Here is a 57,671-nt window from a genome sequence, read left to right on the forward strand (position 1 = left end):
GGTCCAGGCGATATAGGCCGTGATCATGGTCATTTCGCCCTGTGCGAAGTTGACCAGGCCGGTGGATTTGTAGATCACCGCAAAACCCATTGCGATCAGGCCATAGATGGCGCCGATCGCAAGGCCGGATATCAGCAACTGGATCAGATACTGCATCAGCCCTCCGCCTGGTAGATGATGGCGAGTTCGCGTGCGAACTTCTTCTCGATCATGGTGCGGCGAACCTTTTGCGTGGCGGTCAGTTCGCCATCGTCGTGGTCGAGCTCCTTTTCGAGGATCGCAAAGCGCCGGATGTTCTCGACGCGGGCAAAGCGCTTGTTGGTCTCGCCCACGATGCGCTCGACCAGGTCGTGCACCTCGGGCAATTGCGACAGCGACTTGTAATTGGTGTAGGCCAGCGCCTTGTCGCGGGCCCAGCGGCCGACATTGTCGAAATCGACCTGGATGATGGCGCCGAGGTATTTCCTGGCCTCGCCGACCACGATCGCTTCCTTGATGAATTCAGAATCCTTCAGCGCGTTCTCGATCTCGGAAGGCGCGATGTTCTTGCCGCCGGCGGTGATGATGATCGCCTTCTTGCGGTCGACCACGGTGATTTCGCCATTGTCCAGGACCTCAACGATGTCGCCGGTGCGCAGCCAGCCGCTGGAGTCGAGCGTGGCGGTGGAAGCCTTGTCGTCGAGGAAATAGCCTTTGAAGACGCCGGGATTGCGCAGCAGGATCTCGCCGTCGCTGTCCAGCTTCCACTCGGTGTGGAGCAGGGGCAGGCCACAGCCGCCGAGCCGGTGATGGCTGCCAGTCTGGATGAAGGCGACGCCGCCGCTTTCGGTCAGGCCGTAGCCCTGCGACACCGGGCGGCCGACGATGTCGAAGAAGCGCAGCGTCTCCGGTGAAATCGAGGCGCCGGCGCAGAGGCGGTGGCGGCTGCGCGCGAGCCCGAGATGGCGCTGGATGTTGCGGAACAGCAGGACGTAAAGCAGCGCGTAACCGAGGCGATCGAGCCATGTCGTGGTTCCGTTCTGCCGCCGGTCCGACAATTTGCGGCCGAGTGCGAAACAGGCCTTCGCGAAGCCCTGCCGCAGCCGGCCGCTCTCGCCGAGCCTGAACAGGAAATTCTGCTGCAGCTTCTCGTAGATGCGGGGAACGCCGACGAAAAAGGTCGGCGCGATCTCGCGGATGTTGAGGGCGACGGTATCGATCGATTCCGCAAAGCTGACGGTGCCACCCAGCACAAGCTGCATCACTTCGGAATAGCAGCGTTCAGCTACATGGCAGAGCGGCAGGTAGCACACCGATTCGAACGGCTTGTCTGATATCCCGACCGCCTCGGCATAGATATACGACGCATAGATCAGGTTGCGATGCGTCAGCATGGCGCCCTTGGGCGGACCTGTGGTGCCCGAGGTGTAGACGAGGATGCAGACATCGTCGGGCGAGGCCCGCGCAATCAGCCGGTCGAGCCTGCCATTGGCGTCGGGGTGTTCGAGTGCGTAATGCTTGCCGAGTTCGCAGAGCTTTTCGAACGACATCAGTTGCGACTGGCCGTAATGCCGCAGGCCCTTCATGTCGACGCAGACGATGGCTTCCAGCGCCGGCAGGCCGTCATTGTTGGCGATGGCGTCCAGGACCTTGTCGGTCTGCTCCTGGTCGCCTGATATGACCACGCGCGCGCCTGAATGCCGGACGATATATTGCAGCTCGACCCACGGATTGGTCGGATAGATGCCGACCGCGATAGCGCCGATCATCTGGGTGCCGAGATCGGCGTAAAACCATTCCGGCGTATCCTCGCCCGCGATGGCGACGCGGTCGCCGGGTTTTAACCCGAGCGACAGCAGGCCGAGCGCGACGGAACGCGCGGTCTCGTAATAATGGTTCCAGGAATAGCGGTTCCAGATACCAAAATCCTTCTCGCGCAGCGCAAGCTTGTCGCCATGCAGTTCAGCCCGCATTCGAAGCAGTTGTGGAATGGTGATCGCGGCATTCTGCAGCGTGGACCGCAACGATGTGGTGTCGGGGGCGGACGTGCCCTTGGTCGAATCCGCCTGCGCAGTCGGATGCGCTGTTCGCATCGTGTCGAGGGTGGACATCATGCACCCACCTTCGCAAGCGCTTCCGAGCGGTGGCCGCCGAGATAGGCTTCCGTCACGGCCGGATCACGCCGCACTTTCGTGGGCGTGCCTTCGGCGATCTTGCGGCCGAAATTCAGCACATGGACGCGGTCGGAGATGTCCATAACGATCCGCATCTCGTGCTCGATCATCAAGACGGTAATGCCGAGATCGTCGCGGATATCGAGCACAAAGCGGGCGATGTCTTCGGTCTCTTCCTGGTTCATGCCCGATACCATTTCGTCCAGTAGCAGCAGCTTCGGCTCGCAAGCCAATGCCCGCGCCAGTTCGACGCGCTTCTGCTGGCCGTAAGACAGCGTGCCGACGATGGCGTCGCGGATGTGTTCGATTTCGAGGAATTCAACGATGTGCTCGACCCGCTGGCGGGCCTCGATCTCCTCGCGCCTGGTGCGGCCGAAGAAGAAGACGGCATCGAGCACGTTGGAGCGCAGATGGGTGTGCCGGCCGGTCAGGATGTTCTCGACCACGGTGCCGTGCTTGAACAGCGCGAGGTTCTGGAACGTTCGCCCGATCCCGATTGCGGCGAAGCGTGACGGTGAGACGGTTGCGAGATCGACGCCGTCGAACAGCATGCGACCGCCGCTTGGCCGCAGCACGCCGGAGATCATGTTGAACAGCGTGGTCTTGCCGGCGCCGTTCGGGCCGATCACGCTGCAGATTTCGCCTGCGGTTACATCAAGGCTGACATCGGCGACCGCCTGCAGGCCGCCAAAACGCTTGCTGAGGTTTTTGACACTGAGCAGGGCGGTCACGACAGCCACCGTTTACGCCGCTTGTAATGCTTGACGTCGCGCAGGCTCTTGCGCCCCGAATTGGAGACGCCGAGATAGAATTCCTGCACGTCCTCGTTCGACGCCAGCTTCTGCGCCGTGCCGTCGAGCACGACGCGCCCGGTTTCCAGGATGTAGGCGTAATCGGCGATATCGAGCGCGCGCTGTGCGTTCTGCTCGACCAGCAGCACCGTCATCTTCATCTCGTCGCGCAGCTTGGCGATCACTTCATAAATGCGGTCGATGATGAGGGGGGCGAGGCCCAAGGATGGTTCGTCGAGCGCCAGCAGCACCGGATCGGTCATCAGGGCGCGGCCGATCGCCAGCATCTGCTGCTCGCCGCCAGACATGTAGCCTGCGATCTGGTCGCGCCGTTCGAACAGGCGCGGGAACAGGGCGAACACTTTTTCGCGCCGCTCGCGCGCTTCCGCTGCGGTCTTGGTGTAGCCCCCCATCTGCAGGTTTTCGTCGATGGTTAGCGCCGGAAACACGCGGCGGCCTTCCGGCACCTGAACGATGCCGCGCCGAACCAGTTCGTCGGGTGCGAGACGATGCACTTCCTCATGGCGGAAGCGGATCGAGCCGTTCTCGATCACGCCTTCCTCGGTGTAGAGAATGCCGGACATCGCTTTCAAAAGCGTCGACTTGCCGGCGCCGTTGGAGCCGAGCAGGGCGACGATGCCGCCTTCGGGCACGGCAATGCTGACGTCGCGGATCGCCTCGATGGCGTTGTCGTAGACGATGCGGATGTTGCGGAATTCGAGCAGGCATGACGGATCGGGCGCGGCCTGCGCGCCGCCGATATTGGCCTGCGTCGGGATCGTTGTCGGCATCTTTCAGGCCCGGCTCGGCTGCGGCAGGCGCGGCCGCTGCGCCAGGATCGCGTCGGTGACGATCTTTGCGGTTTCCGCGCAGGCCTGCGTGCCGCCATTGCCATATTGCTTGACGGCGTCGCCGACGCACCACAGGCCGCCGATGCCGGTCTCGCGCGGCAGGTCGTAGCCGGCGCAGCTGCGCTGGGCCGGCCAGTCGTCGCGCATCACCCGGGTTGACAGGATTTTGGCCTGCGCAAAATTCGGAAATTGTTCGCGCAGATCGGTCAGCGCCAGTTCTACCTCGGCATCGCTGTCGAAATCACCGAGCGCCGGGATCGGCACGGCATAGGCGACATAGAGATGCCAGCCTGGAGGCGCCAGTTCGGGGCAGGTGGCGGTGAGGTTGGCCATGTTGCAGAGCCGCCGCGTCTTGCCGAAGGTCATGATGCCGGGATGGGAGATCAGCGGTTCGCGGCTGGCGATGTTGATGACGATGTTGGCGGCGGGCTTGAGGCCGGTGCGCACCTGCTCGACATAGGTGGGCGGGAAGGCGGCCTCACCACCGAGCGCCACGGTGGCCTTTGGTCCGGCGTTGCTGATGACAAGATCGGTCTCGATTCGCACCCTCCGACCGTCGCGAACAACCGTGACGCCGTCGACGCGGCCGTCGGTCGTATGAATCTGCACCGCTGGTGTCGACAGCCAGATGTCGCCGTTGCGTTTGATGGCGGTGGCGAGCGCATTCCAGACTCCGATCGTGCCTTGCGGGCAGAATCCGAAGCGCTTGAAGGCGCCCTTGCTGGTGAAATAGGTCAGGAAGGCCCGTGCCGGCAGCTCATTGGCGTTGCAGGCGAAGATCGCCGCGCAAAGGTTGCGGAAGATCGCGTGCACCGAGGCATTGCCAGTGTAGGTCTTGAGCCAGTCCTCGGTCGATTGCCTTCCGTCCGGCAGGTTGCCGGAACGGGCGTCGGCGAATTTTTCCAGGATGCGCGAGGCCTGTTTGGTCAGTTGCCCGAGCAGCAGCGACCAGCCGCCGCGGCCGACATCGATCAGCTTGCCGTCGATGAAGAAGGAGCTGGCGGGCTCCGGCGTGCGGATATCGAGCGGTGCGCCGACGGTATTGAAGGTCTCCTCGAACACCCCGCCGAGTTCGATCGCGATGGCGCCGATATTGACGGTGAAGCCGTCGATCTGTTCGGTCGAGGCGCGTCCGCCGATCCGGTCCTTGTCGTCGACGACGATGGTATGAAGTCCGGCATGGGAAAGGCGAGCCGCGGCGCAAAGCCCGCCGGCACCGGCCCCGATCACGACAGCATCCGCCCTAATAACCGTCATTTCACCTCCCAAAGCGCGCTGCACGGTTGGTCCGGGCTGTCCTTGATTTAGATCATTCTATTATAATCCGACTGGCCGTTCAAACAATTTCTTGCGATAAGGACGATCGGGTCGATCGGCCGCAGGCCAGCTCAGGCCCGGCTGACGCATCGAGATGTGAAAAAGGGCTGCTGAATCAGCTAAGCATGTCCTTGGGAATACGAGCTAAAGCTGAATGGAAGCGGACACTATCCGATGGCGCGAACACGTTCTGAAAATTACGACGGCATCCATCTCGGCATATTGACCAATGCCGCCCGGCTGTTTTCGGCGCAGGGCTATATGCGCGCCTCGATCGCCGACTTGGCGGACGCCTGCAAGCTGTCGCGCGGCGCGCTCTATCATTATTTCGACTCCAAAGAAGCGATCCTGTTCGCGATCCTCGACGCCCATATCAGGGAAATGATCAAGCACGTCGAAACCGCGGTCGCCGCCGGCGGCCCGACGCTGACGCAGTTTCAAAACGTCATTCGCTCCATCGTCGAGGTCAACGCCAAATCGCCGCATGAGCAGCGCGTGCTGATTCACGATCTCTCGTTCCTGAACGAGGATGAGCAGCAAGCTATCAAGAATCTCGAGCGGCAGCTGGTCGATATCGTCACCGATCTCCTGGTCAGGCTCGACGCCGAGGGGCGCATCGTCAGGCGCACCAAGAAGATTTACACGATGATCCTGTTCGGCATCATCAACTACACCTACACCTGGTACGATCCCAAGGGTGGGATCGGTCCGCAGGAATTCGCTGATATGGCGGTCGAATTGTTCCTGCACGGCTTTGCACCGGAAGCGGTTGGGAAGGCTGCTACGACGAGCCGGCGCGAGAAAATTTAGCGAAGGAAGTAGCCCGTAGTTGATTGCATGAGTGTGGAATAACCGCTTTTGGCGCAAGCAGTCGTTGAGGCGTTGCACTCTCACTAACGCGAACTTTCAGGATGATCCCTGCGTCATTCCAGCAGCCACGCATACTGCGAACTGTCTCCCAGCGGAGATGGTTCGGCCGGCGCGGGATCGCGCACGCCCGATCCAATCCTGCAACGCCTGATCTTTTGGAATTGAAGCGCCCAGCGCTGCAAATACTGCACTGCTTATTGTTTGCTGCTGGCTCCGTAGATGGTCCTCTAGCAGCTTGTGTCTCGTGATGTAGCCCGCGTTCACGCCCGGGATTGCATGGTTCATCAGGAGTTTGGCGTCGATTTCTGATACTCCCGCCGCCGTTGCGATCGTCCGGAAGGTCTGGCGGAGATCATTGCCCCACTTCGAGAGTATCTCACGGTCCTCCTTTGTCTCGGCCAAGTGCCCCGATTCACTGTCCGCCGGAAAGACCCATTCTAAAGCCTGCACAGGATGCATCTGCCTGCCCAGCCGAATTGCTCGGATGAGGCATAGGATCATCTGGCGAGAGAGTGGAATATCGAAGGCTTTCTTCCTGCCGCCCTTCGGCTTTGGAATGTGCAACGTGCGTCGCCAAAAATCTATATGATCAGGCTTAATCTGCTGCAGTGCAGCAGGCCGAGAGCCGGACAAGAGTGTAAAGAGGTGGAACTCCCGACGCACCGGATTCTCGAGGGCTGCGAGCTCCATGAACCAGTCCCCCAGGTCGGCCGATCCCATCCCGGTGTTGCGCCGCTCCTCTTCATTCCAGTCGACGGCATCCGCGGGATTGTCGGCCGGCAAGGACCTATTGGTCTTCCGGGCGTGATTGTAGATCCCGCGTAACGTTCGCATGCAGCCATTGGCCATGTACGGGCCGTTCTCTCGTGTGACGTCATCGTGCTTTTTTGCCACCCGAGCCGGGTCCATTGCGAGTTCATGCAGGCAAGTGTCGAGCCATTCGGCAAATAGCCGTTCGACATGGTCGCGGTAGCCGTTAATGGTCACTTCGCTGCGGCCCTTGCGGATCAGATGAGCCTCCAGATAGCGCTGCCAAGCCTCCCTAAGGGTGACACCTGCGATCGCGGCGTCACTTGCGCCGTTTGGACCGGAACTAGTCGCTTCAGGTCGTTTGTCGTCCTTCGGATGTCGCCCTTGGCTGATTCGAGCCAAGTATGCCTTCGCTATGCCGCGCGCAACTCGGGTTGACATCTCGCCGGCATTGCCGATGGAGACCCTGATCGACGAAGCGCGTTTGCCTCCTTGCCTGAGGTCGCCCTGGACGGTGAACGTCCGTTTTTTCTTTCCAACTACTACAAAGAAACCCTTCAATTCCGTGTCCCGCGCCAAATACCAACCGTCCTTTGGTGCGGGCAATTGAGCAATTGTTTTGTCAGACAGAGTAATTCGAATGTCGGGCATGAGCAGAATCCAAGCGCGCTAAACCGGTTTTCAAACGGTGTTAGCGGATCGAGCAGTTCCAAGGTTTGAATTCGATGAAGCGCGAAAATATGCGAAAAGTACCTACAAACAAAGGCCTTCTCGAACTGTCGTCGCAGCATGGCGTGCATTTAGAAACTGCAGAGAAGTGCTCGTCTTGAACTCTTAATCATCGGGTCCCAGGTTCGAGCCCTGGTGCGCCCACCAAGCCTTTCAAGAACTTGGCGAGGGAAACCGTTTGAGCCGCTGATTCCTCAAACCGTTATTCTGGGAGGAGGGGCCAAGCAGCGCATCGATGATGTGATGGGCTGCATCACGCGATAGCAAACCAGTTCGCGGTATTGATCACATCCCAGACCGGCCTCAGCATATGGCGACTGGGAACGGCCACTGCCCACAAGAGTGACGTTACGGTTTCCGCTCACGAGGCCTATCGTTCCGGCGGTCTGCAGCCCTAGTCTTGCGAAGATTAAAGTAGCGAGTGCGCACAACCCAAAGTTAGCGACGATTGCCGCGGCGAGCATCACATCGAAACCCAGGGGATTGCTGGTCCAGTGGGATGCTCCACCCGAAGATTTTTGGTCTTATGGTGTATCTCGGAGACATCGATACTCACGCTCTTGGTCGAGCCCACGTCCGCCGCAGCAATCGGATTGCGATCTCGGGCTATCGGTGCTTCAGTAGCAAAGGTTCCCAGAAAAACCGCGACGCTTCGGCTTGCGCTTCGTGCAGGCCGATGCCGATGTCGCGGAGAAAATCGGGCTTGTCTCTGAGATCCGCGCGCAACTCTGCCCTGAAACGGGCTCGCTGCCACCACGTGGCAGGCAGGCTGAAGATCGCACCGAGGCGCAGATGATCGTCGCCTGATTCAAGCAGTGTATGGGCGCGCATGGTGATACTCCGATTTTTGCGACCGGGATGTCCCGGCACATCGTTGCGTGACACCAATTGGAGCCTGTCGCCGTCGTCGCTGGCGTTAGTCGGGTGTTACAGAAGCGTTAGTTCTGCTCGAAGCCCCAAAAAAGGCGGGTAGGGGGCTCCGGCAGCCTGCCTGCTTGTTGAAAATCTCGTATTTCACTTTTTGCTTCTCGGAGTGGATTGCTGGTCTTGTTATGAAGTCCGTGGCGACATGCCGGTGCGCGATGAGCGTATCGATCGCGCCACCCTCGATCGGCTGACGTCGCGGCCTCGCGCCGGCGGTGGTGGATCGGGTGCTGGCGTCTTCAAGACGTTAGAAAGGTAGCTCAGGAGGCGGGTCCTGCACGTTTCCCGGCCTTCTGGGCAAAAGTAACGCCGCTGTCACGCCGGGCTAACGCCGGCGACGACTGGCTTCGAGTGATGTCGCGCGACGATGTGGCGGATATCCCGTCGCAAAAATCGGACGACTATCATGCGCCCGCATCACACTATCGCTGTCGTGACCATTCTTCCGGCCGGAATCAGCTTGAAGCGGACTCCTTCTTCGCTCCGACCGCTGCGGCGGACCCGGCAATGAAGAATACGGCAGGCCTTCTGAAATTATACGAATCCATCTATGGCTTCGCAGTTGCCATCGTGCTCGTTGCCTCCGGGTTAGCCATCGCGGCCGTCTTGTCTTTTCCCCAACCCTGGTTCTTCGCAGCGCTGGCGCCGCTTGGGCTGCTGGCTCTTTGTGTGGCCCTGCGGTGGCGCGAGTTTCGGCGATACGCGCACATTCCCGGTCCGAAGCCTTCGTTCTTCCTCGGCAGCCTCAGATCTCTGCTGCTCCACGAACATGGCGCCCGGGATCGGGCGCTCGTGGAGCTGCATCGGGTGTACGGTCCGGTCGTGAGGGTCCACATGGCGTGGGGCAACACGCCGTTCGTCTCGCTTTCGGTGGCGCCGAAGGAGCTCGGGCAGAAGGACATGGATTCGAACCGGGTCGCCGATGGCACCACGCTTCCCCGAAGCTTGATGGGGCTGAAGCGGGGAGAGAGGCACACGGCGCATCGGCAGCAGATGAACCCGCATTTTACGCCGAAGGCCGTGCGCCAGGGGGCTGGCCGTATGGGGGAGGTTTCCGCGCTTTATCTTCGGGCCTGGCGATCCGGCAAGAACTTGCACGGCAGCCTGAAGGCGGACCTTCATCACTGGAGCGCGAATAGCCTGGGTTCTTTCCTCTGCGGCGAGGAGTGGGAGCAGCGGACCGACCTCTCGGTGTATTTGGCGGCGATCGGAGAGCTCGAGGAAGCGATCAGCTTCCGGGCGTTTCATCCTTTCTTCGTGCGATGGCTCTTCCCGTTCCGGGCAAGCCGGGCAAGAACCGCGTATCGCTACCTCTTCGACCATCTTGAAGCTGCGTTGGAGCGACGGCTGCAACGGCGTTTGAAGCCGGGAGAGGGCGAAGGGCCGCGAGAGGATGCGCTGGGAAGGCTCGTCAACCTGAAGCTCGATCCGTCAGGCGGCAAGGCCAGTTGGAGCCACGAGGAGTGCGTCGAGGAGTTGATCTCGCTCGTCGCGGGCGGCACCGACGCCATGAGCTACACGATGGCCCAGGCGCTCTATCTGCTTTCCCGCAACCCTGATGTGCAGGACGAGGCCCGAGCCCGGGTGCTTCGGGCCGGAGATGCGGGCAAGAGTGCGGGGGATCCCTTCGTGCTGAACGTCCTCCACGAAACGATGCGCCTCTTTCCGCCTGTTCCGTTCAGTTCGAAGATCTCCGAGACCGGGTCGCTCAAGGTGGAGGCTGTCCATATCCCGGCGAAGACGAACGTGATGTGGATGAAGACCGCCGTCGGCCTGAACGAGGCGTTCTTCGCAGACGCGTCGCGGTTCAACCCGTGCCGCTTCGCTGCGGGACCAGGCGGCGAGCGGCCGGCAGAATCCATCGCAAGCGCCATGCCGTTTGGCGCGGGAGTGCGCCACTGCATCGGGCGCCACCAGGCGGAATACCTGCTGACATACTTCCTGAGCGCGGTGCTCCGGGAGTTCGAACTGGTCCTGATGTCGGATGTCGCCGTGACATTCTCGGCCACCGTCTCGGTGACGCCCTCGTCCGTGCCGGTGCGGCTCGTTCCGCGGCAGGTCCCGGGTAGGCGCGAAGCAGGTATCGAGCACATGATGAGCCAATTCGCCGATGGCGCGTTGAGACTGAATCGTGATCCCGCCATCGGATGCCCGGCACGGCTCAGCGCCGCGCCTTGACTTAATTGCGCTACTGACACCTACGTACGGTGGAAGTTGGTGTCCAGGAGCTGCACGCGTAGCGACATATGACGCAGGCATCCGATCCAATCGGCAAGATCACGTCCTGTTCAACTCAGCCTCATGGGAGCACACCGATGGCCAATCCGCTCACGCTCTACATCCCGATCAAGCAGGATCCGGAAATTCAAAAGGCAGCCAAGGCTGCGCACGACCACTTCGTGGAGCTCCACACCGGGGAGCTCGACCTTTTCGAAGACGTCCACTATGCGCGCCTGGTGCTGATTCCCAATCCCGGCGGGTCCGGCATTCTCGCGATCTGCGTGATCACGACGTTCGACGGGGGAATGAATCCCTATCTCAAGTTTTTCTGGAACAATCAGGCCCTTCGGAAACTGTTCGCGGGACTCGCCGAAATGGCGCTCGTTGCGCCCGACCCGGCGGTTACGGACCTCACCACATTCGAGACTTTCATCAACAGCAACAATCTGAGCAACAGGCCCGACGATCTCTATCAGGCCTACGGCCACACCGTTCGCCAGATCAAAGCCCGTTTTTCGGCATCCGCGTAAGGCCGCGCGCGACAGTGCCTCGCATCAAGGCTGCCGCCGACGCGGCCGCCGGCGACGGTAGATCGGAATCGGTTCTCCATGACGAACAGCCCCCTGCCGCCGTACCAACCGGGCAACGTGCAAGGCATAATCCTGCGCGGCTACACCCATCCGCATTCGTGCCACATGCTGTTCACGTTCACGGACCGCCCGGGCGCTGCCGGATTCATCCGGGCACTGCTTCCTTACGTCCAATCCGCAGTGGCGTGGAGCGACAAGCCGGAGCGGATGCTCAATATCGGCCTCACCTTCAACGGCATCCTGACATTCGAACCTGGTTTCAAGAATCAATTTCCGTCCGAGTTCAAGGACGGGCCCTGGTCCGGCGATTCGCAACTATCGCTGCAGGACACCGGCGCGAGCGATCCGAGCACGTGGTGGAACGGCCAGGACAAGCAGGCCATCCACTGCATCGTCCATGTCTACGGGATGACCGACGATGCGCTTGACAGCCTGGTCACGGTGGTGTCGCAGTCTGCCGCGACTAACAGCGTGAGCGAAATCCTGCCGTTCGGGCCGGAGAGCGACCGGCTGCAGCAATATGCCCCGCTCAAGAATTTTATTCATTTCGGCTACCGCGACAGTATCGACAATCCCGGACTCGGCTGGCCGGTCGATCCCGCCGGGCCGGCCGGTCAGATGAAGAGTGATCCAGGTGACGCCAACAATTTTCTGATAGGCTATCCGGAGGCGGGATCGCAATTTCACCCGGGACCGTTATTCGGACCAGCGGGCGAATTTGCCAAGGACGGATGCTACAACGCTTTCCGTGTGCTCCATCAGGATGTCGGGGTTTTCGAGCAGTTTCTCACCGACACCGCGCCAGTGGTCGTCGCTGCGATCGGCGGCTCGGAAGATCACGCCAGGGAATGGCTGGCGGCCAAGCTGGTCGGCCGCTGGCGCAATGGCTCGCCGCTCGTGCTGTCGCCCGATAAGCCGTGTTCGACGACATCGGGTGCAACCGATTTCCTCTACGAGCCCGACGACCGCGACGGGTTCAAATGTCCGTTCTCGGCCCATTCGCGTGTGGCAAACCCGCGCGATCAGGCGGTCTACATTTCGGACGCGCCGGTGCCGCGTTTGATCCGCCGCGGCGTGCCGTATGGTGCGCCCCCGGCGCCGCCGAAGTATGAAGGCGAGTGCGGCCTGGTCGGCCTGTTCCTGTGCGGCGCGCTGGCGGGCCAGTTCGAAATGCTTTACTCGTGGATGAACACCAACGGTTTCAGCGCGAAATTTGCGCCCGGTCTGAATACCCAGGACGCCTTGCTGGCTAATCGAGGTGCTGCCGGCGATCCATCGTTCACAATCGCGATTGCAAAAGACAAGAAGATCAAGATTCCAAGCCTGCCGCAATTTATCGTGACGCGCGGGACGGCGTATTGCCTGCTGCCGAGCATGAAGACGCTGCGGCGCGTTGCGGGGCTGTCGGAATAGCAAGGTGCCGGCCTGCATCAGCCTGTCGCCGCACGCCTTGCCGCCTTGCAACGGCTACGATTGATGCCGCAACGCTTCCGCCTGCTCCAGCCAGTACGTCATGCCGAGATTGCGGTACATTGTCGTCGCCGTCACAACATGCTCCTGCGCCTGCTCGCTCGCGCCGGTGCGCAGGTAGACCTTGCCGAGACCGAGGTGACAATGGGCGACAAGGGGGCGCATGCCGAGCCGCTCGGCGAGGGCCAGCGCCTGGCGATAATGACCTTCGCCGCGCCCGGCATCGAACTGATCGGGGTGGGTTGCGGCGTCGCCGAGCAGGTGCAGCACATGGGCCTCGAACCCGGGTTGGGACGAACAGAATTCGAGCGCGCGATCGCCGAGGCGCCTCGCCTCGTCGCACCGGCCGAGCAGCAGACAGGCGCGCGCCAGTGAGCAATAGAACCAGGCGAGTGACGCGAGGATGCGGCCCGCCGCCAGACGCTCAAGCAGCGGCTCTGCTTCCAGGATCCGGTTCAGTGCCTCGTTTGCATCGCCGACCTGCGCCATTGGCCAGGTGGAGGCGGCCACTCCCCAGGAAAGGTGGAAAGGGAATTTCCCCGTCCGGGCAATCGCAACCCAGCGCTCGATCCGCGAGAGCGCCTCGGCCCAGTCGCCCTTCAGAATATGCAATACGCTCGACGCGAAGAGGGCCATGCTGATGGTAAAAGCGTGCTGGGTCGGCGCGGTGAGGCGCATCATCTCGGCTTCGTAGCTGGCCGCTTCGGCGAAGTGGCCGCGCTCGGCGAGGCTCTGGACCAGGCAACCCCGATCCCAGACCGACGGAGGTCCGCCAAGGCCGAGCGTCTCGTGGACCCAATCGGCAGGCAATGCGGCGAGGTTGCCGGTGGCGAGTTCAATCACCCGATCATAGTGACCCGCGGCGTGATGCGCCTGCACGAGAAGGCTCGTGGTGACGATACGAAGTCGCAAATCGTCGAGGCGACCGGCGACCTCCAGCGCGCGCGAACCGGCTGCGATCGCCTGATTGACCTCGCCCGCCAGCGAGTGGACCACCGTCATGAACCCATAGACCTGGCCGCGCCGGCGGTCGTCGTTCAGCCGGTCGGCGAGGGCCTCGGCTTCGCGCAGGCACTCCAGCATCCGCACGCTTTGGCCGAGTTCGAGCAACACCGGACGCAACTCGATACGGACATCGCAGCTCTGCTCCAGCGTGGACCGGCTCTCCGGCAATGTTTCGAGCAAGATCCGCGCTCGCTCAAAGGAGCTGACGGCCTCGCGGTTGGCCGACCGCGCGCATGCGAGCCGGCCTGCCTTGAGCCAATAGGCGATCGCCTCGCTGGCAAGCCCGGCCTCGGTGAAATGATGGGCGACCACCTCAGGTTGGGTCTCGGCCAGCGCCGGGAATCGTTCGATGAGCCCTGCAGCGATGCTCGCATGCAGCGGTTGCCGCCGGCTCCTGAGCATTGTGGCGTAGGCAGCGTCCTGCACCAGCGCGTGCTTGAACGAGTAGGTCGCGTCCGGGGTCGCTCCGCGCCGGGAAATGAGGCCGGAATCGGTCAACCGCTCGAGCGCCGCGTCGAGATCGATCGAGGCCATGGCCGACACCGCGGCGATCATCTCGTGGGAGAACTCCCTTCCGATTGCGGCGCCGATCTGCGCCACGTCCTTGACCGAGGCGAGGCGATCGAGGCGCGCCACCAGCGAAGCCTGCAGCGTCGCTGGAATGGCGAGTTCCGGCAGCGGCCCGTCGAGCGCGTAGCCCTCGTCGGTCTCGCGCAGGACGCCGCTCTCGATCAGCGCGCTGGTCAGTTCCTCGATGAACAGCGGCACGCCATCTGCGCGCGCGAGGACCTGATCGACGACCGCGTCGGGCAGCGCCTTGTCCCTGGCGACGCCGGCAATGATGCCGGCGCTGTCGCGACGGCCGAGGCGGTTCAAGGGCAGCATCGACACATGCGGCTCACCGACCCAGTTCGGCCGAAGCTCCGGCCGCCCCGTGACCACCAGCAGCACCGGCATGCCGGCGGCACGGACAACCATTCGTTCGAGCAAATCCTGTGACGTCGGATCGATCCAGTGGGCGTCCTCGACGAGGATCAGCACGGCGCCCTGCACTGCGGCGCCGACGAGTTGATCGAGAATCGCGGTGAGGGTCATCTCCCGCTTCTGCTGCGGGCTAACCTCCAGGGCCGGATAGCGCTCGTCCGCCGGCACCCCCAACAGTTCGGCGATCAGCGCCACGTCGCGGGGCAGATTTTTCGCCGTCGGCCTGAGCAGGGCCTCCAATTTGTCGAGCTTCGCGCTGCAGTCGCTGCCTGGCTCAAATCCCGCGGCCTGCTCGAGCTGCGTAATCAACGGGTAGAGCGGGCTCTGCGTATGGTGTGGAGAACAGAAATAGCGAAGTCGAGCATGCGGCTCGCCCTCGAGCCTGACCAGCAGGGTTTCAGAAATGCGCGACTTGCCGATGCCGGGCTCTCCGGAGAGCAGCACGACCCGCCCTTCGCCGTGCTTGGCCTGATCCCAGCGCCGCAGCAGCAGCTCGATCTCCTCCTGCCGGCCGACGAGTGCGGACTGCGCACTGGCGCGACGCGCCTCGAAGCGGCTGACGCCGGCCGCTTCGCCGCGCACCTGCCACGCCTCGACCGGCTGCGGCAGGCCCTTCACGTCTATCGCAGCCAAGGCGCGGCAGTCGAACATCCGCCCAACCAGCCGCCACGTGCTGGCCGCAATAACGACCTCGCCCGGCGGTGCCGCGGCCTGCAGCCTCGCCGCCAGGTTCGGCGTCCCGCCGATCGCAACGCGCTTTGCGATATCGCCCGTTCCCAGCTGCTCGCCGACGACGACCAATCCGGTGGCGATGCCGACACGTGCCTGAAGGGGCACGCCGGAACCAGCCTTCAGCGTGCGGACGCTGTCCAGGATCGCAAGGCCGGCGCGCACGGCCTGCTCCGTGTCATGCTCATCGGCCGCGGGGTAGCCGAAATAGACCAGCGCGCCATCGCCGAGATACTGGGCGACAAATCCATCGAAGCGCGACACCACATCGTCGATTGCCTTGTGGAAAGCCGTGATCAGATCCCGCATGTGCTCGGGGTCGAGACGTGCCGAGAGAGCCATCGAATCGACGATGTCGCACGCCATGATCGTGAGCTGTCGTCGCTCGGAGCTGTCCGAGCTAAACGCCGCCGATGGCGATTCGCTCAGCGCTATGGGGCTCTCGGCGTCGATCTCCTGCTCGGGGTTGCCCTTCATATCGGCAAGGGGCTGCTCCGTCACCGACGGCAGCGGGGGATTGGCGATCTCCCTGACGGCGGCCGATCCGCTTGGCGATTGCATGCTGCGTAGCCCGGCGGCGAGCGACCTGGTCGCCGCATCCGGCTCCGTGTTCAGCTCGCGCCTGAGCAGCGCAACGAGACCCTGGTAGTGCTTGAGCGCCTCGGCCTTGCGCCCCGTGTCGGCCAATGCCTGAACGATCAGCCGATGGGCGTCCTCGCGCATGTTGTTGAGCGCAATGGCGCGCTGGCCGGCTTTCAGCGCCTGTTCGGCGCGACCGGCGGCCAGTTCCTGTTCACCGAACCTCACCATGGCGCCGAGTGCGAGCTCAAATAACCTCTCACGTTCGCCAGTGAGCCATTCGTTCCAGCCCTCTTCGCCGACGGTAACGTCGTCGATGAACCGGCCCCGGTAGAGGTCGGCAGCCGCGCTCAACGCATCGCGACTGCCCTCGCGGACCAGGGCCTCGAACCGGCCGACATCGCACTCGATGACCGCCGCATTGAGCGATACGACCTCGCCGTCGCCCTCCAGAGCGTCCTGGCCGAGCAACTTGCGCAGCCGGAAGAGGGCCTGGCGCAGGTTCTGCTTGGCCTGCGCGTCGAAATGCGAGCCCCACAACAGCGCGGACAGCTTCTCACGCGGCTGCGGCCGGGGCGCGGTGCAGGCCAGATAGGCCAACAAGCCCGCAAGCTTCTTGCTCGGCAGGTCGACAACGCCCAGCGGTCCGGTCAGCTCGAAGCCGCCCAGCAATGAAAGATGAAATATCGGAGACGACGCGCCGTCCATTGGCGCACGCGAAATTCGCACAGTGATGCCCTTCCAGGGCGGATCTTACACGTTTCACGGTCTGCCGAGCAAATTTAACGCCACGGTGACGCCAGGCTAACGCCGATGACGACGGCGACAGGCTTCAAGTGCTGTCACGCCAGCGAGGTGCCGAACATTGCGACCGCGAAAATCTCGCCCCAAAGATGCGTGGGAATACGGCGCAACCGCGCAGCACGAAGCCACAAATGCCAGGAGCAAGCGATGTCACTTCAACAGCGCAATTTCATGGGAGCCGCCGAGATTCCGACGGAACTTCCTTTCGATACAAATTGCGGACCCGCAGCCAGATTCAGATCGATTTTTGCGGCCTTCCTGAACGCTCTTCATCAATCGAGGCGCCTTAGGGCGGCGCGCATCATCCATCAACACCGGCTCCTGATCGCGGACCTTCGAGTAAGGAACGCCTCCGTGACGCCTGGCTAGCGCCGGCGACAGACTTCAATTGGTTTCACGTGCCGTCGTGCCGGGACATTCCGGTCGCAAAAATCGGAGAACCATTATGCGCACCCATCCCGCTATCGCGATCGCGACAGGCATCCTGGTTGGATTCGGCCTGAAGCTGGTTTTCTTCTCCGCTCCGACTGTTGCGGCGGACGTCGGCTCCACCGAACGCGTGAGCATCGATGTCTCCGAGATGCACCGTCAGATCAAAAATCTTCCGGTGGAGAATTTTCACGACATGACATTCGGCTTTTCCAATGGTGGTTGATCGGACGATCTCACCTCCGGAGGTACCAACTCCGTGTCCGCCACCTTCCAAAATGAGGACGCGCTTTGAATAGTCTGATCGCCACCTACATTGCATGGATTATTGCCCAGACTGGTTTGTCGGTTCCCGATCATCCGCCGATCCATTTCGTAACGCCAACGGAAATGGCTATGCGATATGGCACGCCGGAAAATAGCGGGCTGGAGTTGCAAGCGCTCTATAATCGCACCGAAGGTGCAATTTACCTGCCGCAGGCATGGCGACCCGATGATCTCAGGCAGAAGAGCGCCCTACTGCACGAACTGGTGCACCATGTGCAGAGGTCCAACAACATGGACCTACCTTGTATTGCCGCTTACGAACGCCAGGCCTATGAGCTGCAAATCAAATGGCTGCGAGAACAAGGGGTGGAAGATCCCTACGCCCTGATCGGGATAAGCGGGCTTGGCATCTACATGCTAAGCGTCTGTCGTGATGGGTCATAGGGGTGGACATCGCGCATCGACGGCTGCGTCTACCGCAACGCGGAAGACCCCTGATGACATTGTAATCGTAGCCAACGGGTCGGACCTGGCCAAGGCGCGCGCCTGGACGGCGAGCGATGATTAGCACTGCCGCTTCCGCGCGCCGGACATCGCGGCCGAGACAATGCGCATCGAGAATGGCCTCGACGTCCTTGAGGCTGTGGCCGGTGAAGGTCGCGATCAGCAATCAGGAAGCCAACTGACGGGGGACGAAGAACGTCCGCTTCAGCTTGTTGACGGCGCGAACGGCCAAACCGAGCAGGAATGGACTGGTCTGGCGGAAGACGGCGACCTTCTTCACATAGCCCTCGACATGCCATTTGGCGTGGGCACCGTTGTGGAAAACGATCACGTCACCGACGCCGTAACGTTTCGGTGGCATGCCCTTGCTCTCAAGCACGATCGATCCTTCCTGGATTACGATGGTCTCGTCGACATCGTAGTACCAGTTGAATTTGCCCTCAGTGCAGGACCAGATCACGGTTGTGGCAGCGCCGTCCGCGCTCGTCGACAGCACATGCGAGCGGGCTTCCGGGTTGCCTTCAAGGATCCAGGATGGCTCGATCGGCGACGGCTTGAGATCCACGTTCAAATGGCCGGTTTCAATAAGCGCAAGCGGCATCGATCACCTCAGCGGATTGAATAAGTGGGCACGGCTCAACAGCGTCCCGGCCCCGCGAGTTGCAGATTGCTAATTCTCGCGAGACGGATGGATTAGATTATCCCAAAAAGAATGAAGAGTGGTCGCTCAACGCGGGTTACCTCTAAAGAGGCACCTCAGGCGCCGTGTCGAAACTCGAGATGAAGTTAGAATGCGAGCTGGCGCCCGGCGAAAAGGGGCGATGATGCGACGAAGCTGGTGTGACAAGGAGACCGGCTATGATTCGAGGTTTCAAGGTCCGTTCCACTGAGCGCGATGCTCAGACCGATAGCGAACGGTTCGGTTCGATTTCGGCCGCGATTACCGCCGCGGTTGCGTCAGTTCAGAAGGAGAGGGACGCGTTGCGTGGGCGAGTAGATGCGGCCCGCGATCTGGCTTCCTTTGCCGCGGGCACGGACTACGAGGAATATCTGACCCGGGATGCCAAGGACGCGTCCATGATCAAAGAATACGAATCGCAGATGATAGCCGGCGAAAAGCGCGTGCAGGAGCTGGAGGGCCAGCTTGGCAGTCTGATCGCTGTTCAGGAAGTTTTCAGCCGCTACTTCCCGGCATGTCAGGGTAGGCGGAGGTGAGGGCCGGCTACATCTAGGCGGTGTTGCCGGCGTCCACCGTCAGCACAGTGCCGGTGATGTTCCGGCCGCCTTCGCCCAGGAGATACTCGACCATCGAAGCGATGTCGTCGGCCTCGGGCAGGCGGCGCAATGCGCTGCGGCCGGCGATCCGCCGGCGGCCGTCGTCGTCCAGGGACTTGGTCAATTCGGTGTCGACGAAGCCGGGCGCGATCGCGTTCACGGTGATGCCGAGCTTGCCGACCTCGCGGGACAGCGAACGGGTGAATCCGCCGGCCGCTGCCTTGGACGCGGCGTAGACGGACAGGCCGTTGTAGCCGGTCGAGGCGATGATGGAGGAGATGTTGACGATGCGCCCGGCGCCGTCGGCCATCATATGGCGCACCACGTATTTGGTCAGAACGATCGGCGACAGCACGTTCAGACGGATCAACGCCTCGATCTCGGAATTGCGCGTGTTGGCCAGCAGCCCTTCGGCGCTGATCCCGGCATTGTTGACGAGGCCGTAGATCGCGCCGAAGGCGTCGCGCAGCTCCTTCACGAAGGCGGGAATCTTGTCGGTCTGGCCGAGATCGAACGCCCTGAAGTGCAGGCGCTCCGCTCCCGCGTCGCGGATGGCCCGTCCCAGCTCCTCGCTCTCGCGGCGCGCAACCGCCACCACATTGTAGTCGCCGGATGCGGCAAGCCTGCGCGCAATCGCAAGCCCGATGCCGCGACTGCCGCCAGTGACGAGGACATTATGCATCGGCGCGCGTCAGTTTGCCGGCCGCCGTGAGGTCGAGCCGCTCGACGAAGCGGATCACCGCAGGCACCTTGTATGCTGCCAGCGAGTCGTTGCACCGGCTGAGAATCTCCGTACGGATCGTCTCGTGGCGACCAGCGTCGGTGCCGTCAGCGAGGACGATGTCGGCGACCACGATGGCGCCAGTGATCGGGCTTCTGCGCGACCGCGCGCGCGACATTCGCACGGACTCGTGCCGATTGATCACGGTCTCAACCTCCTCGGGATGGACCTTCAGCCCGCCGATGTTGATGATGCCGGTGCGCCGGCCGACAAAGTAGTAGCGCTCGTCGCGCAGTTCGACCAAGTCACCGGTGTCGACAAAGCCCTCGGCGTCGGTGAGCTGCGGCGCGTCGGTGCCGATATAGGCGCGCGCCGTGCGGTGAGAGCGGATCCGAAGCGAGCCGTCGACGACCTTCATCTCGACGCCGTCGCGGTTCCGCCCGATCAGGTCGGCGGGAAAACCCTCGCGCCCGTCGTTGACCGCGAAGCCAACGCCGGCCTCGGTCGAAGCATAGGCATGGCCGATCGACGCATGCGGAAACGCCCGGGCGAGGCCGTCGAGCACCGCCTGGTCGGCGATTTCGCCGGACAGGCGGACATAGCGTGGCGAGAAGTCCGCGACCGCGCTGCTCATCAGGAGCTTGCGCCAGTGCGACGGTGTCCCGGAAATGTGGGTGACGCCGCCCGCACGCAGACGTGCTACGTGATCGACCATGGCTTCCCTGGGCTCCGACAGCACCATCGATCCGCCGCCGATCACCGCGCGCAGGAAGATCTGCAGGCCGCCGTAGCGACGGATGTCGTAGAACGTCGCCCAGGTAGCGTTCTGGTAGCGCGCAGCTCCGTCGGCGATGATCGCGCCGGCCAGCCCGTCGAGCGTATGGCCGACGATCTTGGGCGGCCCGGATGTGCCCGAGGTCAGCATCAGCCACTCGGTCGCGCGTTCGGTCTTCCATCCCGCACCCGGCTGTTCAGGCAGACCGGCGCCGACGACCAGGTACGCGCCATCATCGCATCGGTGCAGCGGCCTGTCGGTCACGATGGCGTCGATCTCGGCATTCGCAAGCAGGGCCTCGATGTGATCCGGATCGAGGTCGGGCGGGCACAGAAGCATGCGGCGAGCGACGCCGTCGAGCTCGATCATCGCGAGCGCAGACTGCAGCTGTCCCGACGTCGCAAGCAGCACCGAGCGGCCGGACAGCTCGCGAAATCTGCCGATCAGACAGCTGTACCCGAGAATGTCGGTCAGCGATATGACGTGCCGGGCATCGGAAATCGTGCGGCCCTTCAGCGCCGGGCCGAGATATTCGCGCAGCGCTAAGACGTCAGGCTGGGACATTCTCGTAGACTCTGATGAATTCGCCGACGGTCGACGGGAAGGCGGCGTCCTCCGCGATGGTGAACGGATCGATGCCGAGATCGTCCTCCAGCCGCGCGACCAGGATCGCGAATGCCAGAGAATCGAACCCGGTGTCCTGCAGCGGCAGATCGTCCCGGAGCGGCGGAAGGGTGACCTTTTGCTCTTCAGCGATCTGCTGCATCGCCGAGAAAATCCTCAACTTTACCGACATGTACACCTCACTTCTTCAAAAAAGCGGCTTTTTGAGCCGACCCTAAAACCTGATTCCGCCCTCCACGACGCGCGCGTAGGCGGCCCGGTCGATCGAACGATAGGCGCCGGTCGCCGGATCGCGCAGGAACAGCCGGTCGCTCACGACGGAAGGATCGAATCCCTCGCGGATCAACCGCTGCTTGTTTTTCTTGAAGGTCTCGGTGGCGTCGAGCTCCCCACAGAACCTGACGAACACCGGAAGGGCATAGACCGGGAGCCGGCGCGACAGGTGTTCCGCGAAGATCCCAAGATCGAAACGCTGGTCCACGACCAAGGCCGCCATGCCGGCGCGGCCGTCGGCGCCGGGGACGACGGCCCCGTAGGTTGAGGCGTCAAGAACGCCGGGGCAGTCCATGATCGCGTCGTTCACCTCGCTGGTCGCGACGTTCTCGCCCTTCCAACGGAAGGTGTCGCCGACCCGGTCGACGAAATAGAAGTAGCCCTGCTGGTCCCGAAGCATCAGATCGCCAGTCCGGAACCAGGCGTCGCCTTCCGCAAAGACGTCGCGGAGAATCTTCTTCTCGGTCTCGGCCGGCTCTGTATAGCCTTCGAAAGGTCCGCCGCCCCGATCTGCGGTGCCGATGCGCCCGATTGCCTCGCCGACCTCGCCGTGCGTGCACGCGATGCAGAGCCCGTCGTCGCCGCGGATCGGGCTGCCGCTGTCGGCATCGACCTTCACGATCGAGGCGGGAAAGCGATGCGCCAGCAGCGGCGGGATACGGCCGATTGCGCCGGGTTTTCCTTCGAAGTTGAATAGCGAAAAATTACCTTCCGTCGCGGCGTAGAATTCCAGGACCTGCGGAATCGCGAACCGCTTCGCGAACGCCTCCCAGATGTCGCCGCGCAATCCGTTGCCGACGGCCAGCCGCAGCCCGTGTCCGACCTCTAGCCCGGACGCCGGTGCGTTCAGAAGGTAGCGGCAGAGTTCACCGATATACTGGAAGACGGTGCAGTCGAAATACATGATGTCATCCCAGAAGTCCTCTGCGGAGAACTTCTCGGCGATCACGACTGAACCGCCGGCGCGAAGCATGCTGCAAGGCGCGACGACACCGCCCACCGAATGATGGAGCGGCAGGCAATCGTAAAGGCGGTCGTGGATGGAAGCGTCTGTCAGCCCGGCAAACCATCCTCCCCAGCTGAGGATGCGGCGATGACTGACATTTACCGCCTTTGGCAGTCCCGTGGTGCCCGAGGTGTAGATGAGCAGGGCGCGTTCATTGATCGTGACGTCGCCGCGCTCGACGGAGGACAGCGGACGCGGATCGGCGGCGGCGAGCGCCGCATCCAGGTCGGCGCCAGCGCTGCCGGGACCGATTCTCCACATTTGGGGCACGCGATCCAGGTGCGGACGTGCGGCTTCGAACGCATTCATGCAATCGGCGGCAACAACGATGTGGTCGGCACGCGCAACGTCGATGCAATGGGCGAGGGACCGGCCGACCAGCCGGGTGTTGATTAGCGCCACCGTACCGCCAACGCTGCTGATGCCGAGCCAGCAGGCGACGTACTCCGGCCGGTTCGGCATCAGCAGACAGACGGTGTCGCCGGCGCGGATGCCCAGACTCCGCGCCCAACGCGCATATTGGCTGATCCGGGCGCTGAGCTCCCCGTAGGTGAAGGATTGGCGGTCCGAGAGCAGTGCAGGGCGTTCGGGTTGCCGTTTCGCCCATTCTTCAACGACGTCGGCGAATAGCCGTTGCGGCTCGGCCTCGATCCGCGAGGTCAGTTCGATGGCCTTCAGCCAGGCTTTGGTGGCAGACGGTCTGTGTCGCGGGTCGCCGCTTTCAGTCGCCCGCTGAACTGCGCCTGCTTTCATGATCTGACCCAGATGTTTTCGATCGTTGTTCGCGCCGACCAGGTCGCGAAGCGGTAGAGCTGCGGCGGAAGGAGCGACGAGGCGCACCGGACCGGGCGCGACCTTGCGATCACTGTCGATAAGGTTTCGCTCGATCGCCCAAGACGCATCTCTGTCCAACTCCCTCATCCCGTCCCGGGGCCGAGTTGGTTGAGGATCATAACCTCCAGCGTCTTCACCGATTGGAAATTCTCGGGCGTGATCTCGGGCTGGGGAAGGGTGAGATCGAACTCGGCTTCGACCTTGAGCATCAGCGCGACCATATCCATCGAGTCCAGTCCGATATCCACCAGCCGGGATTCCGGGTGGACATCCGCGATGATAGCGTTCTGCGCGAGGACGTTCCTGACGACGGAAAGAACACGCTCTTGGACGTTTGCGGCAAAGTCTTGCATTTCAGCTCCACTCATCGCGTGACGGGGCAGATCATGATCGGCGTGACGATACCTGACTGCAGCTCAGGTCAGTAGCTCCACTTCGGGGGTACCCCGCTTGGGAGCACGTTCTCGGCAACATCCACCTTTGCGCCGCCGACTCCGCAACTGCGGTCGGTTAGATTGCCGCCATCGAACTCGCGCGGAATTCATCTCGACCCGGTTCGGGTCTCCGACCATCAAACAAATGGGAGCCGTTGGGCCATGAATGTGCAGGAAGTCCAGTTCCGCAGCCTCGCCCGGGAAAGCAGCCGAGTACCATTTTCTCCCGATAGCGCCTCGTTCCAGCAGCGGGCTGCCGCCGTCGCGGAGGCTGCGGCGTCGGAGGCCGAAGCGGTCGACCGCGAGGCGCGCTTCCCGCTGAAGGCCATTGACGCAGCGCGCAAGGAGAGACTTCTAGGCGCCCAGATCCCGATCGAGTTCGGCGGCGACGGCGCGTCGATTTCCGAGGTGGCCGACATGTGCTACGCGCTCGGACGCGCCTGCGCCTCGGCCGGGATGATCTTCGCGATGCATCAGACCAAGATCGCCTGTCTGGTTCGTCACGGCGCGGGCAGCAGTTGGCACGAAAGGCTCATGCGCCGCGTGGCGGCCGAACAACTGCTCCTGGCGTCTTCGACCACGGAAGGCCAGAACGGCGGAAACATACGCTTCAGCTCGGCCGCGGTGGAGCGCGAGGGCGCCGAGATCTCGCTGGTGCGTGACGCAACGGTGATTTCCTACGGCGCCGAGGCGGACGGCATCGTAACCATCGCTCGCCGCGCCGACGACGCCACCGGATCCGATCAGGTACTGTTGGCCATCACACGGGACGACTACACGCTGGAGCAAACTCTCGCATGGGAGACGCTCGGCATGCGTGGCACCTGCAGCGCCGGCTTCAAGCTGAGCTTCAAGGGCTCCGCGGAACAGATATTCCCCGTGGCATACGAAAAGATCCATGCGCAGACCATGACGCCCGTCGCGCACCTGTGCTGGTCGTCGGTCTGGGCGGGAATCGCGGCCGCAGCGGTCGACCGGGCGCAGCTCTTCATCCGCAAAGCCGCCCGCGGGGCCGGTGGCAACCTGCCTCCCGGCGCGCCGCATTTTACCGCCGCCAAGATGACTCTGACGAAACTGCGCGCCATCATCGCCGCGAACCTCGACTCTTTTGCGGCCCGCGAGCAAGACGAGCGCGCGCTTGCGTCCATCGACTTCCAGTCCTCGATCAACCTTCTCAAGGTGGAGGCCTCCGAACTCGCGGTCGCGGTCGTCATGCATGCGATGCGCGCGTGCGGCCTGTCCGGCTATCGCAACGACACCGATGTCAGCGTCGGCCGCCACCTCCGCGACGTGCTGTCGGCTCCGATCATGATCAACAACGATCGCATCCTTGCCAGCATGGGTAGCGCCACTCTGATGAGCGCCGTCCCGGCGTCACTGCGCGATTGATTTTTTTCTCGAAGAAATGGGGTTGATATGAACGTAGCCATGTTTGCTGCACCGGCGGAACCCACTCCGTCTCAGGCTGATCCGCTGGACCATCTTGCCGACGTGCTGTTCCATAAGATGGGCTCTCCGGGTGTCTATGGCCGCACCGCGCTCTATGAAGACGTCGTGGAGCGGCTCGCGGCGCTGATCACGCGGCACCGCGAACCGGACACCGAGGTGATGCGCTTTCCGCCCGTCATGAACCGCACGCAGCTTGAGAGGTCGGGCTATCTGAAGAGCTTTCCGAACCTGCTCGGCTGTGTCTGCGGCCTGCACGGCACGGAAAGTGAGATCGACGCGGCGGTCAGCCGTTTCGATGCCGGCGGCGACTGGACCATGTCACTTTCACCGGCCGACCTCGTGCTGTCGCCGGCCGCCTGCTATCCGGTCTATCCGATCGCGGCGAGCCGGGGTCCCTTGCCGGCGGGCGGCTTATCCTTCGACGTGGCCGCCGATTGCTTCCGTCGCGAGCCCTCGCGCCATCTCGACCGGCTGCAGTCCTTCAGGATGCGCGAATACGTTTGCATCGGCAGCCCCGACCACGTCTCGGCGTTTCGGGAGCGTTGGATGGTGCTCGCTCAGGAGATCGCCCGCGATCTCGGGCTGACCTTCAGGGTCGACTACGCCAGCGATCCGTTCTTCGGCCGGGTCGGCCAGATGATGGCGGTGAGCCAAAAGCAGCAGTCGCTGAAATTCGAGTTGCTGGTGCCCCTGCGCTCCGAGGAGCAACCGACTGCATGCATGAGCTTCAACTATCACCGCGATCACTTCGGCACCGCCTGGGGCATTGCGGACGCGACCGGTGAGCCGGCCCATACCGCTTGCGTGGCCTTCGGAATGGATCGTCTCGCTGTCGCCATGTTCCATACCCACGGCAAAACCGTCGCGAGGTGGCCGACCGCGGTGCGGGACCTGCTCGGCTTCCCGCGGGACGATCGTTAGACGACTTCGGCATTCGAGGAACTGCGATGCACCAACGAACTCCCGAGGTAGCCCTCGACCGAAGAGCCGAAGGGCCAACCTCCATGAAAAGAGAGACCATCGCCGTCCACGGCGGCTTCGACAACGATCCGACCACCAAAGCCGTCGCCGTGCCGATCTATCAGACCGCCTCGTACGCCTTCGACAGCGCCGACCATGGCGCCGCGCTCTTCAACCTCGAAGTGGACGGCTTCCGCTACACCCGGATCGGCAATCCGACCAACGCGGTGCTGGAGAAGCGCGTTGCCGCCATGGAAGGAGGCGTCGAGGCGCTCAGCGTGGCGTGTGGCCAGGCCGCGGTGAACTATGCGGTGGTCAACATCGCGGAGATGGGCAGCAACATCGTCTCGGTCCCGCAGCTCTACGGCACCACGCATACGCTGTTCGCGCACATCCTGCCGAGGCAGGGCATCACGGTCCGGTTCTCGGAAGACGACAGTCCGGCGAGCATGGAAAGACTGATCGACGACGATACGCGTGCGGTGTTCTGCGAGAGCGTAGGAAATCCGGCCGGAAACGTTTGCGACATCGAAGCGATAGCCGAGGTCGCCCACAGGCATGGCGTGCCGCTGATCGTCGACAACACGGTTCCTACCCCGATTCTGCTCAGACCGATCGAATACGGAGCGGACATCGTGGTAGAGTCGCTGACGAAGTTCATGGGCGGGCACGGCACCACGCTCGGCGGAATCATCGTCGATAGCGGCAGGTTCCCTTGGGCGAAGCATCGCCGGCGCTTTCCGATGCTGAACGAGCCGGAGAAATCTTACCACGGGCTGGTCTTCACCGAGCGCTACGGGGCCGCCGCCTACATCGCTCGCTGCCGCGCCGTCTCCCAGAGGACCACGGGCTCCATCCTGGCGCCCTTTAACGCCTTCCTGCTGCTCCAGGGCATCGAGACCGTCGCGGTGCGGATCGAACGGCACGTCGAGAATGCCGAGAAGGTCGCGCGGTTTCTGCGCGACGACCGCCGCGTCGGATGGGTCAACTATGCGGGCTTTGACGATAGCCCCTATCACGCGCTGACGCAGAAATATCTGGGCGGCCGCGCGTGTTCGCTGCTGACCTTCGGCGTGGCCGGAGGGTTCGAGGCCGGCAAGCGGTTCTACGACGCGCTGAAACTGTTCAAGCGGCTGGTCAATATCGGGGACGCGAAATCGCTTGCCTGTCACCCGGCATCGACCACCCACCGGCAAATGTCGCCCGAAGAGCAGGAACGGGCCGGCGTGCGGCCCGAGATGATCAGACTGAGCGTTGGTATCGAGCACGCCGACGACATCATCGCCGACCTCGATCAGGCGCTCCGTGCCGCAGATTGAATGCAGGTCAACCATGAAGGCATTCCGATGCCCGTCCTAGTAAATATAGACTCGTACGAACACCACCTCTTCTCAAGAGCGCGGAACGGAAGCGGCGCTGAGTCCCCCGGAAACCGGAAGGAATGCCTCGATATCGGGCTGATCAACAACATGTCAGATGCCGCCTTGATGTCCACCGAGCGCCAGCTGTTCGACCTGCTCGGCGCGGCGGCCGGAGAGCTCCTGGTCAGGCTGCATTTCTACACGATGGAGACGACGCCGCGTTCGGACTGGGGGCGCGATTACGTGCGTCGCTACTACCGCGGCACCGACGATCTGCTGAACAGGAGCCTGGACGGAGTGATCGTGACCGGCGCCGAACCGAGAGCCGCCAGCCTGACGGAAGAACCATACTGGTCCACCTTCGTCCAAATCATCGACTGGGCCAGGGAGAGCACCGTTTCTTCGGTGTTTTCCTGTCTGGCCGTCCATGGGGCCGTCCTGCACCTGGATGGTGTAGAGCGCCACAAGCTGCCTGCCAAATGCATCGGCGTCTTCGCTCAAACGAAGACGAGAGATCATCCCTTGATGCGCAACGTTCCGGCGACCTTCAGAACACCGCACGCCCGGTGGAACGAGGTGCAGGAGGGGGCTGTCGAGAGCTGCGGATATTCCGTTCTCACCAAGTCGGCTGAGGCCGGCGTCGACTGCTTCGTCAAGCAACAGAGGAAGAGCCTCTTCGTCCATTTCCAGGGCCATCCGGAGTACGACACCCATAGCCTGTTGGCTGAATTCAGAAGGGACATGGGTCGTTTCCTCCGGGGAGAGAGTGAGGTCTGTCCGACGATACCGAGAGGCTATTTCGTCTCGGAGGCGGAAGAGATTCTAACGGCCTTCCGGCGGAAAGCCCTTTCCGACAGAAGTCCGGAGCTTTTCGCCGATTTCCCGGTCGACCAACTGGCGAAGGATCTGAGAAACGTCTGGCATCCGCCGGCCAGGCGCATATACCGCAACTGGCTGCTGTACATGGCCTCGCAGCGAGCTGGACGCTCAAAGCCGTTTGCCTTCAACGGAAGTTATCGAACGAGGCCCAGACCTGCCGCGGCTTAGATCATGGGTGCGTCCGGGCAACATGGAGAACCGGAGCAATGGCCGCGGTCCGCTAGCCGGGCTCTCGCTCGCCGACCTGCCGACGAAGAAGCGGGAGCGGATTGTATGATGGAGTTCGGACCGTGATCCGATGCCGCGAGATAGGACCAGCCGATCTTGCTGCCATCGCCGATCTTCTGACGCGCGGCTTTGCCCGCCGTTCGCGCGACTACTGGATGGACGGGCTCCGGCGCGCTTCCGTGCGTGAGGTACCCGATGGTTTCCCCCGCTTCGGGTACATGCTCGACCATGAAGGAATGCCCGTCGGTGTTCTGCTGTTGATCTACACGGAACGGGACGATGGCGGCGGGACCTCGATCCGCTGCAATCTCTCCAGCTGGTATGTGGAACCTGCCTTCCGCAACTACGCCCCCATGCTGACCAGCGTCGCGCAGCGCCACAAGCGCGTCACATACGTCAACATCAGCCCGGCCTTCTCGACCTGGCGGACCATTGAGGCCCAGGGATTCCGCCCCTATTGCGGCGGCTTGTTCTTCTCCTTTCCGGCGCTGTCGCGTCCGAAGAGTATGCGCGTCGAAGTCGTTCAGCAGGGCGCGCATGCGGTCGACGGCTTGTCCGACGCCGACGTGGCGCTGCTCGCGCGGCACGCGGCCTACGGCTGCCTAAGCCTGGTGTGCCGCGCGGGCGACGGCCGCGGGTACCCCTTCGTCCTGCAGCCGATGCGCAAACGCGGGATCCCCCTGCCAGCGATGCGGCTGATCTATTGCCCCGATGTGGCCGACTATGTCGCCTGCGCCGGCGCCATCGGCCACTTCCTGCTCCGGCGCGGCCGGATATTGGTCGCCCTCGACGCCAACGGCCCCATGAAGGATCTGGCCGGGTTCTACAGGGGAGAGCGCGGCCGCAAATACTTCAAGGGTCCGCGGTGTCCCCGGCTTGCCGATCTGTCGGATACCGAGCTGGTGATCTATGGACCGTAACTCTGCTGCCAATGGAGAGCCGTCATGATTCCCAACAGCAAGTCCGTCAGCCATTCGCAGACATGGACATTCTTCCAAGGCCAGTGGCGCGAGGGCAATGTGCCGATCATGGGGCCACGCACCCATGGGCTTTGGCTCGGCTCGACCGTGTTCGATGGCGCACGCGCCTTCGAAGGTGTTACGCCCGATCTCGACCGCCATTGCGCCCGCGTCAATCAATCCGCGCTCAACTTCGGGCTCAAGCCGATCGTCGATCTCGACACGTGGCTGGGTCTGGCGCGCGAAGGTATCGCGCACTTCCCGCCCAATGCCGAACTCTACGTTCGCCCGATGTATTGGCCGCAGAATGGTGTGGGCGGCGGCGTGCTCTTCGACCCGGAGACGATGGACTGGTGCCTTTGCATCTACGAAGCGCCGCTACCGAAGCCTGTCGGCAACGCGATCACTCTCTCGCCGTTCCGCAGACCGACCGCCGAATGCGCGCCGGTCGATGCCAAGGCCGCCTGTCTCTACCCGAACTGTTCGCGCGCGCTGATTGAGGCCGCCTCGCGCGGCTTCCAGAACTGCCTGATGCTGGACATGCTGGGTAACGTCGCGGAGTTCGGCAATGCCAACGTGTTCATGGCGAAAGACGGTGTAGTCTACACGCCGGCGGCGAACGGTACGTTCCTGAACGGCATCACACGGCAGCGGGTGATCGAACTCTTGCGCGGAGCGGGCGTCACCGTGGTGGAGGCCACGCTGCGCTATGCCGATTTCCTTGCCGCGGACGAGATCTTTTCAAGCGGCAATTTTGCCAAAGTTGCGCCGGTGATCCGGATCGACGACCGGCCGCTCACGCCCGGGCCGTTCTATGCGCGCGCGCGAAAGCTGTATTGGGAATTTGCGCACGCGGTAAAGCTTGCGGCGTGATGATGATGACCTTCCAACCGAGATCGTGTCGCATGGCTTTTCGAGTTGCCGATCTACTCGTGGATTCTCTGATCGCGCACGGCGTCGACCGGGCATTTAGCGTGCCCGGCGAAAGCTTTCTTGCGCTCCTTGACGCTCTGTACGAACGCGATGAGATCGATCTCGTCACTTGCCGCCACGAGGGAAGCGCGAGTCTTGCCGCAGTTGCCGACGCCAAGCTCACCGGCCGGGCCGGCGTGGTGATGGTAAGCCGCGGGCCGGGCGCATCCAACGCGGCGCTTGGCCTGCATGTAGCTTCCCAGGAGGCCATACCCCTCGTATTGCTGGTTGGTCAGGTCGGCACGGCTGAGCTGAATCGTGACGCAGTGCAGGAGATCGATACGGGGCGGGCGTTCAGTGGCCTTATCAAGTGGTCCACTCGAATCGATTCGGCGGCCCAGGTGCCCGAGATGATGGCGCGGGCATTTTCCGCGGCGCTTGGCGGCACGCCCGGACCGGTGGTGATCGAGCTTCCTGAAGACGTGCTGGAGATGGAGGCGGGTCTGCTCTCCGCCAGGGTTCACGGCGTCGCGCGAGCCGAGCCCAGTCGAGCCGCCGTGGAACAGGCAACCGTCTTGCTTGGCAAGGCGGAGCGACCGATTCTGCTGGTCGGAGGAGAGTGTCGAACCGCGGAATTTCGTAAGGACTTGATCGCGCTGAGCGAGCGCTGGAACGTTCCGGTCGCGGCCACCAACAAGATGCAAGATCAGTTTCCGAACGATCACCGGCTCTGGATTGGACAGCTTGGCTTCTTCACGTCGCCAGCGCATGTTGAGCTCTTTGAGCGAGCGGATCTGATCGTTGCGATCGGAACGCGGCTCGGCGACCTGTCTTCCCTGGGCTTTCGTTTTCCGCGACAATCGCCGACGTCTCAGCCTCTGGTTCACGTCTATCCCGATCCGAATGCGATCGGGACCCACTTTCATACGGATCTTCCAATCGTCGCGTCGGCGCATCCGTTCTTGAGATGCTGGCTCGACTTGCCGGTCGTGTCGCGCGAGCGCGGTGGGTGGATCGAAGCCGTGGCGAAAACCCGAGAGGCGGTGCACGCATGGCCCGAGCCGGCTATCCCCAGCGCTGATGTCTTCGGACATGCCGTGGCGGCGATCGCCAAACGCTTCCCGGCAGATGGTATCGTGACGACCGACTCCGGTAACTTCGCCGCCTGGGTACATCGCATATTCCGCTTCCAGCCGTCGGCCCGACTGCTTGGCTCCGCCTGCGGCGCGATGGGTAGTGGTGTTCCTTCTGCATTGAGCGCGAGCCTTCGCCATCCGAACAATCAGGTGATCGCGTTCTGCGGAGACGGCGGTTTCCTGATGACCGGGAACGAGCTGGCAACTGCCGTTGCCCGCCGGCTCAATATCAAGATTGTGATCTCCAACAACCAATCGTACGGCACCATCCGTTCGTATCAGGAGAAAGCGTTTCCGAAACGTCCTTGCGGTACGGACCTGTCCAACCCCGACTTTGCGGCCCTTGCCCGCGCATTCGGCGCGCAGGGCTATACGATCACGAACGCGGCGCAGGCAACCGAGGTCGTTGCGGAAGCAATGTCGGCCAAGGGCCCCGTAGTGATCGAAGTTCGATCTGATGTAAGCCAAACGCTCGATCGATCCCTCGCTGCTGCGCGCGTTGATGCATCGGAGCGCCGGTAGGCTGTTTATCTGCGGTCCTCAGGCCACGAGCGCCCAATGATCCTGATTGTCCCCCGCTAGGTGTACCTCTGAAGGGGTACCTACGGATATCAGCTGCGCATTGAAAACCGGAATGGTGAGAGGGGATGACGCGCGAGAGCCGATACCAAACCAATTCGCGCCGTTCCATCTGTTCACATGATGAGGGCTCCGCGCAGAGCATAGCCCGGAAGGGTAGGTGTGGTTCCTCCGTGCAGGGAATAGGATGCGCAGGCGAAGTGCATGAACTGCGTAATGCCGGATTAGAAAAGGATATCACCATGGGACAGGTGATTGCAGATGGGGCGCGGAACGCAAAGGCTGCATTGCGCAAGCTGCTTGTGCTGGCGGCGCTGGCCCCGCTGCTCACGATCATTCAGCTGTCCGACGTGGATGCACAGACGCAACCTGCTACTCGTCAGTTGCGACGTGAGGCACCGCCGCTAAAGCCGCAAGTGACGATGAACGCCTGGACCGTTGGCCTCGCCGGAGGTCTTCTTGAGGGCGCGCCCATCCGCCTGGCGGCTGAAGTAGCCCGCGTCGTGGATGATGGTGACAAACTGCACGTTCTTCCGATCGTGACGCGCGGGGCCACGGAAAACGTGAATTCACTGCTTTATCTGCGCGGCATCGATGCTGCCATCATCAATTCCGACGTGCTTGAGGAATACAAGAGCCAGGTGCCCGATATTCAGCAACGGCTGGCCTATGTGCTGAACTTGTTTCCGTCCGAACTTCATATCTTCGTTCGTCCCGAGATTCAGAGCCTGAACGATCTCGTCGGCAAGAAGGTGAACTTCAATACTCAGGGCACCGCGGCAGCCTATTCGGGGCCGCTGATCTTCAGTCGCCTTGGTCTCGATGTGGAAAAGACCTTCATCCCGCATCAGATCGCGCTCGAGCAGATGCGCAAGGGCGAGATGGCCGCGGTCGTCTTCATTACCTCGAAGCCGGTGGATGCTTTCGTGCGCGGCCGCTGGGAGTCAGGGTTCAAGTTCTTGCCCGTCCCCTATGACAGAAAGTTCGAGGACTATTATCTTCCCGCCGCGCTCGATGCCGCAGAATACCCCAATCTGATCAAGCAGGGCGAACGCGTAACGACTATTGCGGTGCCGACCGCTCTGGTCGCGTTCAACTTTCCAGCCAAATCAAACCGCTTTGAGCGCCTTGCGCGCTTTGTGGATTATCTATTCTCGCGGATTGAAAAGTTGCAGCAGCCGGGCTTCGACCAGAAGTGGAAATCGATCAATCTCGCGGCTACCGTTCCTGGTCTTGCGCGTTTCCCTGCAGCGCAGGCGTGGCTCGATCGCGAGCCGCGCGCTACGCATCCATCGCAATGAGACGCGTGGCCGTCCGGTTCGTGGCTGGAATCGCGCTCGCAAGCGGCATTGCTTTGGCGCAAGGGGCACAAGATCATCCGACAGCGCAGCTTCACGATTGTTCCCCGACGGAACGCGCAGAAGGCCTGGAGTGCCCCGAGAAGGCGCCGCGGACTACCGCGCTTCGTCAGGCGAACCAGGGAAACAACTGGATCATCAGCGTGACGATCTCACCCGTCGACTATTCACCGGTCGCTACCGCCACAACATCGTCACGCGATGGTGCAGGCGAATCCGGAGTGAAGCTTTCGATTCGCTGCCGCGGCGGGCGGAGCGAACTGGTGGTCGCCGGGCCCGGCGTTCCCGGTCGCGGCAGCGATTATGCGATTTCCTATCGCGTCAACGACGGTCAGGGGCTGCAGATCGCGGCTGCCGTGCCGACGTCCGGAATCGGAGTCGCGTTCGGGGGCGACGTTGTTCGCTTGCTGCAGTCCCTTCCGGACAGTGGAAGCCTCAGTATTCACCTTACATCCCGGATGGGGACTGCTCTGGATGCAGTGTTCTCGCTAGGCGGGTTGGAGGCGGTGCGTGCGAAGATGGCCACTGTGTGCAGGTGGCCACATCCAGCCACGAAACCCAACGGATGAGCAGTCCAATGACGTGTATTGATAGGAGAGGCATCATGAGCATGTTTCAATATATTGCGCGGGTAATCACCATGGCAGGCGCAACGGTACTGTTCGCCGCGCCATTCGCTGCGGCGGAGCAAGGCGGACGGTACTGGGTGCCGACAACGACGGAGCCCGCTACGCACCATCAGCGCATTGCAGCAAAAGCCACCACACATAACAAAGCCACCACACCTAAAAGGGCCCGATCCCCTCTCGCCGCAAACGCTCGGCTTGCACCCGACTCCAAAGCGCACCGTTTGATTTTGCAGGTGAACACGAACGACCCCGCCGCCATGAATCTCGCGCTCAACAACGCAACGAACGTTGCGCAATACTACAAGGATGCCGGCGAGAAGGTGAAAATCGAGGTCGTCACGTTCGGGCCCGGCCTGCATATGCTGCGCGATGACACATCGCCGGTAAAGGCCCGTATCGAGGAGATGGCGCTGAGTACGCCGGAGGTATCGTTCAAGGCCTGCGGCAATACTCAGGAAAGAATGCACAAGGCCGAGAACAAGGACATCCCGATTGTTCGTCAGGCGGAGGTGGTGAAGTCAGGCGTCGTGCGCGTGATGGAGCTGCAGGAGAAGGGGTGGTCCTATGTAAAACCCTAACCCGAAAGGGGTGGGGGGCCCCCATGCGAGTTATAGGATTTGCGTAGCGGCGGAGCGCATAATAGCGCGACCTGAACAGGTCGCATCGCCAAGCGACGGGTGATTGCAGATGGACCGCACAGTTATTCTCAGTGACGGATCAAATACCGTCTCCGATATCGCAAATGCGTCGCGCATCGATTCGGACACGACGCCGTTTGCGCAGAAGACAATGCAAAGGACAATGAGGCGGCTGCCTGCGCCCGGACGATCCGGGCCCCTGTGGATGGCCGCCGCCATGCTCGCAATGACATGGGCGTCGGAAACGCAGGCGTCCCCCGATCGAGAGCGACCGTTGGCGGATGCGCAGCAAGTGACGGCTGCCCGCAATCTCGATTCTGTTGGAACGGAAGGTGAGGGCGATTTAGTAGCCTTGCCGCCAGGCCGAGCCGGCAACGACAAATCGGTGCAGGTTGTACAAGCGACGATCGGCGACATAAGGCAGTCTCCGGAACAGGAACTTCACTGGGCGGAAAGCCTGTCCTGCGAACTCACCAATGCAAGGCGCGACATCGAGTTGCTGCAACGTCTCGAGCAGGAGCGCGATCGCGCCGAGTGGCTGGAGCAGAGTCTTGCGGCGGCGCGACGCGATGTCGAAACCCAGGCCGCGCTGACGGCCAAAGCGGTCGAAGAGAAGGCGCGCGTGAGGCAGGCTGCGCCGAGCGGTGCGGCTGAGTTGCAGAACTCCCTGCAACAGGCGAGTGAGCGGGCGGAGCGGCTGGAGCAGGATCTCGCGGCGGCGCGACGCGATGTCGGGACCCAGACCGCATTGGCTGCAAAGGCAGGCGAGGAAGCTTCCCGGTCGAAACAGGCGGGGGAGAGCGTCGCTGCGGAGCTGCAGAAGTTCCTGCAACAGGAGCGCGAGCGGTCCGCGCGGCTGGAGCAAGATCTGGCGACGGCGCGGCATGATGTCGAGACCCAGACTGCGCTGGCGACGAAAGCGGGTGAGGAAACTTCCCTGCTGAAAGCGGCGGGGGAGAGCGGCGCGGCGGAGCTGCAGAAGTCCCTGCACCAGGAGCGCGAGCGGTCCGCGCGGCTGGAGCGGGATCTTGCGGCAGCGCGGGGTGATTTCGAGACCCAGGCCGCGCTGGCGGCAAAGGCAAGCGAGGAGGTTTTGCGGCGGAAGCAGGCGGCGGAGGCCGGGGCTGCCGAACTGAGGCAGTCGCGCGCAAGGGCCGACGCGCTGGCACAAGACCTCTCCCTGTCGCGGAGCGCGATCTATGCATACGAGGCTCAGGCCCGCAAAGCTGGAGACGAAGCGGCGGAACTCAGGCAAGCAGCAGCAAACGGCGCGCCGTCGCCTGGCAAATCCGCTCCGGACGAGCGCGAGCGGTTTGCACGTCTGGAGCAGGATCTGGCGGTGGCCCGACGTGACGTCGAGACCCAGGCCGCGCTGGCGGCGAAAGCGGGTGAGGAAGCGTTCCGGCTGAAACAGGAAAGGGAGAGCGGCGCGGCGGAGCTGCAGAAGTCCCGGCAGCAGGAGCGTGAGCGATCCGAGCGGCTGGAGCAGGAGCTTGCAGCGGCGCGGCGTGACGTCGAGACCCAGACCGCGCTGGCGACGAAAGCAGGCGAGGAAGCTTCCCGGCTGAAGGCGGCGGGGGAGAGCGGCGCGGCGGAGCTGCAGAAGTCCGGGCAACAGGAGCGTGAGCGATCCGCGCGGCTGGAGCAGGAGCTTGCAGCGGCGCGGCGTGATGTCGAGACCCAGACCGCGCTGGCGACGAAGGCGGGCGAGGAAACTTCCCGGCTGAAAGCGGCGGGGGAGAGCGGCGCGGCGGAGCTGCAGAAGTCCCGGCAACAGGAGCATGAGCGATCCGCGCGGCTGGAGCAGGAGCTTGCAGCGGCGCGGCGCGAGGTCGAGACCCAGACCGCGCTGGCGACGAAGGCGGGCGAGGAAACTTCCCGGCTGAAAGCGGCGGGGGAGAACGGCGCGGCGGAGCTGCAGAAGTCCCGGCAACAGGAGCGTGAGCGATCGGCGCGGCTGGAGCAGGCGCTGGCAGCGGCGCGGCGTGATGTCGAGACCCAGACCGCGCTGGCGACGAAAGCAGGCGCGGAAACTTCCCGGTTGAAAGCGGCGGCGGAGAGCGGTGCGGCGGAGCTGCAGAAGTCCCTGCAACAGGAGCGCGAGCGGTCCGCGCGGCTGGAGCAGGATCTAGCGGCGGCGCGGCGTGATGTCGAGGCCCAGACCGCGCTGGCGGCAAAGGCCGACGAGGAAGTTACACGGCGGAAGCAGGCGACGGTAGCCAGTGCCGCGGAGTTGAGGCGATCGACGCAAAAAGAGCACGAAACGGCCGATTTGCTTGAAGGCCTCTCGATGACGCGGAGCGCGATCTATGCGTACAAGGCGCAAGCCCGCAAAGCTGGAGGCGAAGCGGCGGAACTCAGAGAGGCGGCTGCAAACGGCGCGCCGTTGCCTCGCAAATCGGCACAGGACCAGCGCGAGCGGCCGGCGTGGTTGCAGCGGGATCTTGCAGAGGCGCGTGCCGAGTGGGCACCAGCGGCGCCCTCGCGTGGCGATGCTCAGCTCGATTCCGAGCAAGCCGCGGTGGCGACAGGGTTGGTTACGCGCGCGGCCGCGCTGCTCCGGCAGGGCGACATAGGCGCGGCGCGGCTTGTACTCGAGCGCGCCGTCGAGATGGGCAGCGCCCAGGCGAGCTTCGCGCTGGCAGAAACCTACGACCCATTGATCCTTGCGAAATGGAAAACTCAGGGCACGCGCGGCGATGCGAGCAAGGCGCAGGGGCTCTATGCAAGGGCCGACGCCGCAGGAATCCAGGAGGCGAAAGCGCGGCTGGAGGCGCTGCGTCGCTAGCGCCTATGCCAATCGACCGGCGACATCCGCGCAATCGGCTCCACGGCCAGCATCTCCCGGCACCTGCTTCGTTCGAAAGCGGGCAGCGCCTTACGGGCAACTGTCCGCCTCCAGTTGCCCGCAACGCTCATCGATGGTGTTCCGCTACGTCTACCGCTCTCGCAGCGACTCCTGCTTGTATCGCGCCAGTGGCGACAGAAGGTAGCTGATGATCCTGCGCGTGCCAGTCTTGATTTCGACCGTCACCGCCATTCCGGGGCCGAGCTGGACGAGCTTGTCCTCCACCTGCATGTGCGGACGGTCGAGCGAAATGCGCGCGGCATATTCCAGTTCCTGACCTTTCGGCTCACTGCTGCTCTGCGCTGTACCCGATCCCCGGTCACTCGAGCCGCTCTGTGGCCTGTCGCGCGTGATGGCATCCGACGACACGCTGAGCACGTCGCCATGAAGGAGCCCATAACGCGTGAAGTTGAAGGTGTCGACCTTGATCTCGGCCTTCAGTCCCGGATGAACGAAGCCAATGTCGCGATTGGAGAGCATGGCCTCGATCTCGAGCTGGCTGTCGCTCGGAACTACCACGGCCAGCGCCTGTGCCGGCGTCACCACGCCGCCCACCGTATGAACCGCAAGCTGCTGCACGATGCCGTCGACCGGTGCGGTCAAGCGCTGTAGTTTCGTGCGCCGATCCGCCTTGACCACCTCCTGCGCGGCGTTCGCAGCCTTCTGCTCGGCCTTCGCGAGTGCGTCATAGGTCGTGCGCTGATACTCCGCTGCTGTCCTTTCCTTCGTTTCCTTCAGCAGCGCGGTGGCTGCGTCGGCTTCGAGCAGTCGACTTTGCTGCAAGAGGAAGTCCTGCTGAAGGCCGACCAGTTCCTGGTACTCCGAGAGATAGACGACCTTCGAGGCCAATGCCTTCTCGACGAGGCCCTTGCGGATGTCGACGCGCTCCTGCAGCACCGGTATCGTCGCCTGCAGCTTCGCCGCGCTCGCCGACGTGGTCGCCCGTTCCGCTTCCTTCTGACCTAGCTGGCGCTCGATCTCCGCGAGCTTGGCGTTCTGTTCGGCGCGCTGGCTGATCAGGAACTGGCGATGCATTTCGACCTCGGCGGCGCTTGCGCTCTGCGGCGGCCGGAAGGCGGCGAGCGGATCCGCCGCCAGTGCCGCGCGCAGCCGCGCGACCTCGAGCTCGGCCGCCAGGAGATCGCTCTTCTGGCGCTCCTGGTCGGCTTCCGTCATCGTCGGGTCGAGCTCGATCAGGACGTCACCGGCCTTGACACGCTGTCCGTCGCGAACCTGGATGGCGCGGACAACGCCCGTTTCGAACGGCTGGATCAGCTTTGTGCGCCCACCCGGCACGATCTTGCCTGTCGCGGAAGCGACGATATCGACGCTGCCGAGCGAGGCCCAAGCCAGCGCGACGCAGAAGAGTGCGATGATACTCGCCCCGATCGCACGCCCGATCGGCGACGGAGGCGATTCGGTGATTTCGAGAGCCGCCGGCAGGAACGCAATTTCGCTCTCGCGTCGGCGAACTTCGGCTCTCGGAAATGCAACGACGTTTCGGTTAGCGGACGTCATGGATACCAGCCTGCAAATAGTGAAGGTTCGCGTAACGACCGTTCGTGCGGATCAGCTCATCATGGCTGCCGTCCTCAACGATCCGACCGTGCTCGATCGTGATGATCCGGTTCGCATTGCGCACGGTAGAGAGCCGGTGCGCGATGACGAAGACGGTCCTTCCGGCAGAAATTTGTTTCATGTTCTGCTGGATGGCGCGCTCGCTTTCGTAGTCCAGGGCACTTGTCGCCTCGTCGAAGATGAGGATGCGCGGATCGGTGATAAGTGCGCGCGCGATCGCGATACGCTGGCGCTGCCCGCCGGACAGACTGCTGCCGCGTTCGCCCACCACGGTGTCATATCCCTCGGGCAGCTCAAGGATGAAGTCGTGAGCGCCGGCGAGCGATGCCGCCTCGATGACCCGCTCCATCGGCATGGACGGATCGGCGAGCGCGATGTTCTCGCGAACCGAGCGGTTGAAGAGCACGTTCTCCTGCAGCACGACACCTATCTGTCGTCGCAGCCAGCTCAGATCGACCATCGCGAGATCGACGCCGTCGACCAGCACGCGTCCGCTCTCCGGCACATAGAGGCGCTGGATCAGCTTGGTGATGGTGCTCTTGCCCGAGCCCGAGGAGCCCACGATGCCCACGACCTGGCCGGGCTCGACGCTGAAGGAGACGTTGTGCAGCACCTCGGGACCGTCGATGCGGTAGCGGAAGGTCGCGTGCTCGAATGTGACCTTGCCGCGGATCGCCGGCAGTGCGGCGCGGCCAGGATTGAAGCTCGGCTCGGGTAGGGTGTTGAGGATGTCGCCGAGGCGATCGATCGACAGCCGGGCCTGATGGAAATCCTGCCAGATCTGTGCGAGCCGCAGCACCGGCGTGCTGACGCGCGCGGCCAGCATGTTGAACGCGACGAGCTCGCCGACCGTCAGCTCCCCGCCGATCACCAGCCTGGCGCCGAAGTAAAGGATTGCCGCGATGACCAGCTTGTTGATCATCTGGACTGCCTGGCTCGCCGTGTTGTTCAGGCTGAGCACGCGGAAGCTCGCGGCCACATAGCCGGCAAGTTGCTCCTCCCAGCGGCGTTGCATCTGCGGCTCGACTGCCATGGCCTTCAGGGTTTCGACGCCCGTGACGCTCTCGACCAGGAAGGCCTGATTCTCGGATCCGCGATTGAACTTCTCATCGAGGCGCCGGCGAAACAGTGGCGCAACTCCTGCGGAGATCCCGATATAGAACGGGAAGGACGCCAGGACGATCAGCGTCAACGTAGTCGAGTAGTAGAACATTACCGCAAGGAAAACGACCGTGAAGAGCAGATCGATGACCAGCGTAAGCGCCGAGCTCGTCAGGAACTGGCGGATATTCTCGAGCTCGCGGACGCGTGCCACCGAATCGCCGACGCGGCGGGTCTGGAAATAGGCGATCGGCAGCGCCATCAGGTGACGAAACAGCCGGGCGCCGAGCTCGACGTCGATACGGTTTGTCGTGTGCGCGAATAGATAGACGCGCAGCGTTTCGAGAATGGCCTCGAAGACGGTGAGAGCGACCAGGCCAATGATCAGAACGTCGAGCGTGCTCATGCTTCGATGCACGAGCACCTTGTCGATGACCACCTGGAAGAACAGCGGTGAGACGACGGCAAAGACCTGAATGAAGAAGGAGGCGACCAGCACCTCGCTGAGCAGGCTGCGATACTTGTGGACTGCGCCGACAAACCAGCCGATATCGAAGCGCCGGGAGAGATCCGTGAGGTTCGCGCGCCGGGCCATCAGGATGATGTCGCCGTCCCAGATGGCCTCCAGTTCGTCCTGCGTCATTGTTTCGGGTCGGGGCGACAACGGGCGCTGAACGAGGAGATTGCCGTCGATCACTTTGCCGAGGATCAGAAATCCGCCGTCGCGCAGCACGGCGATTCCCGGCAGCGGAGTAACCGCAAGCCGGCTCCAGCTCGTCCTCTGTACCCGTGCCTTGAGCCCGAAATCCTTGGCACAGCGCAGGATTTCGGTAACACCTACGCGCGCTGCGCCTACCCGATGGCGGATTTGACCCGGGTCGGCCGCGATACCATGGCTACGCAGCAATATCGCCAGCGCAATGAGCGCGGATTCATCGGCATTGTCGGATTCGGTACTCGCCACCGCGAATTCGGTGCTTACCGGCGGGGAAGCAATATCGCCTCGAGCGGCGAAACGTCCACGCATCAAGGTATCGCGGGCTTTCATCAAGGTATCGCGCGTGCGCATCAGGATATCGCCCGTACGCATCAAAGGCCCGAGGGCACGCACCAGGACGTCCCCGGCACGTCGAGCCAAGTCAACTCCGCGGGTGCTGGTGCCGGCGAGTGCATGAAGTGCCCGATTAACGACGGTCTGAGGTCCGGGCAGGATCAAACGGCCGTCCCAGATTTCTTCGAATTCCGCGCGCGTCATCACCCTGGGATTTGACCAGGCCGGATGCAGCACAAGCGCACCCCTGTCGTCGACCTTTCCGAGAAGCAGAAATCCGCCGTCATGCAGCGATGCGATTCCAGGCAGCTGGATGCCCGCAAGTCGCTTCCAATGGGTCGTCCGCGAACCGAGATTGACGCCAAACTCGCGCGCGCAGCGCAGCATTGCGCTGATGCCGATTGCATTGCTTCCGCATCGATCGCGGAGCTGGTCGGGCGCGGCGTTTACGCCGTGAATCCGTAGGAACAGAGCCAGGGCTCGAAACCCCAGATCTGCGGCGTGGGCATTTCCATTCTGGATCGCCATGTCTTTTACTCAACCCTTCGCGGCTACCGACCGCTTCCGATGTTCCTTCTCATGCATTCCCAAATTTCGAAGTCGGCGCACCCGGGCGACGAGCGCCCGGGTGCGGAAGCGGATCAGGCAGGAGGTCTGGTGAGGAACGAATCCTGACCCCAAGTGGTGCCATTCGATGTAGCCGCCACAATCTGACCGGGATCGACCCGGCCGGTATTGGCGGCCATATACTGGTTCAGCAACGCAAAGCTCTGGTTTGCCAGGGACGCTGCGGGACTGCTGGTCGCGGGCGATAGATCGGCCACATTGATCACCTGCGGCGTAGAGGTCGCAACTCCGCCGGCGGCGAAATCCCCGATGCGGCTAAGCAGCGCCGAACCCGGGCTCGTCGAAGACGCTGCGGTCGTGGTGGTCGCAGGTGCTGTGGCCGTGGTGGTCGCCGGAGGAGCATCCGTCACGGAGATCGGCTGCGGCGCCGTCACCGTGCTGATGATCGGGCTCGAGGTAGAGGTCGCAGACGGCGTTACGGTGGAGGTCTGCGGCGTCGTGGTGGTCGCGGACGGAGCATCCGACAGCGTCATCTTCTGCGTCGCGGATGTCGTAATGGCGCCGGTGACCGGGTCCTTGGCGGTTGCCGTCAACCAGATTGTGTCGACCGGATCACGCGAGCCTCGGTAGTAGTTGTGCAGCGTCAGTCCGCTGTCAACCTGCTCCTTGGTCAAGGTGATGTTTCTACCACTGAACGTGTGACCGAGGCCGTCGGTGATCGTCTCGTACGACGCCAAACCCCTGATGTTCACGGTCACCTTGTCGTTGGGATCGGTCGTTGACACCTTCACCCCGAGGCCGATCGTGCCACCCCTGCCGGCCACCGTGAGCGTGGGATCCGCGACGGCGAGAACCGGCGCGACCGAGGATGGAGACGTCGGGGTCGTCGGGTTGGTCGGCGAGGTCGGGGTCGTCGGTGAGATCGGATCGACATCGACCTGGAGACCGGTGAAGGTCTTCAACGCGCCCGAAAGGTTCGCCGCCAGGCCGGATGCATCCTTGATGCTCGCGCCGGTCAAATTGACGCCGGTGATGGCAAGCGCGGCGGTATCGGTGTCGGTCGCCGCGACAGTCGTTTTGAAGGTGAGCGTATTCGAGCCCGTCCCACCCACATAGGTGGCCTTGCCGCCATCATTGAGCGACAGCGTAGGCGTACCGCTGACCGTCACGGCCTCGCTGAAGCCGAGCGTCAACGTGATGGTATCGCCGACATGCTCGATTCCCGTCCCCGGTAAAGCGGAGGCCTGCGTCACTGTCGGCGCGAGGTTTACCGGGGTGGTCGGGTTCGTGGGCGTGGTTGGCGTCGTCGGTACGGTGGGGGCCGGTGCCGACCCGGTCGTGATGTGCAAGTTGCTGAAATCGACCGTCATTGTTTCAGCCGCCGGCGAACGATAGACGCCTTCCTTCCAATAGTAGGATTGCCCGCTCTCGTATCCTATCGACCCGTTATAGTCGACAATCTGGACGCCATCTCTCCAAACATTGAGATAGCCATTTCCGGTATTGTCGAAGTTGACCTGAATGTTCATGTCATAAGAGTGCCCCCGTTGAATGGGGTTTGGATCCGTATAGACCACCTTTGTCGTTGTGCCCGACTGGCCCGGCTCCTGATATCGCAACACGATCCGCATACGCTCGCCGACCATCTCGACAGCGAAGGGAGGCGGACCGTCCGAGGGCGTTTCGTGAAACTGGCTGAGGAGCATCCACGATGCGGTATTCGTGGCGCCGGGTTGCACCGTAAGCTGGTAATCCACGTTTATCTGGGTGTGCTGCGCATACTCCGGCAAAAGCCTGATCTCGGAACGCTCCGCCCCGTTATTCTGCGTAAGGTCGTTCCAGCCGGAAGTGCTCCAATTATCCCCGGAGCGGAGCGAAAATCGAAGCGTGTGGGTATCCGGCGATGTCAGGCTCCATGACTCGTTCGCGTTCTGGACTCCCGCTCTGATCCCATCGATCGTTACGCTGGAACCAGTGGCACCCGAGAACGAATTGATGTTCGGCACGATCGTCGCGCTGAGGGCCGCCGACGCCGGACTCGTGCCGGTTGCATCCGCACTCGTCGCGGTGAAGCTGTGAACGCCATCCGATAATGGCTTGGTTGCAAAGGCCCACGCGCCGCTGCTGTTCGCCGTGGTCGTGCCGAGAAGCGTCGTGCCGTCGAATACGTTTACCGTGCTGTTTGCCCCAGCCGTCCCAGCCACCGTTAGCTCATTGTCGCTGGTGATTCTGTCACCCACAGTGAGGGTATCGGGAGAGATCGACTTGATTACAGGTGCGGAAGCCATTCCGTTATCCTTTTGACGTTGAAGAGGGTATTCCACTGCCGTGCATCACGTAGGCGCACGACATACTGCTGCTCGCAGCGCCTGGCACCGCGAGCACATTTCAAAGCATTGCAGCCTCGAACCGCGAGGATATTTCACTGCCGTGCAGTTGGCGCACGACATACCGCTTGCTCGCGGCGCCTAGCACCACGAACGCATTTCAAAGCATTGCGCCTCGAACCGCGAGGGTATTTCAAAGCAGTGGGATTTCGCCCCCCCGACTGCTGGCTGGCTGGTTAATAAGCAAAAATGGCGAAAAAACTTTCAAAGTATGATTTATACCCATGTATGTGGGCCCAATACGTGCGCATATCGGGTCGATTCAAGGCACACGCGCGATTTTTCCATCAAATTGCTTCGTCGTCAGCGTTGCGGGAGGTCGAAAACGACGGCGCTTCAGATGTGCGAACAGCATCTCGATCTTCTCCCGTTCACGTCGCGACGTCACATAGGCATCGATCCTGGCGATATCGCGTGCGGCGCATTCGTAGATCGAACGCGGGGTCAGCATCTTCGGAGAGCAACGGGGCTCAAGTTCGCGGGCGTCGCAGTTGGGTTTGCTGGCGCGATAAAGCAATGTTGTCCAATCATCCACGAGAGTGTCGGTCGAGGTCAGCTCTTTGCCGGCTGGGCAGATGTAAGTTTCGCGTCGTTGATCGTAGGCGAAGTCTTCTCGCGAAATGTCCCGTCGGCACGGGCCGATTTATCGAACACCGGAATGTGCGGCTCGATCGCCCGCTCGTTTACCAACCAACCCAGCATCTCGGCTGACCCGTAGGCGCTGTCGGCCGCAATGCGTTCGGGAGAGAGCTCAAGGCGTTCTCCGGCGGGCTCTATTCCTGGAGAAGGTCGAGTGTCCGGTACCGCGCCCTCGAGGCCGAACCGGCAGAAGCAGCGGTAGGCCAGCTTCACGTGCACATCTTCGCACAACCGCCGTTCGGAACGGATGCCGCAGCAGTAGCCAACCAGCACCATCTTCACGAGCAGTTCGCGAAGTCTTCGTCAAAGAGCAGCTGTCGTGCCGGATCCATCGAGCGATGCCGATCGTTTGGCTTCCGCAGCGATTGCGGTTGTGGTCGGGCCCGGCGTTCGCGTTGCTTGTATGCCTAGACGGCAGCGATCGAGACCTAGCGCGTCACCGACGTACTCACAATTGGGTACCCACTCAGCCCCTGGTTACAACCCTTCTGCTTACACTTGCCTGGCGGGCGCCAAGGCTATTGTAGCAGGATGAAAATTGCAGTGTTCGGACTTGGTTATGTTGGCATGACGGCGGCCGCCTGCCTCTCCAGGGATGGCCACGAAGTCATTGGTGTTGACGTCAGCGATGAAAAAGTGGCGATCGTCAACGCCGGTAAGTCGCCGATCACGGAGCCCGGTCTCGATGAGCTTGTGGCTCGTGCGATCAGGAAAGGTTTGCTGCGCGCGACGAAGGATGCGAGCCCGCATCTCGACAGTTGCGACATGGCCATAGTCTGTGTGGGAACGCCCAGTGCGCCGGACGGGTCTCACAATATGAGCTTTATTGTGGAGGTCTCCCATCAGATCGCGGAGCTGGTCGGCCCCGCTCGAACGACGACGTTGACGGTCGTATTTCGCTCGACGATGCGACCCGGCACGATCGAGGAGCTGGTGCTCCCGATCTTCGAGGAAGCGTTGAAAGACAGGATGGATCTGGTCGAGCTGGTGTACAACCCTGAGTTTCTGCGTGAATCGGTAGCGATCCAAGACTTCGTCAATCCGCCGAAGATCGTGATTGGGACGAAGGATGGGGGACGGTGCTCAGCTCTTGACGAGTTGAACGCAAGAATAAAGGCGCCCGTCTTCTATACGACTTATCGCGCGGCAGAGATGACGAAGTTCGTCGACAACACGTTTCATGCATTAAAGGTTGCGTTTGCCAACGAAGTTGGTCGCGTTTGCGACAAGCTTAATATCAGCGCAGCCACCGTCCACAACATCTTCGTCGCTGACACGAAGCTCAACATCTCGCCATATTATCTGAGGCCAGGTGGCGCATTCGGCGGCTCATGCCTGCCGAAAGACGTTCGCGCGCTCCAATACATCGCAAGCGATGTGGGGGCACATACCCACCTTGTGGATTCGCTTCTGAGGTCGAATGACGCGCACAAGAATTTTCTGTTTGAGAGTTGCGTGAAAACAGTCCGGGCGGGCGGACAGGTGCTTATGCTGGGGCTCGCCTTCAAGGATAACAGCGACGATCTTCGCGAGAGTCCCAATATCGACTTGGCTCGCAAATTCCTTCAGTCGCATATCGGCTTGTCGATCTACGATCCTCACGTCGAGCCGTCCAAATTATTGGGCCAGAATCTTGGCTATGCGTTCTCGAATTTGCCCGCACTCCGCAAACTGCTGGTCTCAAAGGCGGTCGCCGAGTCGGAGCTGTTCGACCTGGTCATCGACACCAGAGGATGGGCGAAGCAAATGGCGTTACGCACCAGGCGGGTCATCGATGTTAACACACTTTCGTGACGGTCGCGGTGCAAGCCGTCTCGGCCAAGCGGGTCTGGCGCACTCTCTCAAGTCGGCTGGCGTCAAGCGCGAGCTTCACAAATTGGCTGGTTCGGATGCCGCTTCGGCGGATTTGGTTGACGCCGCGCCGGCTGCCCAACCCGGGATCGATGGGTCGGTACGTCGCCGGGTGCTTATGATCGTCGAAAATCTGCCAGTGCCGTTCGACCGCCGGGTGTGGTCGGAGGCCAGCACATTGTCGCGGCATGGCTATGAAGTATCCATAATCTGTCCCAAGGGACCGGGCGCGACCGCGTCGTTTGAAATCATCGACGGAATCGCCGTCTATCGTCACTGGTTGCCGAGAGAAGGACGCGGGGTGCTGGGCTATCTCGCCGAGTACAGCGCGGCACTGTTCTGGGAGTTCGTACTGAGTGTGAAAGTTCTCACCACGCGCGGGTTCGATGTCGTCCACGCTTGCAATCCGCCGGATCTCATTTTCGTGGTTGGTGCATTCCACAAATTTCTATTTGGAAAGTCTTTCATCTTCGATCAGCACGATATCAACCCGGAACTTTATGAAGCAAAATTCGGACATCGTGGCTTTCTCTGGCGGGTTATGGTTCTGCTTGAACGCATTACATTCGCATTGTCTGACGTATCAATAGCGACAAACCAATCATATCGCGCCGTTGCCCTTGAGCGAGGGCGAATGAACCCAGATCGCGTGTTCGTGGTGCGCTCCGGTCCAAACCTTTCGCGCGTTCGGTCACTTCGACCAGACCCGGCCTGGAAGAACGGGCGGAAGTTCCTTGTCGCCTATGTGGGTGTCATCGGAAAACAAGAGGGGATCGATCTGCTACTGGAAGCGATCAGGCACATCCGCAGGAGACGAAACCGCGATGACGTCCAGTTCGTCATTGTCGGGAGCGGGCCGGAGCTGGAGGAGGTCAAGAAACTTGCAACGGCCTTTGAGCTGGACGATTTGGTCACGTTCACCGGCCGTGTTGATGATGCAACCTTGTTCACAATACTCTCGACAGCAGACGTCTGCGTGAATCCCGATCGCCCCAACGCGATGAACGACAAATCAACGATGAACAAGATCATGGAGTACATGGCGCTGGGTAAGCCTATTGTCCAGTTTGACCTCACCGAGGGGCGCGTTTCGGCCGGAGAGGCATCGTTATATGCACGGAATACCGATACGGCGGACTTCGGCGACAAGGTATTGGAGCTTGTAGATGATCCGGTGCGGCGTGACCGTATGGGCGCATTCGGCCGGAAGAGGATCCATGACGAGCTTGCCTGGGACCACGAGACGGCAAATCTCCTGGGCGCGTATGAGAAAGCATTCAATCTAAGATTTTCACCAGGCCGCCAGCGACGCGCTGCCGTACCCGAATTGAGCCGACACGATAGCCCGGGCTGATGCCGGCGCTCTCGCTACGGGCAACCATTCCTTCGGTCGTCTGGCCTTGTTCGTCTTGATTGATGGCTTCATCGTAGCGGTGCCCAGAACGAGCATATGTCGGCTATCGTTTGATTGCCGTCCAGATAGGGCATATTAGCCATGTGTGGGATATTTGGATGGGTTCTTGGGGCAGGGAAGCATCAGGATCGCAAGACGCTTATCAGTCTTACCGATCTGATGTTTCACCGGGGACCTGACGGCTCGGGCTACTGGCTTCACGAGACGTCCGATGAGCGATTTCAGATCGGCTTCGGCCACCGCCGGCTTTCGATTATTGACATCGGTGGCGGCGCGCAACCAATGACGAGTGAAGATGGCCGCTTCTCGTTAATCTTCAACGGCGAAATCTATAATTACATTGAACTGCGGCAGGAACTCGTTGCCCTCGGCCATCGGTTTCGCACGAACTCGGACACCGAGGTGCTTATCGAAGCATATCGCGCCTGGCAACTCGACGCAGTACGAAGATTCCGCGGCATGTTCGGCTTTGCGCTGTGGGATGAACGAGAGCAGCGGCTAATACTTGCCCGCGATGCTTTCGGAAAAAAACCACTGTTTCTCGCCGAGATGCAGGGTGTTCTTCTCTTCGGCTCGGAGATTGAGCCGCTCGTTCAGTTTTCGGGCTTCAACCGGACGTTCGATTCCGAAGCGCTCGGCCACTATCTTCTTAATCGATATGTTCCGGGACCTTCCACGTTCTTCGATGCGGTGAAGAAGCTGCAGCCTGGCCACTATGCCGTATGGCAGGGCGGAACGCTGAAAACGACACGCTACTTTACGCCGCCAGTTGCGACGACAGTGCCGGACATCAAGTCTTTCGATGATGCAGTGCGTTTGTTCGAAGAGACATTCGATGAGGCCGTTCGCATTCGCATGCGTAGCGACGCGCCGTTCGGCGCCTATCTTTCGGGTGGTATCGACTCGTCGGCGGTCGTGGCAACCATGGTTAAGCATAGCGCGGAGCCTGTACGAACGTTCTCGGTAGGCTTTCGCGAAGGGGAGTATTCGGAGCTCGATCATGCGCGCGTCATTGCAGGTCGGTTTGCTACCGTTCACAATGAACTATTCGTCGAACCCGACGCCTTCATGAAGCATTGGTCGACCGCCGTATTGCGTCGTGGTGCTCCCGTCAGTGAGGCATCCGACGTCCCGATCTTCATGCTTTCGGAGATGGCCTCCAGGAGCGTGAAGATGGTACTCACGGGAGAAGGCGCCGATGAGTTGATGGGTGGATATCCAAAGCATCGGGCTGAGCAGTGGATAGGTCTGTACCAATGGCTGATGCCGCACCTGTTGCACGAACGGCTGATCTACCCGCTGGTGCGTTCATTGCCCTATGGGATGCGGCGTGTGAAGATCCTTGCATTGGCCGCGGGCGAGCGCGACCTTGTGAACCGCATGCGAGTATGGTTCGGCGGCCTTTCGGTTGGTGAAAGCGAAGCAATGCTGGGTCGGCTCCTCTCGGCAACGCCGCCTGATCTCTTCCCATATTCGTCGGGGGCAGAATCTAGCCTGCGGCGTACATTATTCTTCGATCAGACATCATGGCTTCCAGACAACCTGTTGGAACGCGGCGATCGAATGATGATGGCGGGGTCGATCGAGGGCCGGATGCCATTTATGGATACGATGCTGGCCAGCGTCGTAGCGCGTTTCCCGGACGAATTTCTGACGGGAGGCAAGGGCGGCAAGACGGTGCTGCGCGCGGCAATGGACAAGATCCTGCCACCGGAAATCGTACGGCGGAGAAAGGTTGGATTCCGTGTACCGATTGGAGAATGGTTCAGAGGCCCTTACCGTGATTTCGTACAGGACATGCTAGTGAGTGAAGCGTCCAGCGTAGCGAAAATGATAAGCGGCCCCAAGCTTCGCAGGCTTGTAACAGAGCACCTCAACGGTCGACAGAACCACGAAAGAATTCTTTGGTCACTGACAAATCTCGAGATCTTCTTGCGTACCTTCAGGATAGCAACGTGAAAATGAAACCGTCTGCCGCGCCTGGGCAATCGAGTTACTTTCGACGCTGGCTCGCGTCGGCGCTACGCACCTGGCATGGCGTTGGACCTGAATAGCTGGCTCGGAATTTAGCGAATGGGCAGCCTTACACTCCGCCGTATCACCCGCCCCACAGGTATTCCAGCGGATTCTATCGGAGTGTCAGGCCTTCTTCCCCATAACGTAGACACATGGGAAAAGGATTGAATGCATTCCAGTCAAGCTCAACCCTGTTGCAAGTCTTCCGTAAAGCCTCGAATAGTACTGATCGGAGACAGAGATAGGATTGCCGCCAAACGCCGCAGAACATAGATCGAAGAGCTCTTGTTGCGTGAAACCTGCATGAGCGCCGGCTTCATTGCTCCACTCGCCTTTCAAGCGTTTCTTGAAATCAGCGAAGTTCCACAAGATCTTATCTTTCATCGAGGTTGCTGAGCCCACGTAGCCGATCAGCCGACGCTTGTTTGGAGTGCCGATTAGATAAGTTCCACCTGATCGCAAAACACGAGCCATCTCTGCGAGTGCTTTTTCGGGATGAGGAATGTGCTCTAGAGCATGGAATGAGAAAACAAAATCAAAAGCACCATCGGGGAACTGGAGCTCTCTGGCGTCCATTTCAAATAGTCTTGCCGGCGCGGATCCAGCATGATCGAACGAGAACTCACCTCCGATATCGATCCCCACTGTCTTGGACTTAAGTCCTCGTGCGAGAAGACCTGCTTCACGCCCTGATCCGCAACCGACAACGAGTATGTCGTCTATTGGCATGCGGATTTTGTCTTTTATGATATCGACAAGAGCTAAGCTCTTGCTAGCCTCCCGTGCACGGTAGACTGGATCAATATCGTGTTCCGACATGGCGAGTCCGGACATGCTGAACAAACCCCTTCATGCGATCAGGCGTCGGTTCCTCTTTGGCCACCAGCGGAACGTTTCGTGAAGCATCCCATTCGACGCGTGCAGGTTCCGGGAAGGCAAAAGGATCACCTGAATACTGGTACGTAACTCTATTCCGTAAATCGCGGGGCGGCTAAAACCCTTTCTGATTACCCCTTCGTGGCAACCGTTGCCGTGCGTGTCGTGTTTCCATACGTGGCGGAGTGGGTCTAAATCGGTTGGTTATCGTACGGCAGCAACCATCAACAATATGAGGGGCGGCCTCCTCGCTGAGTGGTCGGAGCGAGTCCATCAGAATAAGCACCAATCCAGCTGCGTTCGAACGCAGTATTGTTGAGGCTCCTACACGACGCAAATTGTGATCGTCGAGGGACTTTCTAGAAGACCTTCAAAAAGAATCTGATCCGTAGGGAGGCGCACGCCGAAGGACGGTGACAGCCAGCCAATGCCTGTTGTTTCATCGCCGCGTACAATCCTGGCTCTTAGCGGACCAGTGCTTGCGATCCGTGCGACGTGACCTTCGTTGTTGACAATCAGGACCTCCCTGCGATCCGTATCGACCGTTGATCGGCAGGAAGGGTCGAGCAGGAAAGATACGGTAACGTCTTTATCGGCAGTGGCCCCGATAAGTTCATCAATGATCGTGAAGCGAGAAGCGCCGTCAAACTGCACCGTTCGCCGGTGTACAAGACCGTATTGTGCGAGGTAGCCATCATGCTCCGCGGCAATACGCGAAACCGGGGCGCTTTCGGACGAAACCAGGCGCGCGTTGGCCTTGGTCGCCCAATTGAATGGACCTGAAGGGCGACTTGATCCGGTGCCGTCAAGAGTCAAAGTGTTATGAACTGAGGTATGCCTGAACAGATCGCGCAGATCCCTGCTCGAATGATACAGGTATGTTCCAGCGTCAACGATGACAGGCTGGTTGCCTGCCGATAGCCAGATGGCGAGGGTGTCGGCGTGGCCATGGGCGGCGATCGACAAGTAGCCGACTGGCCCATGATCAAACGTCAGAACTGTAGGTGCCTTGTGGCTGCTTCGGATTACCGAATAACCCCCGCTCGTAAATGAACGTACTCCAAACGGTTGTGCTGGTGATACCTTGGCGGATCCCAGAACTGCATCGCGAATACTTGGGTCCTTGGCTGGTGGAGCGAGATCCGGGCGGCCTACGCAGTCCGAAACTACCGCGACAAGGGACGCGACGTACTTTGGCTCGGGCGCTTGCGTCGTCGCGATCACACGGCAATCGTCGAAATCGCCGATCGCAGGTACTCTTGCGTCGGCGTCCATCAGCCAAAGAGAATGCTCAGCCCACGCCGAGAGCCGGTCCATGGTAGCTGCCGGCAGGTTGCGTTCGTATCCAAGTGCAGTGGCCGCAACGAGGAACAACTCGATCGAGAATGCAGTATAGCCGGGAGATTGTTCGGCACCCACGCCATCCGGACGAATTTGCTGATCGATCTCGACGAGCAGCGCGCGCCAGCTATTCTCGCGCAATGTGACTGCACCGGGAAACCCTGGAGCCATCGTCGAACCGACGATCAGTCCTGCAAGTTCGGCAATCCGGTGATTATTCGCGGAAGAATGCAGCGATGGAAATCGCCTGATCCAGTCCACATGTGCAAAGAAGAAACGAAGCGCCGCACTGCGCGTGGCGGGGTCAAGGCGTTCTATCCCAATGATGGAAAGCGTGAGGGCAACGGAAATGGTGCGAAGCGCGAGTTCAATTCCGGAGTTCCAGGTTGGGCCACGAAAAGGTGGATTGCCCTCCATCCATGACCTGATCAGACCAATAGCCAAGAGGGTAGGCTGCTGATCATTCCTAAGCACTGCATCGGCGGCAAGCGGGACTAAAAATTGCAGCCGATTGAGCTCCCAGATGCGCTTTATCTCTCGCGTGCCTATGGCATGTCGGAAAGAAATGTCGAAGGTGAAGGCGTCCCATTGCGGAAATGGTTGGCCATCGTCGGGATCAATGCGCCAGAATCCGGGGTCAGCCGGCATGACAGGCGGCTCTGGCCATCGTGCACCGAGGAGATGAAAACAACCTGTGCGGACGTAGTCGGATTCGCGTGCGATGAGCGCAGAGATATCCGGCGGAGCGGCGCGAATCCGGGAGGCGACGCCGGGCGTCATCGCCAACGAACCAACTGGCTCAACTGCCTCCCAGCCGCGACTACGCTGACGAGAAGCCTGCTTGGCGGCAGCCTCAACTAGCCGGTGAGCAATCTCCGCCGGGGCCATTGCTGCAAGACGGGCGTGATACCAAGCTAACCGGTGCAGAACGGGTCTCGACAGCAGTTTCAGATCATTGATGCTTTTCATGTCGACTGCTGCGACCACCGACCATCCATTTGTGCAACTACTATAGTTGATACCGTTTCGCCTTGAAATACGTGACTGACCGGGCGCCGCGAATACTCGCAGTGCGTCATGGCCCCCGCTCACGGTGATGCCAGCCCAATGCGACCAAAGCAAAAAAAGTGCTCGGTGACTGAAGCCCATTGTTGCGCTGCAGAACACCGGAAAAGGAGCTATGCGAGGTTTGGGTGACGAGGCGATCAGGCGGCGTGGCTTGCCGGCATCTGGATGACCTCGATGCCATCGTTCGATCCGACAACCCGCGATCGCTTCGGGCTAGCGGAACGGAACAATGTTGGTAGTCCTTCATGGCGTATCGCTCTGCTCGAGAGGTTGTGGCAGACTCCACGCTCGCCTCGATACGCCGTCTCCCGGTAGCAATTGCCAGCAAAAACTCATAAAAGATAACCAGAACTTGAAAGTTGCGACCCCCTAGGGAGCGCCCGCGGATGTTTGTGAACGCGCTGTTCTTCTTCCTTATGTTTAGGTGCGCCGCCGATATTCTTAGTCCCGAGGACAAGGGAACAGTGGTGGTGGCTCTTTATGTCGTTTTGGCGTTAGGGCTGACGACCATAAAGATTGCTCTATCTGGAACCACTCGCGGGGACATGGCTATTTGCCTTGCCGTTTTCTGGCTGGTGATAGTCAACCTGCTCTGGATACCTGCAGCAGCCACCCCGCAACTCTATTTTTCTGTAACAGTCCTGTTGCCGATCATATTCCTGCTGTTCTTGTCGCGATGCGAGCCGTCAATCTTTGTCGTTTTACGCAAGCGGGCTTTGATATTTGGCACACCCTTGTTGTGCGGGCTATTGCTCATTTTCTTTCTGCGCGAGGGCGGGCTCGACGCAGATCTGTTGACCAGCCTCAATGAGCAACCTTTCCATGTCGTCGCCCAGACGATAGCCAAGTTTTCAATTTTGATCATCAATCAATGGATCGGCTTTCCGATCGTTGCATTGATCTTGCTAACCGCCTTTAACGTCCGATCCGCCCTCCTGGGTTTCCTTCTGGCATTCTTGATCAAGAAATACAGCTCGTTCAACTTGAGAGCGTTTCTGGTGACGCTTGTAGTTTCGGGCGCCTGTATCGCCTTTCTTCTGTCGAACTCCGAACTGATGGACGCCTTCCTCCAACGAATTCTCTATCGAGATCGAGATTTCTTTGAGCAGGACACCACCAATTTGACGAGCGGGCGCGACGAAATCTGGCTCTACTATGGTCAAATGCTGGAAAAGTCATCGTTGTTGGAGTTGCTGTTCGGGCGTGGTGCGATCTGGCTATATGGATCCTTCCCGTTGTCTGCTCATAACGACCTTCTCAACTTGATGGTTTGTTACGGACTCGCCGGCACAACAGCCGTCCTCTATGCATGGTATGTGATCCTGTCGCGCCTGGATCCTGAATACAGGATGCCCTGCATTGCGTTATTCCTCGTGCTCTTTTTCACGAACGGTGTGATATTCCATCAGTCCAATCTGTTGTTCGTGCTTTTCATGGCCGGGAAAAGACAGAAGGAGCTATCCGGGGTCGTGGTTGATGAGGTGATCAGGCAGCCTGGTTTGCCGGCACGTGGATGACCTCGATGCTGTCGTTGAATGTGACATACGATGAGCTCCGGCAATCGATTTGTGACTTTGAGCCACCGAAGTCTTTGATGCGGCGATCATCGGCTTGAACACCGTCGGCCTTGCGGCGGTCTGCGACAACGCGCTTTGGTCCGCCGCCACATTTCACATGCATTCGTCATCGGGGGACAGTCGCCTTGGTCCCACAGGGCGCGCCGTCTCCGCAGGGAAATCCATCCCATATTTCGATGTCGTCTACCCACTGATACAACGGCAGAGTTCCACCAGCATAGACTTGCGTTAGCATAATCCGGTCTATGGGATCGTTTCCGCCAAGCAATGGTCCGAAGCGATCGAACACTATCTGTCCATTGATGGCTTGCCATGCGCGACCGTCGCCTTGAGAACTCCGGTGCCAAAAAAATTCGAACCTGAACCATTCCCCGATCGGCACCGGAGCGGTGCGGTTCGCAATTTGCCAGAAATCCTTGGTCATACCACCCGAAAGATCGTCCGTTTTCAGATACCAGTAAGGCTTATTCATACTGTCGGTGCAGATATAAGTAATCAGCCTCTGCTGTGCATTGGTCTTCCATTCGAAGAGCACCCACCAGCTGTTGGGCCCAAGCCGTTCCAGAAGGTCAGGCTGAAGTTTGATCCATTGGCTGACGTAAAGGTCGCCTTGCAAAGCGGTGGTGGAGGGCGTGAGAAGGTACGGGGTTTGTGTTGAACTGCCGCCGTGCTTCCGTACCTCACTATACAGAACCGAGGTTGGCCGACCGTGAGGCCCCATGACTCTTTGGAGTTCATTAAAGACATACGTGCCGACCGTGTCTGGCGTAACTGGCGTGTCGGCGAGTAGTTGAAGCTTTGCGCCGCCCTGCCAAATCTCGGGTGGCCAGCTATAGCCGGTCACTGAACCAGAACCCTTGATGTCCTGCCAACATGATGTTTCACAATCATAAGGTTCACCCAACAGCAGGTTCCCCTCGAAGCTCGACTTGAAAAGAAGCTGGGGGGCATCGCTGGGCGACGCCGGTCCAAGGACAAGAAGGAGAGGACTCAAGCCCAAACAGATGCGGGCGATCAAGCCAAGTTTTAGCGAACTGACCGTCCGTGAGAGTAATCCTGACCCATCAAACTGGTTCACGCTGAGAGCAATTTCGTCCGGCATCCTGAACCTGCTAGTGTACGCCTTTGCGAGTCCGAAAACGTCGATAACCAATCCCGATGATCTGCTCGTCCGAAAAGCGGCCACGCTTCATACTTGCCCAGATCGAACGTCAAACTGGATGAAGACCGTGAGGGCAAGGTCATGGCGCCTGCACCGCTTCGATGATGCCGCTCATTCGAGCCGTGAAGCCCGAACGACTGCTAAACCCGATTCTCGGAAGTGCAAATTGATTCACCTCGTGATCGTACAACCGCCCTTGTCGCGTTGTTACCGCAGTTTGAAAACCGACTTCGTTCACCAGATGCTCTTCACGAGGACCGCACGCTGTGGGACCGCCATACGGATATGCAAGGTGCCGAATCGGCAATTGAAGCAAATTTTCAAGATAGCCACGGTTATCGGCCAATTCGGCCCGCGCTGAAGGCTCGTCCAGGGTCGCAAGCGCTGCATGTGAGGTCGTATGGCCGCCGATTGACGCGAGCGGATGACGCGCAAGAATGCCAAGCTCGCGTTCGTCCAGGAAGTATTCGTCATTCAATGCCGCTAGCGAAATCCCATTCTCTTTAAACGTCGGCGCGAGCATTGCGCTGCGCCGGTAATCCTGGTGAACCCATTGGCTCACCTCGGTCAATGCCGACGTCTTGCTTCGGATATCAGAACAATGGAAATGCCGGCCCAATGCGTCGATTGTAACCTTGTCTCTCGAGAGAAACAATTTTCGCAAACCGAGCCACCACGAATGCATGGTTCGCGTTGGGGCGCCAGTGGGCACGTACATCATGAACGGCGCGTTATGCCGCTCGAGGATTGGAAGCGCCACCGAGACATTATCGCGGTAGCCGTCGTCGAAAGTCAGAACGGCATAACGGCGCGATTGATCATTCCTTGCCAGCTTCTCAAGACACTCATCCAGGCTGACGATTGACCATCCTTCTCGCTGCAGCCAATCGAGTGAATACTCGAAAAGCGAAGCTGATGTTCCGGTCATCAATTCAGGCTGACAATCCCGCTGTATCTCGTGAAATAGTATGATAGCGGCTCTAGCCGCGAAGCGTGCGCGTAAGAAAGGCAGTTCTCCAACTCGACTCGCGCCGTAGTACAGGCAATCTTTCAGAATCTGGTTCATTAGGACCCACTCAGCGGGTGCGTGATGCCCGGTGCCGATGACAGCTACTCGGGATCGAATCCACCCGTTACCTCTCCTCCCGTTACGGTCGTCCTGGAGGTGCCGACGTCATTTGAGCAAGTGTAGGCAATAG

General features: G+C 61.1%; 42 protein-coding genes and 1 pseudogene (1 of these 43 cut by a window edge). 21 read left to right on the forward strand and 22 right to left on the reverse strand.

The window, feature by feature from the left end:
- The 5 genes in view from JQ567_RS14795 to JQ567_RS14815 are tightly spaced (at most 3 nt apart) and all read right to left on the reverse strand, a layout consistent with a single transcriptional unit that may run on beyond the window.
- Positions 1-156, reverse strand: the beginning of a protein-coding gene (locus JQ567_RS14795; RefSeq protein WP_212439500.1) for a branched-chain amino acid ABC transporter permease. It extends 717 nt beyond the left edge of the window; only the first 156 of its 873 coding nucleotides appear in the window; its start codon is at positions 154-156; its stop codon lies off the left edge, out of view.
- Complete coding sequence (locus tag JQ567_RS14800; RefSeq protein WP_212439501.1) at positions 156-2,090, reverse strand: long-chain fatty acid--CoA ligase; 1,935 nt, start codon at positions 2,088-2,090, stop codon at positions 156-158. The genes JQ567_RS14795 and JQ567_RS14800 overlap by 1 nt, the downstream gene beginning before the upstream one ends.
- Entirely contained in the window at positions 2,090-2,884 is a 795-nt protein-coding gene (locus JQ567_RS14805; protein ID WP_212439502.1) for an ABC transporter ATP-binding protein, read from the reverse strand. The genes JQ567_RS14800 and JQ567_RS14805 overlap by 1 nt, the downstream gene beginning before the upstream one ends.
- Positions 2,881-3,735 carry an ABC transporter ATP-binding protein gene (locus JQ567_RS14810; RefSeq protein WP_249133531.1) on the reverse strand — a complete coding sequence of 285 codons (855 nt, stop codon included), beginning with the start codon at positions 3,733-3,735 and terminating at the stop codon, positions 2,881-2,883. Before JQ567_RS14810 ends, JQ567_RS14805 begins: the two co-directional genes overlap by 4 nt.
- A gap of 3 nt (positions 3,736-3,738) precedes the next feature.
- Positions 3,739-5,052, reverse strand: a complete 1,314-nt coding sequence (locus tag JQ567_RS14815) for an NAD(P)/FAD-dependent oxidoreductase (protein ID WP_212439503.1) — start codon at positions 5,050-5,052, stop codon at positions 3,739-3,741.
- Positions 5,053-5,286: 234 nt separating this feature from the next.
- On the opposite strand from JQ567_RS14815, the gene JQ567_RS14820 reads away from it, so the two are divergent.
- A complete protein-coding gene (locus tag JQ567_RS14820) occupies positions 5,287-5,922 on the forward strand; it encodes a TetR/AcrR family transcriptional regulator (RefSeq protein ID WP_212439504.1) in 636 nt (211 codons plus the stop codon).
- Positions 5,923-6,018: 96 nt separating this feature from the next.
- On the opposite strand, the gene JQ567_RS14825 is transcribed toward JQ567_RS14820, so the two are convergent.
- Positions 6,019-7,383: an integrase arm-type DNA-binding domain-containing protein gene (locus tag JQ567_RS14825; protein WP_212439505.1), complete on the reverse strand. Its 1,365-nt coding sequence runs from the start codon at positions 7,381-7,383 to the stop codon at positions 6,019-6,021.
- 684 nt (positions 7,384-8,067) lie between these two features.
- Positions 8,068-8,292 carry a DUF1127 domain-containing protein gene (locus JQ567_RS14830; protein WP_212439506.1) on the reverse strand — a complete coding sequence of 75 codons (225 nt, stop codon included), beginning with the start codon at positions 8,290-8,292 and terminating at the stop codon, positions 8,068-8,070.
- Between the two features lie 447 nt (positions 8,293-8,739).
- Here JQ567_RS14830 and JQ567_RS14835 point away from each other — a divergent pair, with 447 nt between their 5' ends.
- The 3 genes from JQ567_RS14835 to JQ567_RS14845 all read left to right on the forward strand — a co-directional run bounded on the left by JQ567_RS14835 (position 8,740) and on the right by JQ567_RS14845 (position 12,608).
- Positions 8,740-10,563, forward strand: a complete 1,824-nt coding sequence (locus tag JQ567_RS14835; RefSeq protein ID WP_212439507.1) for a cytochrome P450 — start codon at positions 8,740-8,742, stop codon at positions 10,561-10,563.
- A 68-nt stretch (positions 10,564-10,631) separates the two neighbouring features.
- Entirely contained in the window at positions 10,632-11,135 is a 504-nt protein-coding gene (locus JQ567_RS14840; protein WP_212439508.1) for a hypothetical protein, read from the forward strand.
- Positions 11,136-11,213: 78 nt separating this feature from the next.
- The gene (locus JQ567_RS14845) at positions 11,214-12,608 is read left to right on the forward strand and encodes a hypothetical protein (RefSeq protein WP_212439509.1); all 1,395 of its coding nucleotides are present in this window, start codon (positions 11,214-11,216) and stop codon (positions 12,606-12,608) included.
- A 54-nt stretch (positions 12,609-12,662) separates the two neighbouring features.
- Here JQ567_RS14845 and JQ567_RS14850 read toward each other — a convergent pair whose 3' ends face one another.
- Positions 12,663-16,670, reverse strand: coding sequence for a BTAD domain-containing putative transcriptional regulator (locus JQ567_RS14850; RefSeq protein WP_212439510.1), 4,008 nt, complete (start codon positions 16,668-16,670; stop codon positions 12,663-12,665).
- 541 nt (positions 16,671-17,211) lie between these two features.
- Between JQ567_RS14850 and JQ567_RS14855 the strand changes: the two genes are divergently transcribed.
- Both JQ567_RS14855 and JQ567_RS14860 read left to right on the forward strand, forming a co-directional pair.
- Positions 17,212-17,421 carry a hypothetical protein gene (locus JQ567_RS14855; RefSeq protein WP_212439511.1) on the forward strand — a complete coding sequence of 70 codons (210 nt, stop codon included), beginning with the start codon at positions 17,212-17,214 and terminating at the stop codon, positions 17,419-17,421.
- 65 nt (positions 17,422-17,486) lie between these two features.
- Entirely contained in the window at positions 17,487-17,906 is a 420-nt protein-coding gene (locus JQ567_RS14860) for a DUF6647 family protein (protein WP_212439512.1), read from the forward strand.
- A gap of 226 nt (positions 17,907-18,132) precedes the next feature.
- Here the strand turns inward: JQ567_RS14860 and JQ567_RS14865 are convergent, their stop codons facing one another.
- Complete coding sequence (locus JQ567_RS14865) at positions 18,133-18,567, reverse strand: cupin domain-containing protein (protein ID WP_212439513.1); 435 nt, start codon at positions 18,565-18,567, stop codon at positions 18,133-18,135.
- Positions 18,568-18,824: 257 nt separating this feature from the next.
- On the opposite strand from JQ567_RS14865, the gene JQ567_RS14870 reads away from it, so the two are divergent.
- A complete protein-coding gene (locus tag JQ567_RS14870) occupies positions 18,825-19,181 on the forward strand; it encodes a hypothetical protein (protein WP_212439514.1) in 357 nt (118 codons plus the stop codon).
- 13 nt (positions 19,182-19,194) lie between these two features.
- On the opposite strand, the gene JQ567_RS14875 is transcribed toward JQ567_RS14870, so the two are convergent.
- The 5 genes from JQ567_RS14875 to JQ567_RS14895 all read right to left on the reverse strand — a co-directional run bounded on the left by JQ567_RS14875 (position 19,195) and on the right by JQ567_RS14895 (position 23,827).
- Positions 19,195-19,923 carry an SDR family NAD(P)-dependent oxidoreductase gene (locus JQ567_RS14875; RefSeq protein ID WP_212439515.1) on the reverse strand — a complete coding sequence of 243 codons (729 nt, stop codon included), beginning with the start codon at positions 19,921-19,923 and terminating at the stop codon, positions 19,195-19,197.
- Complete coding sequence (locus JQ567_RS14880) at positions 19,916-21,301, reverse strand: fatty acid--CoA ligase family protein (RefSeq protein WP_212439516.1); 1,386 nt, start codon at positions 21,299-21,301, stop codon at positions 19,916-19,918. The genes JQ567_RS14875 and JQ567_RS14880 overlap by 8 nt, the downstream gene beginning before the upstream one ends.
- Positions 21,288-21,533 carry an acyl carrier protein gene (locus JQ567_RS14885; RefSeq protein ID WP_212439517.1) on the reverse strand — a complete coding sequence of 82 codons (246 nt, stop codon included), beginning with the start codon at positions 21,531-21,533 and terminating at the stop codon, positions 21,288-21,290. The genes JQ567_RS14880 and JQ567_RS14885 overlap by 14 nt, the downstream gene beginning before the upstream one ends.
- Positions 21,534-21,575: 42 nt before the next feature.
- The gene (locus tag JQ567_RS14890) at positions 21,576-23,393 is read right to left on the reverse strand and encodes a long-chain-acyl-CoA synthetase (RefSeq protein WP_212439518.1); all 1,818 of its coding nucleotides are present in this window, start codon (positions 23,391-23,393) and stop codon (positions 21,576-21,578) included.
- Positions 23,394-23,557: 164 nt separating this feature from the next.
- Complete coding sequence (locus JQ567_RS14895) at positions 23,558-23,827, reverse strand: acyl carrier protein (RefSeq protein ID WP_212414112.1); 270 nt, start codon at positions 23,825-23,827, stop codon at positions 23,558-23,560.
- Positions 23,828-24,070: 243 nt separating this feature from the next.
- Between JQ567_RS14895 and JQ567_RS14900 the strand changes: the two genes are divergently transcribed.
- The 10 genes from JQ567_RS14900 (at position 24,071) to JQ567_RS14945 (ending at position 37,784) form a co-directional block, all read left to right on the forward strand.
- On the forward strand, positions 24,071-25,297 hold the full coding sequence (locus JQ567_RS14900; protein WP_212439519.1) for an acyl-CoA dehydrogenase family protein: 1,227 nt from the start codon (positions 24,071-24,073) through the stop codon (positions 25,295-25,297).
- Positions 25,298-25,324: 27 nt separating this feature from the next.
- The gene (locus JQ567_RS14905; protein ID WP_212439520.1) at positions 25,325-26,278 is read left to right on the forward strand and encodes an amino acid--[acyl-carrier-protein] ligase; all 954 of its coding nucleotides are present in this window, start codon (positions 25,325-25,327) and stop codon (positions 26,276-26,278) included.
- Between the two features lie 83 nt (positions 26,279-26,361).
- The gene (locus JQ567_RS14910) at positions 26,362-27,636 is read left to right on the forward strand and encodes an O-acetylhomoserine aminocarboxypropyltransferase/cysteine synthase family protein (RefSeq protein WP_212439521.1); all 1,275 of its coding nucleotides are present in this window, start codon (positions 26,362-26,364) and stop codon (positions 27,634-27,636) included.
- Positions 27,637-28,725, forward strand: coding sequence for a homoserine O-succinyltransferase (locus tag JQ567_RS14915; RefSeq protein WP_249165471.1), 1,089 nt, complete (start codon positions 27,637-27,639; stop codon positions 28,723-28,725).
- A 101-nt stretch (positions 28,726-28,826) separates the two neighbouring features.
- The gene (locus JQ567_RS14920; protein WP_212439522.1) at positions 28,827-29,705 is read left to right on the forward strand and encodes an acyl-CoA acyltransferase; all 879 of its coding nucleotides are present in this window, start codon (positions 28,827-28,829) and stop codon (positions 29,703-29,705) included.
- A gap of 24 nt (positions 29,706-29,729) precedes the next feature.
- Complete coding sequence (locus JQ567_RS14925; RefSeq protein WP_212439523.1) at positions 29,730-30,617, forward strand: branched-chain amino acid aminotransferase; 888 nt, start codon at positions 29,730-29,732, stop codon at positions 30,615-30,617.
- A 32-nt stretch (positions 30,618-30,649) separates the two neighbouring features.
- A complete protein-coding gene (locus JQ567_RS14930; protein WP_212439524.1) occupies positions 30,650-32,314 on the forward strand; it encodes a thiamine pyrophosphate-dependent enzyme in 1,665 nt (554 codons plus the stop codon).
- Between the two features lie 299 nt (positions 32,315-32,613).
- Complete coding sequence (locus tag JQ567_RS14935; RefSeq protein WP_212439525.1) at positions 32,614-33,672, forward strand: TAXI family TRAP transporter solute-binding subunit; 1,059 nt, start codon at positions 32,614-32,616, stop codon at positions 33,670-33,672.
- Between the two features lie 661 nt (positions 33,673-34,333).
- Positions 34,334-34,936: a DsrE family protein gene (locus tag JQ567_RS14940; protein ID WP_212439526.1), complete on the forward strand. Its 603-nt coding sequence runs from the start codon at positions 34,334-34,336 to the stop codon at positions 34,934-34,936.
- Between the two features lie 103 nt (positions 34,937-35,039).
- Positions 35,040-37,784: a hypothetical protein gene (locus JQ567_RS14945; RefSeq protein WP_212439527.1), complete on the forward strand. Its 2,745-nt coding sequence runs from the start codon at positions 35,040-35,042 to the stop codon at positions 37,782-37,784.
- A gap of 150 nt (positions 37,785-37,934) precedes the next feature.
- On the opposite strand, the gene JQ567_RS14950 is transcribed toward JQ567_RS14945, so the two are convergent.
- From JQ567_RS14950 to JQ567_RS38160, 4 genes and pseudogenes are all read right to left on the reverse strand, one after another.
- Complete coding sequence (locus JQ567_RS14950; protein ID WP_212439528.1) at positions 37,935-39,362, reverse strand: HlyD family type I secretion periplasmic adaptor subunit; 1,428 nt, start codon at positions 39,360-39,362, stop codon at positions 37,935-37,937.
- Positions 39,349-42,102 (reverse strand): type I secretion system permease/ATPase, encoded by a 2,754-nt coding sequence (locus tag JQ567_RS14955; RefSeq protein WP_212439529.1) that lies wholly within the window; start codon positions 42,100-42,102, stop codon positions 39,349-39,351. The genes JQ567_RS14950 and JQ567_RS14955 overlap by 14 nt, the downstream gene beginning before the upstream one ends.
- A gap of 113 nt (positions 42,103-42,215) precedes the next feature.
- Positions 42,216-44,465, reverse strand: a complete 2,250-nt coding sequence (locus tag JQ567_RS14960; RefSeq protein WP_212439530.1) for a heparin lyase I family protein — start codon at positions 44,463-44,465, stop codon at positions 42,216-42,218.
- A 394-nt stretch (positions 44,466-44,859) separates the two neighbouring features.
- Positions 44,860-45,458: pseudogene (locus JQ567_RS38160) on the reverse strand (transposase); the annotation flags it as partial.
- Positions 45,459-45,698: 240 nt separating this feature from the next.
- Here JQ567_RS38160 and JQ567_RS14975 point away from each other — a divergent pair.
- From JQ567_RS14975 to asnB, 3 genes are all read left to right on the forward strand, one after another.
- The gene (locus JQ567_RS14975) at positions 45,699-46,961 is read left to right on the forward strand and encodes a nucleotide sugar dehydrogenase (RefSeq protein ID WP_212439533.1); all 1,263 of its coding nucleotides are present in this window, start codon (positions 45,699-45,701) and stop codon (positions 46,959-46,961) included.
- Positions 46,942-48,372 carry a glycosyltransferase family 4 protein gene (locus JQ567_RS14980; protein ID WP_212439534.1) on the forward strand — a complete coding sequence of 477 codons (1,431 nt, stop codon included), beginning with the start codon at positions 46,942-46,944 and terminating at the stop codon, positions 48,370-48,372. The genes JQ567_RS14975 and JQ567_RS14980 overlap by 20 nt, the downstream gene beginning before the upstream one ends.
- 141 nt (positions 48,373-48,513) lie before the next feature.
- A complete protein-coding gene (gene asnB, locus JQ567_RS14985) occupies positions 48,514-50,391 on the forward strand; it encodes an asparagine synthase (glutamine-hydrolyzing) (protein WP_212439535.1) in 1,878 nt (625 codons plus the stop codon).
- 180 nt (positions 50,392-50,571) lie between these two features.
- Here asnB and JQ567_RS14990 read toward each other — a convergent pair whose 3' ends face one another.
- Both JQ567_RS14990 and JQ567_RS14995 read right to left on the reverse strand, forming a co-directional pair.
- Complete coding sequence (locus JQ567_RS14990; protein WP_212439536.1) at positions 50,572-51,282, reverse strand: bifunctional 2-polyprenyl-6-hydroxyphenol methylase/3-demethylubiquinol 3-O-methyltransferase UbiG; 711 nt, start codon at positions 51,280-51,282, stop codon at positions 50,572-50,574.
- A 366-nt stretch (positions 51,283-51,648) separates the two neighbouring features.
- Positions 51,649-53,634, reverse strand: coding sequence for an alginate lyase family protein (locus JQ567_RS14995; protein ID WP_212439537.1), 1,986 nt, complete (start codon positions 53,632-53,634; stop codon positions 51,649-51,651).
- A gap of 485 nt (positions 53,635-54,119) precedes the next feature.
- On the opposite strand from JQ567_RS14995, the gene JQ567_RS15000 reads away from it, so the two are divergent.
- On the forward strand, positions 54,120-55,250 hold the full coding sequence (locus JQ567_RS15000) for a hypothetical protein (RefSeq protein WP_212439538.1): 1,131 nt from the start codon (positions 54,120-54,122) through the stop codon (positions 55,248-55,250).
- Between the two features lie 166 nt (positions 55,251-55,416).
- Here the strand turns inward: JQ567_RS15000 and JQ567_RS15005 are convergent, their stop codons facing one another.
- Positions 55,417-56,412, reverse strand: a complete 996-nt coding sequence (locus JQ567_RS15005) for a hypothetical protein (protein WP_212439539.1) — start codon at positions 56,410-56,412, stop codon at positions 55,417-55,419.
- Between the two features lie 139 nt (positions 56,413-56,551).
- Positions 56,552-57,538 carry a polysaccharide deacetylase family protein gene (locus JQ567_RS15010; protein WP_212439540.1) on the reverse strand — a complete coding sequence of 329 codons (987 nt, stop codon included), beginning with the start codon at positions 57,536-57,538 and terminating at the stop codon, positions 56,552-56,554.
- Between the last annotated feature and the right edge of the window lie 133 nt (positions 57,539-57,671).

It is taken from the genome of Bradyrhizobium sp. AUGA SZCCT0431 (assembly GCF_018131065.1).
Taxonomy (GTDB): domain Bacteria; phylum Pseudomonadota; class Alphaproteobacteria; order Rhizobiales; family Xanthobacteraceae; genus Bradyrhizobium.

Coding starts and splice junctions, on each gene's coding strand:
- JQ567_RS14835 (WP_212439507.1), top strand. CDS start 8,740: ATGTCGCGCGACGATGTGGCGGATATCCCGTCGCAAAAATCGGACGAC.
- JQ567_RS14955 (WP_212439529.1), bottom strand. CDS start 42,102: ATGGCGATCCAGAATGGAAATGCCCACGCCGCAGATCTGGGGTTTCGA.
- JQ567_RS14930 (WP_212439524.1), top strand. CDS start 30,650: ATGGCTTTTCGAGTTGCCGATCTACTCGTGGATTCTCTGATCGCGCAC.
- JQ567_RS14980 (WP_212439534.1), top strand. CDS start 46,942: ATGTTAACACACTTTCGTGACGGTCGCGGTGCAAGCCGTCTCGGCCAA.
- JQ567_RS15000 (WP_212439538.1), top strand. CDS start 54,120: ATGTTTGTGAACGCGCTGTTCTTCTTCCTTATGTTTAGGTGCGCCGCC.
- JQ567_RS14895 (WP_212414112.1), bottom strand. CDS start 23,827: ATGCAAGACTTTGCCGCAAACGTCCAAGAGCGTGTTCTTTCCGTCGTC.
- JQ567_RS14950 (WP_212439528.1), bottom strand. CDS start 39,362: ATGACGTCCGCTAACCGAAACGTCGTTGCATTTCCGAGAGCCGAAGTT.
- JQ567_RS14910 (WP_212439521.1), top strand. CDS start 26,362: ATGAAAAGAGAGACCATCGCCGTCCACGGCGGCTTCGACAACGATCCG.
- JQ567_RS14825 (WP_212439505.1), bottom strand. CDS start 7,383: ATGCCCGACATTCGAATTACTCTGTCTGACAAAACAATTGCTCAATTG.
- JQ567_RS15005 (WP_212439539.1), bottom strand. CDS start 56,412: ATGCCGGACGAAATTGCTCTCAGCGTGAACCAGTTTGATGGGTCAGGA.
- JQ567_RS14865 (WP_212439513.1), bottom strand. CDS start 18,567: ATGCCGCTTGCGCTTATTGAAACCGGCCATTTGAACGTGGATCTCAAG.
- JQ567_RS14820 (WP_212439504.1), top strand. CDS start 5,287: ATGGCGCGAACACGTTCTGAAAATTACGACGGCATCCATCTCGGCATA.
- JQ567_RS14890 (WP_212439518.1), bottom strand. CDS start 23,393: ATGAAAGCAGGCGCAGTTCAGCGGGCGACTGAAAGCGGCGACCCGCGA.
- JQ567_RS14875 (WP_212439515.1), bottom strand. CDS start 19,923: ATGCATAATGTCCTCGTCACTGGCGGCAGTCGCGGCATCGGGCTTGCG.
- JQ567_RS14905 (WP_212439520.1), top strand. CDS start 25,325: ATGAACGTAGCCATGTTTGCTGCACCGGCGGAACCCACTCCGTCTCAG.
- JQ567_RS14845 (WP_212439509.1), top strand. CDS start 11,214: ATGACGAACAGCCCCCTGCCGCCGTACCAACCGGGCAACGTGCAAGGC.
- JQ567_RS14815 (WP_212439503.1), bottom strand. CDS start 5,052: ATGACGGTTATTAGGGCGGATGCTGTCGTGATCGGGGCCGGTGCCGGC.
- JQ567_RS14800 (WP_212439501.1), bottom strand. CDS start 2,090: ATGTCCACCCTCGACACGATGCGAACAGCGCATCCGACTGCGCAGGCG.
- JQ567_RS14880 (WP_212439516.1), bottom strand. CDS start 21,301: ATGTCCCAGCCTGACGTCTTAGCGCTGCGCGAATATCTCGGCCCGGCG.
- JQ567_RS14915 (WP_249165471.1), top strand. CDS start 27,637: ATGCAGGTCAACCATGAAGGCATTCCGATGCCCGTCCTAGTAAATATA.
- JQ567_RS14995 (WP_212439537.1), bottom strand. CDS start 53,634: ATGAAAAGCATCAATGATCTGAAACTGCTGTCGAGACCCGTTCTGCAC.
- JQ567_RS14900 (WP_212439519.1), top strand. CDS start 24,071: ATGAATGTGCAGGAAGTCCAGTTCCGCAGCCTCGCCCGGGAAAGCAGC.
- JQ567_RS14935 (WP_212439525.1), top strand. CDS start 32,614: ATGGGACAGGTGATTGCAGATGGGGCGCGGAACGCAAAGGCTGCATTG.
- JQ567_RS14830 (WP_212439506.1), bottom strand. CDS start 8,292: ATGCGCGCCCATACACTGCTTGAATCAGGCGACGATCATCTGCGCCTC.
- JQ567_RS14855 (WP_212439511.1), top strand. CDS start 17,212: ATGCGCACCCATCCCGCTATCGCGATCGCGACAGGCATCCTGGTTGGA.
- JQ567_RS14925 (WP_212439523.1), top strand. CDS start 29,730: ATGATTCCCAACAGCAAGTCCGTCAGCCATTCGCAGACATGGACATTC.
- JQ567_RS14810 (WP_249133531.1), bottom strand. CDS start 3,735: ATGCCGACAACGATCCCGACGCAGGCCAATATCGGCGGCGCGCAGGCC.
- JQ567_RS14940 (WP_212439526.1), top strand. CDS start 34,334: ATGAGCATGTTTCAATATATTGCGCGGGTAATCACCATGGCAGGCGCA.
- asnB (WP_212439535.1), top strand. CDS start 48,514: ATGTGTGGGATATTTGGATGGGTTCTTGGGGCAGGGAAGCATCAGGAT.
- JQ567_RS14870 (WP_212439514.1), top strand. CDS start 18,825: ATGATTCGAGGTTTCAAGGTCCGTTCCACTGAGCGCGATGCTCAGACC.
- JQ567_RS14990 (WP_212439536.1), bottom strand. CDS start 51,282: ATGTCCGGACTCGCCATGTCGGAACACGATATTGATCCAGTCTACCGT.
- JQ567_RS14975 (WP_212439533.1), top strand. CDS start 45,699: ATGAAAATTGCAGTGTTCGGACTTGGTTATGTTGGCATGACGGCGGCC.
- JQ567_RS14840 (WP_212439508.1), top strand. CDS start 10,632: ATGACGCAGGCATCCGATCCAATCGGCAAGATCACGTCCTGTTCAACT.
- JQ567_RS14885 (WP_212439517.1), bottom strand. CDS start 21,533: ATGTCGGTAAAGTTGAGGATTTTCTCGGCGATGCAGCAGATCGCTGAA.
- JQ567_RS15010 (WP_212439540.1), bottom strand. CDS start 57,538: ATGAACCAGATTCTGAAAGATTGCCTGTACTACGGCGCGAGTCGAGTT.
- JQ567_RS14850 (WP_212439510.1), bottom strand. CDS start 16,670: ATGGACGGCGCGTCGTCTCCGATATTTCATCTTTCATTGCTGGGCGGC.